Raw genomic sequence first — 57,671 nt, 5'->3', positions numbered from 1 at the left:
CATGAAATCGCGGCGCCATGACAATGGGGACACAGGACTCGCGGGAAAAAATGATAGGCCCCGCAGTCTTCGCACTTTGGCAGCAGGATCTCTCCCTTTGTCAGCGCGCCCTGGAAAATCTGGTCTGGTCCTTTGGCGTCCGGCACCGGCGTTCTCCTTCAAGTAATCCAGTCTCTGGTTAAGCGTATTGATAATAAATCTAACAAATGTTAGATTTAGTCAACCTCTTTGGAACATTTTCGGGAAACTCATGTCAGGTTCAGATTTAGCCCCCCTTTCTGGCAAACTCATAGTTGCGCTGGAACAGGCAGTCGCCGCGCCTTTTTGCTCCTCGCGACTGGCCGATGCCGGCGCGCGCGTGATCAAGATCGAACGCAAGGGCACAGGCGATTTCGCCCGCGCCTACGATACCGCCGCCAATGGTGAAAGCGCCTATTTCACATGGCTGAACCGAGGGAAAGAATCGGTCGCCCTGGATATTAAAGCCGGCGAGGACCGGGAAATCCTGCTCAGGATGCTGGAAAACGCGGATGTGTTTATTCAAAACCTGCTGCCGGGCGCGCTGGTCAAGCTTGGGCTCGATTCCGCCACGCTGCGAGAGAGGTTCCCGCGTCTCGTGACCTGCGACATCACCGGATACGGTGAGGACGGTCCGATGCGCAATGCCAAGGCCTATGATCTTCTGGTGCAATGCGAAAGCGGTCTGGCATCGGTGACCGGCACGGCGGACGGACCGGGGCGGGTTGGCGTTTCCGTCTGCGATATTGCCACCGGTATGACAGCCCATGCCGGAATTTGCGAAGCACTTGTCGGGCGTGATCGCACCGGCAAGGGCAGCGGTGTTTCGGTGGCAATGTTTGACGTGATGGCCGACTGGATGTCGGTTCCGCTGCTATATCACGATTACCTTGGCAAGCCGACACCCCGTGTCGGACTGAACCACACGGTCATCTGCCCGTACGGGGCCTATGCGTGCAAGGACGGTCAGCTTGTCGTCATTACCGTGCAGCACAGCGGCGAATGGCAACGGTTCTGTGAACACATACTGGGCGACGCGCCTCTGGCAACCGACCCCCGGTTTCACGACAACACGGCGCGAATTGAAAACAAGCCCGCGCTCGAAGCGCTCATCAAGGCCGTGTTCTCCTCTCATGACCGCGCCGAGATGCTGAAGCGGCTTGACGCTGCGGGCATTGCCTCCGGGGCCGTGAACGACGTGGCGACCCTGTCCGATCACCCTCAGCTTGACCGGTCCGTGATTGGCACACCCTCCGGCGAGATCAAGGTCCCGACACCCCCGATCCGGCGCAGCGTCGGCGAAACGACACTGGGCCCCTGCCCGGCCTTCGATGCGGAAGGCAAAGCCCTTCGCGCCGAGTTCTACCCTCGTTCAAAAAAAGGTTGGGCAACTAAATGACCGCTGAGAAAAAACCCGCGATCCTTCAAGGCGTGAAGATCGTGGATCTGACTTCGGTCGTTTTCGGACCTTTGGCGACGCAAATGCTGGGCGATCTGGGGGCCGATGTGATCAAGGTGGAAGGCCCAGAGGGCGATCTTCTTCGCCAGGTCCAGCCATCACGCAACAAACTGATGGGCGCCGCTTTTCTGGGTACCAACCGTAACAAGCGCAGTGTCGTACTCGATCTGAAGACGCAGACCGGTCGGGATCGATTGCGCAAGCTGCTTATCGATGCCGACGTGATGATTTCAAGCATACGGCCTGCGGCGCTAGCCAGATTGTCTCTCGATCCCGAAACCCTACGCCAGGAAAATCCGAACCTGATCACGGTATCTGCCACTGGATTCGGGCAGGACGGACCCTATGCCGCCCGACCCGCGTTCGACGATGCCGTCCAGTCGGTTTCCGGGTTAGCTAGCCTGGCAACATTGCGCGATCCCGAAGCGCCGCCCGCATATGCCCCTACGATTCTAGCCGACAAGCTTGGCGGCGTGACGGCCGCCTATGCCGTGATGGGAGCCCTGTTCCACCGCGAGCGTACGGGAGAAGCCCAGCATGTCGAGGTGCCGATGTTTGAGACGCTGGCCGCCTTCCTGCTGGCCGAACATCTGGATGGTGCCACCTTCGAAGAGACCCCGCAGGATTTCGGCTATGCCCGGATGCTGGTTCCGCATAGGCGTCCGGTTAAGACGGCAGATGGATATATCACAATTCTGCCCTACACCAACGTACAATGGGCGCGGTTCTTCAAGGCGGTCGGGCGCGATGACATGATCGACCACGTCTGGGTCACTGACATGGACACCCGTAGCCGCAACATCGGCGCTGTATACGATATGGTGGCGCAGATTGCCCTAACTCGGACAACAGATGACTGGCTTGCCCTGATGGAGAATGCCGACATACCCGCCATGCCGGTGCGCAACCTGTCGGATTTGCCGAACGATCCCCATCTTGCCGCGACCGGGTTCTTTCAACAGATTGATCACCCAACCGAAGGTGCGATCTGGACGACACGCCCGCCGATACGATTCTCGGCAACGCCGGCGCGGCATGATCACCGCCCTGCCCCTCGACTGGGGGAGCACAGCGAAGATATCCTCGGGCCGGGAGAAGAATAACCCCCCCGGCACCGAACGGATCAAACATCCATCGAACGTGCGATCAGTTCCTTCATGATCTCGTTGGTGCCGCCATAGATCATCTGGACCCGGCTGTCGGCATAAAGGCGCGCGATCGGGTATTCCATCATGAAACCATAACCGCCGTGCAGTTGCAGGCATTCATGCATGACCTCGTTTTGCGTCTGGCTGCCCCACCATTTCGCCATCGAGGCCGTGGCCGCATCAAGTTCGCCCTTTTCGAGGCGCACGAGCCCGTCATTGACGAAGGTGCGCAGCAATTCGGCCTTGGTCTTGCATTCCGCCAATTTGAAGCGTGTGTTCTGGAAATCCATGATGCGGTTACCAAATGCCTTGCGGTCCTGTACATATTTCACAGTTTCATCGATGGCAAAGTCAATGAAGCCTAGCGCGGTAACGCCAATCATCAGCCGTTCCCAAAGGAGCTGCTTCATCAACTGGTAGAAACCTTGCCCTTCTTCCGGGCCAAGCAGGTTCGCCGTAGGCACGCGCACATCCTCGAAGAACAACTCAGCCGTATCCGATCCCTTCATGCCCAACTTCTTCAGGTTCCGTCCCCTACGAAAGCCTTCGGCGTCCTCGGTTTCCAGAACGATCAGCGAAACGCCCTTGGCGCCAGCGTTACGGTCGGTCTTTGCCACGACGACAACCAGATCGGCTGTATGTCCGTTGGTGATGAAGATCTTCGAGCCGTTGATCTTGTAATGGTTGCCATCCTTTTCCGCATGGGTCTGGACGTTCTGGAGGTCAGAGCCCGTTCCTGGCTCGGTCATCGCGATCGCCGCGACACTGTCGCCGCTGACCAGCTTCGGCAACCACTTTTTCTTCTGTTCTTCGCTGCCATAGGCGTTGATATAATGGATTACGATGGACTGGATGCCATAGCCCCAACCCGTGTCACCGGTGCGCCCTTGCTCGTAAACGGTAATCGCATCGAACCCGATGCCGCCACCGAACCCGCCATATTCTTCGGCAATCGAGCCACCCATGACACCCTGTTGACCGACTGTTTTCCAGAAGTCGCGGTCAACAATGCCCTGCTCCGCCCATTTTTCGATGTTTGGAGCCATTTCGGCATCAAAAAGCTTGCGTGTGCTATCCGCGAACATCTTGTGTTCATCTGCGGCCCAGGCCGAACTATTCGTAATCAGAGACATTTTGGAATCCATTCCTAAGGTTGGTATTGCCATAAATCTAACATCTGTTATTTTTTCGGCAATGGCCCAGTCTCAAGGCAAACGCCGCGTTATTTTGCTCGAGACGGCTTTCCTGAACTGGCGCGGTATCAACTTCCTACTCCCAGGCAAGTTCCACCAAGGCACCGAACGCGCAGGTCAGGGTAACGGGCTGACACTGGGCAGTACACGGCCTGCGTGACGCAAAAAATGAAGAACCGGAGTGAAAATGAAAGATATCGTAGTATTGGATGGTGTGCGAACAGCCATCGGAACCTTTGGCGGCTCTCTTTCGGGCACGTCTCCGATCGAACTGGGTAGCATAGTGGCGAAAGAGGCGCTTGCGCGTTCAGGTGTCGAAGGCAAGCAGGTTGGAAACGTTGTTTTTGGCCATGTTATTAACACAGAGCCGCGCGACATGTATCTTAGCCGCGCGGCGTCTATTGCCGCTGGCGTGCCAGAAAAGGCGCCCGCAATGAACGTCAATCGGCTCTGCGGTTCTGGGCTACAGGCTATTGTGTCAGCGGCGCAGTCGCTGATGCTGGGTGATGCAACAATGGCTCTTGCCGGTGGCAGCGAAAGCATGAGCCGCTCGCCCTATATCGTGCCAGCCATTCGCTGGGGGCAGAAAATGGGTGACACGGGTGCAACTGACATGATGCTCGGCGCGTTGAACTGTCCGTTTGGCACCGGGCATATGGGCGTAACAGCGGAAAACGTCGCCGCCGAATACGACATCACGCGCGAAGCTCAGGATGCGTTTGCCCTTCAAAGCCAGGAGCGCGCTCTGAACGCGCTCAAAGAGGGGTATTTCAAATCCCAGATCGTTCCCGTCGAGGTCAAGGTCAAACGCAACACTGCTTCTTTTGACACCGATGAACACCCCAAGGCGAGCACAGTTGAAATGCTCGGCAAACTGCGTCCGGCCTTCCAGAAGGATGGCACCGTGACGGCGGGGAATGCTTCGGGTCTCAATGATGGGGCCGCCGCAGTTGTGCTGGCCACGGCAGATGCTGCATCAGATGCAGGGTTGAAACCGCGCGCACGCCTGCTTGGATATCATGTTGCAGGAGTACGCCCGGACATCATGGGAATCGGGCCAATTCCGGCTGTCGAAGGACTTTTGAAACGTACAGGCCTGACAATTTCTGATTTCGACGTCATCGAGTCAAACGAAGCCTTCGCGGCTCAGGCTTTGGCCGTGAGTAAAACTCTTGGTCTGGATGGCAACAAGGTGAACCCCAACGGCGGCGCAATTGCTCTCGGACATCCTATCGGGGCGTCGGGGGCCATAATCTTTGTCAAAGCGCTCTACGAGCTGGAGCGTACCGGCGCAAAACGCGCGCTGATTACCATGTGTATCGGTGGTGGGCAGGGGATTGCCCTAGCCATAGAAGCCATATGAATTAGAGTCTATGGGCACCTCAAAAAAGCGGTTCCCTTTCAATTAGTAACAAGATGAGCATACAAAAAGGCCCGCCGGATGGCGGGCCTTCTCGCATTTGATGTGACGCAATTTACAGTGCGTCAGTCAGGGCCGGGACGGCCTCGAACAGGTCGGCGACCAGGCCGAAGTCAGCAACCTGGAAAATCGGTGCTTCTTCGTCCTTGTTGATCGCGACGATGATCTTCGAGTCCTTCATGCCAGCCAGGTGTTGGATGGCGCCCGAGATGCCAACGGCGACATACAGTTCGGGGGCAACAACCTTGCCGGTTTGACCCACCTGCCAGTCGTTCGGGGCGTAGCCCGAGTCGACAGCAGCGCGCGAAGCCCCAACGGCGGCGCCCAGCTTGTCAGCCAGCTTCTCGATCAGGGCAAAATCCTCTTCAGATCCGACGCCACGGCCACCGGACACGACCACGCCGGCCGAGGTCAGCTCGGGGCGGTCCGATGCGGCAACCTTGTCTTCGACCCATTCGGACAGGCCGGGGTTGTCGGCAGCACCGATGGTTTCGACTGCGGCCGAGCCGCCTTCGCCAGCGGCATCAAAGGTCGAGGTGCGGAAGGTGATGACCTTGGTCGTATCCAAAGATTTGACGGTTTGCACGGCGTTGCCGGCATAGATAGGGCGTTCGAACGTGTCTGCATCGACAACGCCAGAGGCGTCCGAAATCACCATCACGTCCAGCAGCGCAGCAACGCGCGGCATGACGTTCTTGGCGTCGGTCGTGGCGGGTGCCACGATGTGCGAATAGTCACCGGCCAGCGACACGATCAGCGCGGCGGTGGGTTCCGCCATGCGGTGACCCAGCGACGCATCTTCAGCGACCAACACCTTGGCGACACCGTCGATCTTGGCGGCGGCTTCGCCAGCTGCGGCGGCGGAAGCACCCGCGGCCAGAACGGTCACGTCGCCCAGTGCCCGGGCGGCGGTGACGGCTTTGGCGGTGGCGTCCAGCGCCAGTTCACCATTGTTGACTTCGGCGAGTAGAAGAACAGCCATTACACAGCCCCCGCTTCTTTGAGTTTCGAAACCAGCTCGTCAACCGAGCCGACGATGATGCCGGGGGCACGTGTTGCCGGCTCGGTCGTTTTGACCACTTCAAGACGCGGCGAAGTGTCGACGCCGTAATCGGCGGCGGTTTTTTCGTCCAGCGGCTTCTTCTTGGCCTTCATGATGTTGGGCAGCGAAGCGTAACGCGGTTCGTTCAGGCGCAGGTCCACGGTGACGATTGCAGGCATGTTGACCTTGATGGTCTGCAAACCGCCGTCGACCTCGCGGGTCACCACGGCCTTGTCGCCGTCGATGTCCAGTTCCGAGGCGAAGGTGCCTTGCGACCACCCCAACAGCGCCGACAGCATCTGGCCGGTGGCGTTCATGTCGTTGTCGATGGCCTGCTTGCCGGCCAGGACCAGACCCGGCTGCTCTTCGTCGACAATGGCTTTCAGGATCTTGGCCACGGCCAGCGGTTCGATGTCGGTGTGGACGTCATCGGCGGCGTTAACCAAAATGGCGCGATCCGCGCCCATGGCCAAAGCGGTGCGCAGGGTCTCTTGCGCTTGCTTCACACCGATCGAGACGACGACGACCTCGTCTGCCTTGTCGGCTTCTTTCAGGCGGATGGCCTCTTCGACGGCGATCTCGTCAAAGGGGTTCATCGACATCTTAACGTTGGCAAGATCGACACCGCTTCCGTCCGCTTTGACGCGCACTTTCACGTTGTAGTCGATCACGCGTTTGACAGGCACAAGCACCTTCATCTACGGTCTCCTTGGGTTGTTAGATACGGTTTCTACCGACCTATCGGTCGTTGAATTCGGGCTTTCTTTTCTCGGAGAACGCTTTCATGGCCTCTGGAAAATCATGCGCACACAGCAAAACGCTTTGGGCATCGCGCTCGATGTCCAGCGCCTCCAGATAGCTGCACTCCGCCGCGGCACGCATCACGCGCTTGGCGGTCTGAATGCCGAACATCGGGTGTGGGGCGATCTCGTGGGCAATTTCCAGAGCGCGTTGCTCGACCTGGTCGGGGGGTACGCATTCTTCGACAACTCGCAGTTCCCTGGCGGTGCGCCCGTCTATTTCACGACCTGTGAGAACAAGCATCCGCGCCACGCCCGCACCGGCACGCTGCTGAAGCAGCCAGCTCGAGCCGGTGTCGGGACAGCCGCCGACGCGCGCAAAAACTTCGCACAACCGGGCATCTTCGGCGGCTACGACGATATCCGCAGACAGCGCCAGGCTGAGACCCGCACCAAATGCCACCCCGCATACAGCAGAAATCAGAGGCTTCCGAAACAGATAGGCCGCGCGTCCGCCATCGTGAACCCGGTCGACCATTTCCGATGTCGCCCTTGCGCCTTTCGCGATTTCAGCCTGAAATCCAACGAGATCGCCGCCGCTGCTGAAATGATCGCCGCCTGTCATGACAACGACGCGGATTACATTATCCTGTTCAGCCTCGCGCAGGAGCGCCACCAGTTCTTCGACGAACCCGATGCTGTAAGGGTTGCGTTTTGCCGGCTGAAGAAAACGCAATATTCCGACAGGCCCATCCCTGTCCAGACGAATAAGGTCAGTCATTCCAATCTCCATCATGTACCCGTCCAGACCGGCGCTCGTTTTTCGGCGAATGCCCTGGGGCCCTCAATCGCGTCGTTGCTGGCGTATACAACCTCGTGCAGGCGCTTACCCTCTTCGAGGCCACCCGCACAGCCCAGGTCCATGGTTGCGCGAACGCCGCCCTTGGCAGCGATCACCGAAAGCGGGGCCCCGCTGGCTATGCGTTTGGCAAGGTCGAATGCCCGTGCGCGAACGGCATCGGGGGAGTCCTCGATATAGTTGGTGAACCCGTACTCATGTAGCCGCTCGATCGGCATCAGGTCTCCGGTCAGCAGGATTTCCATAAGGATGGGCTGCGGTAGCATGGTCAGTGCCGGCGAAGCCCAAGGCGATCCGCGACCGATCTTCACCTCGGTAATGCCAACCTTGGTCCCCTTGAGTCCGACCCGCAAATCGCAATTCAGCGTCAGCATCATGCCGCCCGCCATCAGCGACCCCGTCATCGCCGCGATAATCGGCTTCTTGCAGGCGCGCATGGTCTCGTGAAATGGATCGCGCATTTTTGACAGGATATCGACGCCTTCGTCGCGCGCGATTTGCGTAGCTTCCTTGAGGTCCAGCCCGGCGCTGAAAACACCGCAATCGGCCGAGGTCAGTATGGCCACACGAACGCTGTCGTCCGCCTCGATCTTTTCCCAGGCTTCCGTCAGCCCGTTCGTCGCGGCCACGGAAAGCGCGTTCTTGCGTTCGGGCCGATTGATACAGACGGTCGCAATGCCGTCTTCGATTTTCACATCAATTGGGCTCATGATACCTGCTTCGTTTTAACTGGAGACATTCTAGTGCGAAGCTTCCCCGCGACATGTTTGCCGCGGGGAAGTTCCTGCTTATTCGACAGAGAACGACTTGGAACTGTGCTTGATGACTTCCCACACAACGTCGAGATAGTCGGCGCTCCAGTCGGTCAGCGGAACCCAGGTTTCGCCATTCCACTGTTCGACTCGGGTCTTGCCGCCACCGCCGTGGTCTTCACCGGTTACGGTCACCGGGGCCATGACGCCGTCGCCATCGAAGTTCTCGATCGATTCATAGGCAGCCTTCATGCTTTCCGGTGTGATCGGCCAACCGTTTTCGGTAATCGCGATACGCGCAGCTTCAAAACCGACCGAGTAGATGGCCATGCCCGTGTTGTAGTACACGTCGTGAACCAAGCTCTCGGGACCGCTGCCCTTGCCATTGGCATAGTAGGTGTCCAGCATCGTCTTGACGATCGGAACCTCCTGACCACCGGCCACGTTGGTACCACGCAGGATGCCTTTTGCCTCTGCAGCGCCAATGTTGGCGATGTCGACTTCGTTCAGCCAGTTGACCGACAGGTAACGGTCGATCGGGAAGCGGTTGCGGCGCATTTCCTTGGAGGCGACCACGTGTCCGCCCGCCAGAAGCCAGCTGATCACGTAATCTGGCTTATCACGGCGGATATTGCTCCATGCGCCGGCTTGATCCGACCCGGGGAGCGGCACAGGATAAAGCTCCAGCTCAAACCCTTCCTTTTCAGAAAGTGTTTTCAGGATCTCGATCGGTTCCTGACCGAAGGGATAGTCCAGATAGATGAACCCGATCTTTGCTTTGCTCAGATCACCGCCCATCTGGCCTTTGATGAAGGCGACATCGTTGGCGGCCTGCTGCCAATAAGTCGGACCAACCGGGAACACCCAGTCGAACACATCACCGTCAACCGCGTCGCCGCGGCCAACGAAGGATTGCATCAGGACGTTTCCGTCCTTCATGGCCCGCGGCAGGACCGCGTTCGTGACGGGCGTGGAAAGAAAGTTGAAAAGGAAAACACCGTCACGCTTGAGCTGCTCATAGCATTCCACGCCACGTTGCGGTTCGTTGCCATGGTCGCGAATGATGATTTCAACCGGATGGCCTTCGATTCCACCGTTTTCGTTGGTGTACATCGCCAGGTCCTGGGCTGCCTGGGCCACCTGCGGTGAAATGAACGTGTACGATTTACTGAGGTCGAAGCAAAGTCCGAAGCGGATCGGCTCCTTGTCCTGCGCCGCAGCCACCGTCGCGCTTGTTGCCAATGCGGCAGTAAGGGCCACCGCCTTGATGTGCTGTTTGATTTTCATATTCTCTCTCTCCCGTTGGTTGAGTTTAGGGCGGCTAAACTGTTTTGTGAGCGCCGCCGCCCTGTACAGCGCCACCCTTCCTGCTATCAGTCTGTCACTGCTCGTATTTTGCGGAACTTTCCTTAACCACATCCCACACGACATCGCCGTATTCAGAAATCCATTCGGTTTGCGGCACCCAAGCCTCCCCGTCCCACATTTCGATGCGCGTCTGGCCACCGCCGCCGTGGTCTTCGGCCGTTACCGTAATGGGGGCCATCAACCCGTTGGCGTCATAACCCTTCAACGACTCAAGTCCGGCCTTGTAGGATGTCGGAGTGATCGGCAGCCCTTCGAGTTCGACCGCGTTGCGCGCGGCTTCGAACATGATCGAATACATGGCCAGCCCCGTATTATAGAAAACGTCCTGCGTCTTCTCAATCGGGCCCGAGCCCTGTCCGTTGTCATAAAGCTCGGTCATGATCTCCTTGAACAGGGCGACATCCTGACCGCCCACGACATTGGTCCCGCGCTTGATGCCCTTGGCCGCATCAGTGCCGATATTGGCAATATCGACCTCGTTCAGCCAGTTGACCGAAATGTATTTTTCCATCGGGATGCGATTGCGCTGCATCTCTTTCGATGCGACCACATGGGCACCGCCCAGCATCCAGACGATCACGTGATCGGGCTTGTCGCGGCGCACCTTGGACCATACTCCGGCCTGGTCGCTGCCGGGCAGCGGAACGGGGTAAAGCTCAAGCTCGAAACCCTCTTTCTCGGAAAGGGTTTCGAGAATCTCGATTGGCTCCTGTCCGAAGGGATAATCGAAGTAGACAAACCCCACCTTCACGTCCGACAAGTCGCCGTCGTGCAATTGCTTGATGTAGGCGACGTCGTTGGCGGCCTGCCCCCAATAGGTAGGCCCGATCGGATAGACCCAGTCAAAGACCGTGCCATCCACGGCATCGCCGCGGCCGACAAGCGATTGCATCAGAATGCGCCCATCTTCCCTAGCCCGTGGCAGGACGGCCAGAGACACCGGTGTGGACAGTGTATCGAAGACGAACACACCCTCGCGGCTGAGCTTGGAGTAACACTCGATCCCGCGCTGCGGTTCGTTCCCATGATCGCGCACGATAACCTCGACCGGTTCTCCTCCGATACCGCCCTTCATATTGACCAGCTTGGCGAGATCTTGTGCCGCCTGGGCAACCTGCGGCGTGGCAAAGGTATAGGCTTTGCTGAGGTCGTAGCAGACGCCAATCTTGAATGGCTCAGCCAGCGCCTGGGTGCCGAACATCGCTCCGCCAACCATTGAAAACACGGCCAACGCTTTGGTAAGTTCCTTCATTTGATCCTTCCTGAACAATTTCTGAATAGTACCTCAGCTCAGCCAACGTTTGCGTCGGCTGTAGTGCTTGACGTTGTGAAAATCGGTTTCTTCTCCGCCACCCAGATAAAATTCCTGAATGTCGGAGTTGGATTTGAGCGCCTCGGCCGTGCCGTGCATGACAACGCGGCCGTTCTCAATCAGATACCCTTGCGAAACAATCTCCAGAGCGGCCAGCGCGTTCTGCTCCACCAGCAGGACGGATACGCCCTCCTCCTGATTGATCTTTTGCAGGATGCCGAAGATTTCCTCGACCAGGAACGGGGCAAGGCCGAGACTTGGTTCGTCGAGCATCAACAGTTTCGGCTGCGTCACCAGCGCCCTGCCGATGGCCAGCATCTGTTGCTCGCCACCAGACAAATAGCCTGCTTGCGAATTGCGGCGTTCGGCAAGTCGTGGGAAATAGTCGTAAATCTTTTCTTTTTCCGCATTCAGCGCCGATCGGGACATTCCGCGCGGCGCAGCAGCGGTCAGGTTCTCGTCGGGGGTCAGGTGTTCAAAGACCCGCCGCCCTTCGATGACGTGACAGATACCCATCCCGACGCGGTTTTGCGCGAGCACTTCGGTTATGTCTGTTCCCTGGAAGGTTATTTCACCTCGGCTGATGCGTCCGCGCTCTGCCTTCAGAAGACCGCTGATCGCTTTCAACGTGGTGCTTTTGCCCGCGCCGTTCGAGCCCAAGAGCGCGATCATCTCGCCTGTTGGGACCTGGACCGAAACACCTTTGATCGCCAGCATCACATTGTCATACAGCACCTCTACACTGTTCATGGACAGAATGTTCTGGGCTTCTACTTTTTCTTGCATCGGCATTTCCCTTATTTCTTGAACTGATCGAAGGGCCAGACCATCAGATAGTCTCTGATGTTGCCGTAGAGTTTTCCCAAACCGAGCGGTTCGATCAGAAGGATAATGACGATCAGTGCGCCATAGACCGCATTCGGGATGTGAGCGAGCGTTTCAACATTGATCTGCATACCAAGCCCCTCGCTCACCGTGACGACGAGACCGTTCACCAAACCGGGGACAAGAAGGATCAGAGCAACACCGAAATAGGATCCGATTACGCTGCCGAGGCCGCCAACGATCACCATCGCAAGAACCTGGATAGATACGGTGACCGAAAACTGCTCCGGCGCGGCAAGAAAGAAGAAGGTGGCGACAAGCAAAGCACCACTGACGCCCGCGATGAAAGACGAAGTCGCGAAGGCTAGGATCTTGTAATAGAAACTGTTCACACCCAGGATCGCGGCAGCAAAGTCTTTTTCGCGTACCGCGACCAGGGCACGACCAAGCCCAGTGCGTTTGAGATTCAGCATGAAGATCGTCACCAACACACACCATCCGAAGGCGACATAGTAAAAACCGGTATCAGAGGTAATATCCTGCCCAAGAAACGCCAAAGTTGGTGACTGGAGCGATGCGTGCGAGCCCCCTGAAATCGCCGGCGAGTGGGTCAGAACCCAGTCCATCACGAATTGCATCGCAAGAGTCGTGAGTGCGAGATAGAGACCCTTGACCCGCAATGCGGCAAAGGCGAACAGGCTGCCGATCACAGATGACGTCAACCCGCCAATGATCAGGGCGAATTCCCATGGCACGCCGAAACGCGCCGCGTGGATCGCCGAATACGCCCCGACGGCCATGACCGCAGCATAGCCCAAGTGAAGTTGGCCAGCCCAACCTGTCACCAGGTTAAGTCCAAGGGCGGCGGCCGTCCAGATCAGCCACGGAAGCATGTAACTGTTCAGGTAGAGCGACGGTATGATGAATGGCGCGGCAAGTCCAATCAGGAAGATGAATACAGCCAGGTTCCGGTCAGCAGGTACCTTGAAGATACGACTATCGGATACATAGTTGGCGTGATGGACGCCGGAAAGTCTATAAAACATCCCTTAGACCCTTTCGATGTCGTGACGGCCGAACAGCCCGTGCGGACGGATCATGACCGTAAGAATGAGCACGGCGGCGACGATAAGCTCGCGGCTTCCGCCTCCGACAAGCGGATCCAGAAGATCGGCACCAACGTTTTCGACGACGCCCAGAATGATGCCCGCGATCACTGCGCCGAGGATACTGTCGAGTCCACCAAGAACGGCCACCGTCAGACCCTTCAGAAGCAACAGCGACAGCGCCTGATCGACACCCTGAATCTCGCCCCAGATGACGCCTGCGGCGACGGCAACAACTGATGCCAGTGCCCAGGACAACCCTACGCCGCGCTCAACCGAAATGCCGACCGACCACGAAGCCATGTAATCATCCGCGATCGCCCGCAACTTGATCCCGGTTCGGGTTCGGAAGAACAGCATGAAGGCGACAAAGAGTGCGAGCGCAACACCGGCACCGACAAGATGGATGCGGCTGACGAAGATGTCGCCCAGGAACAGCGGTTCATAGCTGACCCCCAAATCAACCGAACGGGATGTCCCACCCCAGATTGCAAGTGTTGTCCCCCGCAGGAAGATGTCCAGGCCAAGTGTCAGCATCAGGATCATGACGACCGGACGGCCCGCGAGACGGCGCAGGGCAACACGCTCAATGCCAAATCCCAGGCCGAACATGATCACCGCAGCAAGCGGAATGGCCAGCCACAGCGGCAGACCCGCGTCATGTGAAAGGGCAAGAACCACATAGGCCCCGACCATTGTCAGCCCACCCTGCGACAGATTGGGCACCGAGGACGCTTTGTAGATCAGCACGAGGCCGATAGCGAAGAGCGAATACAAGAGACCCGTCAAGGCTCCATTGATCGCAAGTTCAGATAGAAAGACCCAATCCATTTATACCTCCCTGATGGGAAGGCTTCTTTCGACCTTCCCTATTTCCCCTGTCTCGTAAGTCACCTGCGCGCTTACGTGGACATCTTTTGAACCGTCGTAGAGCGCCGCGATCACGTCGGCATAGCGTTCCTGTACAACCTTGCGTCGCAGTTTTCGGGTCCGCGTGATCTCACCATCGTCCGGGTCGAATTCCTTCGGCAGGCTGACAAAGCGTTGCAGGCGCAACGGCTCTGTGACGGCCTTATTTACCCGTTCGAATGCCCCGTGCAGCAGCGCCGCGACCTCGTCACGTTGCGACAAATCGGAATAGGACACATAAGGCACGCCGTTCACTTCGGCCCAGTGTCCCACTGCCTCGAAATCCACGCAGACCATGGCGGTCAATTCATCCAGGCCGGCACCGATAACAGCCGCATCCTTGATATAGGGGCTGAACTTCAACCGGTTCTCAATGTAGTTTGGCACATAACGCTCGCCTCCGGCTGTATGCATGACCTCGGAGACACGGCCCAGAACAACCAGGTGTCCGTCATTCTCCAGATAACCGGCATCGCCGGTATGCAGCCACCCGTCCTCAAGCGCTTCGGCGGTCGCTTCGGGTTTGTTGAAGTACCCCTCAAACACGCTGTCCGAACGCACCAGGATCTCTCCGTCTTCGGCAATTTTCACCTCGACGCCAGGCGCGGGTTTGCCAACGGTATGGAGGCGCACCTCGCCCGGAGACTGAATCGCATTGATCGCGCTATTTTCGGTCTGGCCGTAGAGTTGGCGCAATTTGATTCCCAGGGCTCGGTAGAAAACAAACGTGTCTTCGCCGATTGCTTCGCCGCCAGTCAACGCGTTCTTCAGACGACTCATCCCGAACTGGTCCTTGATCGGACCAAAAACGATCGCCTCGCCCAAAAGTCGGCCCAAAGGCTCTAGTGCACCGCCGCTAATGCCATTCAGCTTGCGTGTCTCGGCGGCAATCGCCCGGTCCATGAAGAAATGGTACAGCCATTTTTTGACCGGGGTCGAGTTCTCGATACCCACTTGGATCGTCGTCAGCATCTGGTCCCAGCTTCTCGGCGCCGCCAGATAGAATGTCGGAGCGATTTCGCGCATGTCGCGAACGACGGTTTCCTGACGTTCAGGCACGTTCACGGTGAACCGGCAGAGCAGCGCCGCCGCGACGGTAATGGCGAAGTCGCCCACCCAGGCCATCGGCAGATAGGCGAGGATTTCCTCATTGTCGTCGAATGCACCCGCTGCATGCCCGTTCCTGGCCGCAGCAAGAACGTTCTTTTGACTCAGAACGATACCTTTCGGTTTTCCCGTGGTCCCTGACGAATGCATGAAAATGGCCGGATCGCCGGGCTTTGCCCGACCAAAGAGATCTTCGCGCAAGCCCGGGGTTTCATTAAGATCGTGCTGACCGACTTCGATCAGGTGATCCCAGGACATCAGCCCTTCAACCTCATAGAATCCGAGGCCTCGCGCTTCATCATAAATGATGTGGTCGATACCCTCGGCGCCCGCGTCCTTCAGTTCCAGGATCTTGTCTACCTGCTCCTGATCTTCGGCGATGGCCGCGACGATTTCGACTTCGCCAAGAAAGTGCCGAAGTTCTTCGATTGTCGCGCCCGGATAGGCAGGCATTGCATAGGCGCCCAGCAACGAAACAGCCAGCATGCCGCCGTACAACCGTGCACGGTTATCGCCCAGAATAAGTACTGCCTTGCCCGGCTTTACGCCGATTTTTTCAAGTCCGGCCGCGCAGGCAAGCACCTCTTCGGCGTATTCCGCCCAAGTGGTTTCTTTCCAGATCCCGCGTTCCTTTTCGCGAAGCGCGATATCCTTTCCGTGGCGCGACGCGTTTTGCGCCAGCAGTGCACCAATCGTATCGCCGCCCGAAGACTGTTTTTGCGTCAAATCAGTCATGCGACCCTCCGATATATGCCTCGATGACCCGCGGGTCTTTTACAACGTCCTTCGGGATGCCGCTGGCGATCATTTCGCCATAATTAAGCGCCAGCATCCGATCACAGATGCCGGTGATGACATCCATATGATGCTCGATCAGCAGAACGCTGACGCCGCGTTCGGCACGGGCATCCAGAATGAAGCGGGACATATACCCCTTCTCTTCCTGATTCATGCCTGCCATCGGCTCATCGAGTATCAACATTTGCGGCTCGGCCACCAATGCCCGCGCAAGTTCGACCCGTTTTTTCAGCCCGATCGGAAGACCATCGACCAACTCATGTCGGATGCTTTCAAGCTGTAGAAACTCGATCACCTCCTCGACGATCTTACGGTTCTCGATCTCTTCATGCCGCGCCGCCCACCAATAAAGCGCCGTGCGTAAGACGCCCGGTTTCATGTGGATGTGCCGCCCGAGCAGGATGTTGTCCAGAACGCTCATCCCGTTGAAAAGGGCAAGATTCTGGAACGTCCGCGCAACCCCGAGCTTGGCAACCTTATGAGGCGCTGTGCCCGTGATGTCTTTTCCCGCCAGCCGGACAGTGCCTACGTTTGGCGGATAAAACCCGGTAATTGCGTTCGTTAGCGTTGTCTTGCCGCTACCATTCGGTCCGACAAGCCCAAAGATTTCACCTTGCCGAATGACGAGATCAACTCCGGTGACAGCAACGATGCCGCCAAACCGTCGTTCGACCCCGTTGCACTCCAGAAGCGCCCCGCCATCGGTACCAACTGCTATTTTATTCTTCGTTGTCATCTGGATCTTATTGTCCCCATTAAGGTTCATGGCTTTCATCAGGAAATCAGGAAATGGTCCGGTCGACCCGTTGGCCATGGGTCCCCCCACAATTGCTGCCCACCGTCGATGTTCAGAACTTCACCGGTAACAAACTTTCCTGAGTTGGCCGCCATATAGACAACACCTTCAGCGACATCCCATTCGTCCCCGGCGTGCCGCATCGGATTGGAATCCTGGAAAGTTGCGGCACCCTCTGGAGGGTAGTTCCCGAAACCGTTGCTTTCGCAGCAACCCGGTGCCACGCAGTTCACGCGGATATCATGCGGCGCCCACTCCACCGCCACCGATTTGGACAGGTAAATCACCCCCGCCCGAGCTGCACAGGTATGAGCGATGCCAGGCATCCCGCGCCAGATATCCGCCACGATATTTACGATGGAACCCGGTTGCTTGTTCTCAACCCAGTGGCGCGTCGTGGATTGCATCATCCACCAGGTTCCGTTGAGGTTGGTGTCAATGACGGCGGTCCAGCCTTTCGGGGAAAAATCCAGCGCAGCCTGTGGAAACTGCCCCCCCGCATTGTTCACCAGAACGTCTATGGAGCCGAATTCCTGATTCGTCTTAGCGACAAAATCCTCGACCTGTTCAGGGTCACGGATGGTCATGGGCACGGCGAAAACTCTGCCCCCAAAACTCTCGAGGTACTCTTTGGCCGAGGCCAGCTTTTCCTCGTTGCGTCCATTGATCGCCAGATTGGCGCCCAGCCTGGCGAACAGAGCCGCAATCGCCAGCCCCAAACCTCCGCCTGCGCCGGTTACAACGACGGTTTTGCCCGCGAACAAATCATGTGCGTAAACGGTTGTGCGTTTTGACAGGTCTTCTCGCGAAGACCCGAACTGCGTCTCACTCATGACGCCTCCTCCCTTTTCCCCTATTGCGGGGCTTTGTCTGATAATCTAACGGACGTTAGAAAAATAATCAAGTAGGGAATACGCGCTATCCCAATCCGTGTCTCGCGGTCAGTAAGACTTTGGAAGTCCTAGCGCTTTTTCAGCAATGAATGATAACAACATCTGCGGCGTCACAGGTACAATGCGGAACAAGAGCGCTTCTCTGACCAGACGCTCCACGTGATATTCCTTTGCGTAACCGAATCCGCCAAAGGTGATCTGTGCGGCCTCGGTCGCCTCAACCGCGGCGTCGGCGGCCAATAGCTTGGCTGCGTTCGCCTCGATGCCGCAGGGCTCCCCCGCATCGTAAAGGGCGGCGGCGTGCATCACCATGAGATTGGCCGATTCCACCCGCGCCCAAGCCTGAGCGAGCGGATGCTGAACGCCCTGATTCTGACCGATGGGCCGGTCGAAAACCACTCGTTCATTGGCATATTGCGCCGCGCGGGTCAGAGCGTTGCGTGCGATGCCGATGCATTCGCCCGCCACAAGGATGCGTTCTGGATTCAGCCCATGCAGAATTTGCCGAAACCCTTTGCCCTCTTCTCCGATCAGGTCTTCGGCAGGTATCGGCAACCCGTCGATGAAGACCTCGTTCGAATCGACAGCCTTGCGCCCCATCTTTTCGATCTCTCGCACATCAACGAAATTACGGTTGAGATCGGTATAGAACAGGCTCAGCCCTTCGGTCGGGTTAGTCACATCCTCAAGCCGCGTTGTTCTGGCCAGAAGCAGCATCTTGTGGGCAACCTGCGCGGTCGAAATCCAGACCTTCTGACCATGCACGACATACCTGTCTCCCTGTCGCACCGCCATGGTCTTCAGCTTTGTGGTATCCAGCCCCGTCGTCGGTTCGGTCACGGCGAAACAAGCCTTTTCATCACCTGCGATTAGGGGGCTCAGCATGCGCGCGCGCTGTTCATCAGTCCCGAACTTCACCACCGGGTTGAGCCCGAAAATGTTCATGTGGATGGCCGAGGCCCCGCTCGCGCCAGCCCCTGACTCAGCAATCGCCTGCATCATGATCGTCGCTTCAGTGATCCCCAGGCCGGCGCCGCCGACCGCTTCAGGCATGGCGATGCTAAGCCAGCCGCCATCGGCCATTGCCCTGTGCAAATCATGGGGGAAACCACCGTTGCGATCCCGGTCCAGCCAGTAGTCATCGTCGAATTGTGCACAAATCCGCAGAATCTGGTCGCGGATTTCCTGTTGGCCGGTGGTCATTCTAAATGTCATGGCGTCCCCCTGCCTTCCAGTCTCACGAGTCCTGCCTCACAAAGGGCAGAGATTTGCTCATCGTCAAAACCAAGATCGCTTAGAATACTTCGGCTGTCTGCGCCGGGCGGTCGTCCCAGCCAGCGAAGTTCACCGGGCGTCGCGCTTAGATGCGGGATCGGACCGATGACCTGGGTCTGCTCGCCCTCGACCGATACGATGTCCCCGCGATGGCGTATCTGCTCATTGGTCGTGATCTCCTCGACGCTCAACACCCGAGAGGCAACCGCATCATGTCGGGCGAATACAGCCGTAACTTCTTCAGCTGTGTGCTGCGTGACGAAATCATTGATCGCGTCAAAGACCACCGCCATGTGCTGCGACATCTCGCCGAGTGTCTCGAACCGCGGGTCATCGGCCAAAGAGTCCCCTCCGACCGCGCGCAACAGGCGTTGCGCTGTTTCCGCGCTACCTGCCGAGACGGTCAGCCAAACCCCATCGGACGTGCGGAACATGCCCCCTGGCGCAAAGTCCATCGGCTGGCGCAGCCCGTTGCGCCGCGGCGAAAGGTTAGCACCCGTCAACGCGGGAACAGGATAGTCCATCAATCGAAGCAGCGCTTCGAACACCGCAAGATCGACAACCTGACCCCGTACTATCCCCTTTTCGCGGGCAAACAGCGCAATCATGATTCCCAATGCGCCCATCAGACCTGTCGTGCTGTCGGCCGCCGGAAATCCGGGGTGCATCGGCGGCCCGTCGGGGAAACCGGTCAGATGTGCTAAACCACTCATGGCTTCTGCCGCACGACCAAACGCAGGTACGTCCCGCATCGGACCTTCCTGTCCGTAACCCGATACGCGCAGAACAATCAGATCTGGGTTCCACTCATGAAGGGTTTCAGGCCCGATACCAGCACGTTCAAGCACGCCCGGTCGGAAGTTTTCGATAAGAACATCGGCACCTTCAACCAATTTGCGCAGGATGTCCCGGCCTTCGCCGGACTTCCAGTCTAGGCTCAGAATCTTCTTGTTGCGGCCCAGCGTCTTCCACCAAACGCCCGCTCCATCCTCTGCCTTGGGCCCGAGGTCGCGCATCATATCCGTTCGGTTGGGTGCCTCGATCTTGATGACATCTGCACCGAAATCCGAGAGCAAGGCTGCCGAAAAAGGTCCGGCAATTACGTGGCCAAGTTCGATGATTTTCAGGTGATCAAGGGGTCCAGGCATTCGTTCTCGCCGCCAGTAATCTAACATTTGTTAGAATAGTAGCCTCGTGGACGGCAAACCTCAAGACTTGAGATTGCGAAATGGGGGTCTGATGCCGCAGAGTGCAAAATAGTACGCTACAGCGCTTCGATCTAAGATTGAATAATTTGGTCTCTTTCTGCCCCCTTCGGTTGAGTGCGAGAAACGATAAGCCATGTATCAATCTAAAGTCGAAACGCTTCAGTTATCCAACGAGCGCTATTGAATTGCGCCGTTTGGACCACGGACTCTACTTCGAAACTCCGCACGAGGCGCCCTGGGATCGTCGGACTCCCGGAGCTTCGCGACGATCCACTCCGGTTTTGTTTTTTCTGGGCCATTCCGCTATCCTCAAATTGGCTCGAAATCCTATTTTAGGGAGGATCGTTGTGTCAGGCGGTCGCCGCTAGGCCGTCCGACTGTGCGTCCCGTTTCGGTGGCCGTATCCGGAACAGAAGCGCATAGAGCACCGGAACCGCGACGAGCGTCAGGACCGAAGCAAAGGCGAGGCCGCCCATGATCGTCACCGCCATCGAGGCAAAAAACGCATCGGGCAGAAGCGGAATCATGCCAAAGATCGTCGTGCCGGCGGCGAGCACCACAGGGCGAAGACGGCTGACTGAGCCGTCGATCACCGCCTTGTAATCGGGCACACCCTGTGCACGTAGAAAGTCGATCTCTTCGATGAGAACGATTGCGTTCTTCATCAACATTCCCGAAAGCGACAGGAAGCCGAGCAGGGCCGTAAATGTGAAGGGCAGACCGGTGAACAGCAACCCCAGGACCATGCCCGTCACGGACATTGGCACCACGAGCCACAGGATCAGCGGTTGGCGGACTTTGTTGAACATCAAAATCGAAATCGTCAACATGACCAGGAAGCCCAGGGGAAGCTGCTTGCCAAGCGACTCCTGAGCCATCTGCGCACTTTCGAATTCGCCGCCCCATTCCATTGCATAACCGTCGGGAAGCGGGATGGATTCGATCTCGGTGCGGACGCTTCGGAATGCCTCATCCGCGGTGAGATCGCTGCGGGCACCGCCGAGGGCGGCGATTGTCCGCTCTCGGTCGCGCCTGTGAATGAGTGCCTCGACAAGACGGGGATCGAACCTTTCGACAAGGTTGGCCATGGGTACATAGGACCCTGCCCCATCGGACCATACCGACAGGTCACGAAGGCGGTCGACCCCGTCGCGTTCGTTCTCGGGAAGCCGGAGATGGATCGGAATCAACACGTCGTCCTCGCGTAGGTCGCCAACGCGCAGTCCGGACGTTCCATAGCGGATGGTATCCGCGATCGCTCCGCGCGTTGCGCCAGCCAGCCGCATTCGTGCCTCATCGACGATGGGTTCGACGAGGATCTCACGCTGCCGCCAATTGGTGCGCGGATTGGTGATGGTTCCTGCCTCCTCGTAAATCCTCATCGCATCATCCGCGAGCTGGCGCAGGATGACCGGATCGGGTCCCGAAAAACGAACTGCAACATCGGCACCGGAGGGCGGTCCGAACACGATATCTTCGACACGGATCAGAGCGTGGGGGAATTCGGCGGGCAAGTCCTGGTTAAGTCTGCTCGCGATCGTCGCGATCGTTGCGGCGTCCGCAACCCGGACGATGAGTTGGCCATAGCTGGCATCCGCCTGCTCGGGGTTGTATGTCAGCATGAATCGGCTTGCCCCGCGCCCGACGAGGGCCGTTACCCCGGTTACGGCATCCTCATCCATGAGAATCCGCTCGAGCCGCTGCATCTCTTCGTCGGTCGTGTTGATATCGGTTCCCTGCGGCATCTGGAACTCAACGTAGAAAATCGGCGTGTTCGAGGCGGGGAAGAAGGCCTGCTTGACCTGTCCGAAAGCCATAACGGACCAAACGGTGATGCCAATGATCGTCAGAACAACCGGAATGCGGACGCGCAGCGCCATCCACAAAATCCCGCGATATGTCGCGTAGAACACGCCCTTGTAGGGATTATCCGAAATGTTTTTGGGGGCCTTGAGCAGCAGCTTGCCGAGATACGGCGTCACCGTGACTGCCAGGACCCAGCTTGTTAGCAGCGAGATGGCGATCACCGCGAAAAGCGAAAACAGAAACTCGCCCGTGGCGTCAGGCGACAGCCCGATACCGGAAAACGCCATGATCCCGATAACGGTCGCCCCCAGCAAGGGGATTGACGTGGCGCTTTCGGTCTCGGCAGCAGCGTCTTCCGCGCTTTTTCCTCGCGCCATGCCGATCACCATCCCTTCTGTGATGACGATGGCGTTGTCGACCAGCATCCCCATCGCGATGATCAGGGCGCCCAGGCTGATCCGCTCCATCTGTATCCCGAACACTGACATGAAGAACAGTGTGGAGAAAACGGTGAGCCCGAGGGTCGAGCCCACCACGAGGCCTGCGCGCCAACCCATGGTCAGCATCAGCGCACCGACCACGATCGCGACCGACTGTCCGAGGCTGACGAGAAAGCTTGAAACGGATTCGTCCACCACGACATGCTGCTCGTAGATCGGTATGATCTCGACACCTTCAGAAAGCCCCAACTTGAGCCGTTGAAGCCGTGCTGAAACCGCCTGACCGACTTCGACCACGTTTTGGTCCGTCAACGCGGAAACGCCAAAGGTAAATGCCGCCGTGCCGTTCTGCCGGATGATCTGGCTAGGCTGTTCGGCCGCCTCGCGGGTCACGCTGGCGATGTCGCTGACAGCGATCTGGCCGACATTTCCGGCCGTGCCCAGCCGCAGCTCCTCTATCCCTTCGGGGCTAATATAGCCCGGCGGAACCGATAGGCCGATCCGGGCAGGGCCCTCGGTGATCTCGCCGTTGGTGAACACCTGGTTTTCGTCTGCGAGAATGCCCAGGATCTGGGTCGGCGGAAGGCCCAGCATCTCGAGGCGTGCAGACGGGATCGAGATGGTGATTACCTCTTCGGAGAGGCCCTGAACCTCGACCTTGGCGACGCCATCGACAGTGACCAGTCCGAGCCGGAGCGTCGTGGCCAAATCCCTCTGCTCCGATGGGCTCAGACCTTCGGTCGTTACCGCATAGAACATGCCATAGACGTCGCCGAAATCGTCATTGATGATGGGCGGTCGCGCTCCTGCGGGAAGGTCCCCCTCCACGTCGCTGATGCGGCGGCGCATTTCGTCCCAAACCTGCGGGATCTCGTCCGGGCCATAGGTCATCTCGATCTCGACGGTGATCTGCGCCATGCCCGGCATCGACTTCGATTCCACCCGGTCGAGCTGCTTCATTTGCTGCAGCGCATTTTCGACGACGTCGGCGACCTCCTCTTCAACCTCCAGAGCCGTGGCGCCGGGATACGGCACGAAGATGAGCGCCGTTTTGAGCGTGAAGCTCGGGTCTTCAAGTCGACCGACCGTGTTCAGCCCCCAATAGCCGCCGAGGAGACAAAAGATGATGGTGAGCCAGACCGCCACAGGACGCTCGATGCTCGCTCGTGAGATGCTGAGTGCCATGGTTCTATTCTTGTCCTGTCAAAAAGAACGGGATCAGAGCCCCGAAACTGTCACGGTCTGATTGTCCCTGAGCCGCCACCAGCCGCCGGAAACAACCAATTCGTTGCCCTTCAGGCCATCCAGAACGACAATCTCATTGTTGATCGGAAGACCCAAACGGACCGCCCTGCGCGCGACCTGGCCGGACGTTTCTTCGTAGATCCAGATGGACGGTTCGGTTCGGCTCGTCGTATCCACCGCCGAAACCGGAACGATCACGGATTGCGGGCGATCTGCTTCTGCGGCAATGGAGATGCGCACATCCGCAGTCATCCCGGGCAGAAGACGCGGGTCGATATCACCCGTGATCGCAAATTCCACGTCGTAGGTCTGCGCCGTCCGGTCGGCATCGGTCGCAAACGAGCGAAGCACCAGAGGCGCGGTGTAACCCGGAACAGCCGGAAAAGTTGCAACGATCTCGAAGGCATCGGGTGCCGACCGCGCAATGGCCGCAAGTTCCTCTGGCAGGGAGATCACGAGCCGCATCTCGCTGACATCCTGTAGACGCGCGACAGGCGCGGCCGACGTGACGTTGACATATTCTTCAACGAAGGTGCGCGCCACAATCGCGTCGAATGGCGCGACGATTTTCGTTTGGGACAGGCGCCGCTCTGCCTCGCGGAGCGCGACTTCTGCCTGGACGAACTGCGCGCGGGCCGTGTCGAGGCGCGCGTCGGACGCCACGCCACGATCGGCGAGGTCCGAGGCGCGCGCGAGTTCGGAATTCGCCAGGTCGTAGGACGCCTGAGCCCGGTCGACGGCGAGTTCGAAATCGATTTGGTCGAGCTCCGCGATCACCTCGCCCTCGCGAATCGTGTCGCCGGGCTCAACCTCAAGGCGAATGATCTGCCCGGGTATCTGAAACGCAAGGTCCACCGTTCGAGCAGGTTCGACGCGGCCTGCAACGCTGCGAGACTGACTTACGACGCGATTGAGCGCACGGGTCACTTCGACCGTGACTGGTCGCTCCACGTTCGCTGCAGGCCTTGTATCGACTTCTGCCTCCAGGGTGTCCGTCGCGGTCTGGGCCAGCACATCGGTCAGGAACGGCGAAACAAACGGGACGGCAACGGCCGACACGGCCGCTACCGCAATAACAAAAACGATCCGCTTCAAACTTCGTGTCTCTCTATTCGAGTTCATTAATCATGGCCCTCAATTGCTCGATGACGCGTCCCCTGAGATCCGCGCCACCGTCGGGAAGGCCCAGAAGTTTCTGGAACCGAAGTCCCTGGATCGCTAGGACGACAACCATAGCACCCGGAGTGTCTTGTGTGTCGGACAGGATACGCTCAAGGTCGCCGGTCAGTTCAGCCCGTAGCGGATCGAGCAGCCGCGGATCTGACGCGGCAGCCGCGAGAATCGCCATCGAGAGGTCGTCATCGACGGCTCTGGCTTGCACGATTGCTTCCAGGTGCCCACGCAGGGTGCGGGATCTGCGATCTTCCGGGACTGATGCCAGGCGTTCGTGATGTTCTGCGAGCATCTCATCAAGCAGCCCGGCAAGAAGCGCTCTCTTGGTCGGAAAATTGTATAAGACCCCGCCTTTACTGAGATCGGCCTCACGCGCGACGGCGTCGATCGTAATCTTTCCCGCGCCCTCTCTGTGCGCAATTGCCCGCGCAGCGCCGAGGATCCTTGGTGACGCATTCTTTGCCTGCATTTTGGATTGTATGGTCATTATTCACTGTCCATTCGGCAATTTTATTGAGAGATTTGGAGCACTGCCCCGTTGTCGGAAAGCAAGGTCAGTTCAGAGCTCTACTCTATGTCCGCTCCCGTAGAGTCGCAGGAATGCAGTGACTGCATCGGCCGCATGCTTGTCCCGCTCGACTGTTCTTTGCACGGCCAGCAGGCGTGGCATCAACAGTCCAGAAACGCAAAGATGTATGAAGTGATCCGCAACACGCGGGGGGTTGTCGATCTCAAGCGCGCCTTCCCGGGAAAGGCGTTCCAGAACTTTACTGATGAGTTCGCGTGCCCGTTTCGGTCCGGCACGAAAATACACCTCCCCGACCTCGGGAAGCATCTCGGTGGCACCGATACACGTCCGCAGAAGGCGGATGTAGGTTTCGTCCAGAACGAGATCGATCATGCGCAGGGCAAGTTTTTCCAACTGGGCGCGCGGCTCGGGACCTGCGGACAAGGGTCGGAGGATCTCTTCCGCAAGCCGACCGCATTCGGATTCCACGACGCTCAGAAACAGCTGCTCCTTGGTCGGGAAATACGAATACATTGTTGCCTTCGACACTTTCCCTTCGGCGGCAATGGCATCGACGGTGGCGCCTTCATAACCGCACCGGAAGAAGACCTCCCGCGCGCCGAACAAAACCTCGGCCATTTTTCTCTCGCGCATCTCGCTCTTCCTGTCCTGTGCAGCATTGCGGGATTTCAAACTTGACTGTACCGTCTAGTCGGTACAGTAAATTGATTTTTATGTGGCGGCAAGCCGCAAACCTGGGCGGATCGTTCGGAGTGAGTGCCGCCTGTCAGGCATACCCAACGCGGCTTTCAATTCGTCATGAGCTTCGGGCCGTGCTCCGTTCGCGGTGCTTTCTGGCGCGGGATTATTCCGCGAACAGGACGGACGTCATCATTCCGCCGAGCGTGCCGTCCCGTCGAAAGCACCCTCCGCCTCCCAGCGGCGTGCAATGGATCCAAGGGTGTCCAGCACACCGCGCAGCTCCGCGCCGCGTTCAGTCAGCCCGTATGTGACAGCGGGCGGGATGGTCATGGCCTGCTCGCGCCAGACCACGCCGGCATGTTCCAGCATTCTCAGCCTCTCAGTCAGGACCCGGGTGGAAATTCCAGGCACCAGCCGTTTGGTCGCGCCGAAACGCTGTGGACCCTGTTCGGACAGAACCCAAAGGATATAAATCGTCCAAGGTCCCGTGATGACACGCAGCAGCGCCTCCATCGGGCAGGAAGCTGGTTGGACGCTTTTCATTGTGGATAGCCCTCGCAGCCCACGAAAGTAAGTTACTTTTAAGTGCCTACTTTAACTGATGAAGCAAGGCACCTAATGATACTATATGGAAAACGGCAGCCTAACAACCCGCCGAAAACCGGGAGAGCGGCAGTGAGTGACAACGTGGCAAAATATGTCTACTGGATCGCGACCGGCCTTGTGGCATTGGTCTATCTGGGTGCGGCGGCCTTCTACATCTCATCCCACGACATGGTCGCGGGCATGTATCGCGAGGTGTTGGGCTATCCCACATACATCATCTGGCCACTCGCAATTTTGAAGATCGTCGGTGCCGTTGTGATCCTCTGGCGCCCTTCGGCGGTGCTGGCAGATTTGGGCCTATGCGGCAATGTTCTGGCATCTGGTGCTCGCCTTCGGGGCCCATGTGGGCGCAGGCGATCCGGGTTGGTCGCCGGCTCTGGCGACCTGGGTACTCCTGATCGTCTCGTGGCTGACCGCCAATCGCGTGCGTGCGGTCAAGTCGGCCTATGCACCGGCAGTTCCGGCAGCGCCAATCTGATCTGCTGCGGAGTTGCCACGGGGGTGCCCATAGCCTCGGACTTGGGTTTAAAAGGACGACAACATGACTGAAAAGCAGCCGACATTGTTTGTTCCCCATGGGGGTGGCCCCTGTTTCTTCATGGACTGGAACCCGCCTGACGCCTGGGATCGGCACCGCAAATTCCTTGAGGACTTGCCTGCGAGCCTGCCGGCAAGGCCCAAGGCGCTCCTCGTGATCTCGGGCCATTGGGAAGAGCGGGTCTTTACCTTGCAGACCAACCCCGCCCCGCCTCTGCTGTTCGACTATCAGGGATTTCCGCAGCATACCTATCAGCTAACCTGGCCCGCGCCGGGCGAGCCCGCGCTGGCGACCCGCGTACGCGCACTTTTAGAAGACGCGGGATTCCAAACCGGGGCCGATGCTGCGCGTGGCTTCGATCACGGGGTATTCGTTCCACTAAAGGTGGCTTTTCCTGAGGCCGACATCCCCACCGTCCAATTGAGCCTGCGCGACGATCTCGACCCCGAGGCGCATCTTGCCGTCGGTCGCGCGTTGGCGCCCTTGCGCGACGAAGGGGTGCTGATCATCGGATCCGGCAATACCTATCATAACATGGGCAAGATGATGCGGGCGATGAGGGGCGGACCGGACGGCCCGGTGAACGGCGGAGACTTTGACCGATGGCTCACGAGTGCGGTGACCCATGAAGACCCCGCAGTGCGCCATGCCATGCTGGCCGAGTGGGATCAGGCGCCCGGCGCACGCGATGCCAATCCGCGCGAGGAACATCTGATCCCGTTGCACGTCGTGGCCGGGGCTGCGCTTGCGGATCGGGGGGAGAAGACCCTCGAGGATCACGTGTTGGGCGCGGTCGAAAGCGCGTTCAGATTTGGATAGGACCAACCATGAGCTTCGAACTTCCCCCGCGGCAGGGCCCGCGCCCCGACACCACCGATTGCGCCCCGCATGAGCAGGTGTCGCAGAACTCCTCGGCAGAGATCCACGCATTTTTCAAGGAGAAGGCCTTCGCCCTGCCCTTCGTCGAGCGCTGCCGGTCGGGCATCTCGGTGCCCGGCGCCGAAGCACTGGTCTTGCCGGTGGCGCATGCCTGCGGCCCGCGTGAAGCCTTCATGATCGGACGCGAATTTGCCCATGTGCATCCCTCCTATGACGGTTCGTCGCACATGATGCTGCCGCTGGCGGCGGTCGATGAACTCATCGCCAAGGGATGGGGCGAACCGCACCCGATGGCGTCGGCCGGACACATCCCGGCAAATGCCGTCATGGCCTTTGCGCCGCGCGATGGGTCAGAGGTCGACGTCATGATCAAAATCCTGACAACGAGCTGGGACTTCGCCCGCGGCAAGCTGGCCAACCCCGCGCAGGTTCACATCCACGGCTGACTCTCTCTCAAAGAACAGGAATACGCCCATGGCAAGCTTTCAGAACGGACCATTTATCGTCACAGGCGCCTCCGGCCAGCTTGGACGCCAGGTAATCGATCAACTGATCGAGGCGGGCGCCGGTCCGATCATCGCGGTCACGCGCAACGCCGACAAACTCGCCGAGTTCAGGGACAAGGGGGTGGATGTTCGCCAAGGCGATTTCAACGCGCCCGAAACACTGGGTCCGGCCATCGCGGGCGGCAAGCGGATCCTGATCATCTCCACCGACGATCTGGAGCCGGGCAAACGGCTCGCGGCTCATTCCAATGCGATCACCGCCGCACGCGAGGCGGGTATCGACCACATCGTCTATACCTCGCTTGCCAGCCCGGTACCCGAAAGCCCCATCACTTTCAGCAAGGATCATCAGAACACCGAGAAGCTGATCGAGCAAAGCGGCGCCAGCTACACGATCCTTCGCAACAACCTTTACACGGATCTGTTGCTTATGAGCGGACCGCAGGCGATCGACATGGGGCAGCTCTTTGCCGCGGCAGGGGACGGACGGGCGAGTTACGTCACGCGCGCCGACTGCGCCCGCGCCGCCGCTGCCGCGCTGATGAATGCGACCGACCGCGAGGTCCTGGACATCACCGGGCCCGAATCCACCGGCCAGGCCGATATCGCGGCGCTTTTGTCGGACATCGCCGGCAAGGACATCCCCTACGTTCCGATGCCGGCCGAAGACATGGTGCAGGCGATGATCGCAAATGGCCTGCCCGAGTTCATGGCGCGTGTTTTCGTCTCTTTCGACCAGGCAATCGCCGAAGGCTACCTTGATGTGGCCAGCGACGATCTCAAGACGCTCACCGGCAAGTCCGGACAGTCGGTTACCGATTTCCTGACCGAAAACCGGGCGGTGCTTCTTCGGGCGCCGCAGTAACTATAGAGGCGGACAAAATCATGAAACTCTACAACGCGAATTTCTCGCCCAATGCGCTGCGTGTGCGGGCGGTGGCACACGAACTGGGCGTGGACCTCGAAATCGTCCAGGTCGACATCCGGGCCGGGGACAACCGCGCGGCGGAATTTCTCGCTCGCAATCCCAATGCAAAGGTGCCCGTTTTGGAGGACGGGAATTTCGTGCTTTGGGAATCCCGGGCAATTTGTGCCTATCTGGCGGGGCTTCGGCCCGAGGCGGGCCTCTATCCTGAGGGCCGCAAGGCGCGGTCCCTCGTCGATCAATGGACCTGGTGGCAAGCGATCCACCTTGGCCCGGCGATGCAGAAATTGTCCTTTGAGCTGTTTCTCAAAGAGAAATTCGGCATGGGCGATCCCGATCCGACTGTGGTCGAAGCGGAACGAAAAGCCACAGATCAGTTCCTTGCCGTTCTGGAAACCGGACTCGACGGCAAGGACTGGATCGCAGGCGCACTCAGCCTTGCCGACTTCTATCTTGCGACCACCTTCATGTATCGCGATCAAGCGGGGATTTTACTGGACCAGTACCCAGGAGTTGCGAGTTGGATCGACCGGCTAGAAGCGCGTGACAGCTGGCAAGAGGCTGTGGCACCCCTAAGGGCGCTTTTCCGCTGACGTCGTGATCCAGGGGGTAACATACCCCTGACGAGTGCCGAGGTTGACGATACGGTCGGCCGTTGTCATCGCTTTGATCTGATCGTGGGTCAGAAAGTCAACTGACCCAGCCTCCCGATCAGGTCATCCAGTTCGCGGATCATCCGCTCACCTGACAGTGAGCGATCCACCACAGTGGCCGCCAAGGCTTCGCGCGTGCAGTCATCCACGATGCACAACACACGGAACCTTTGGCCATTAGCAAAGGCATCGGACACGAAGTCCAACGACCAACGCTGATTGGCGCGATCCGGCACTAGGATGGGCCTGCGCGTACCCAGTGCGCGTTTGCGTGATCACCTGCGGCGCACGGCCAGCCCTTCCTCGCGATAGAGACGGAAAAGCTTCTAATGGTTCACTTCAAAACCCTCTCTGGCCAAAAGGATGCCCTAACTACGATATCCGAACCGGCGACGTTTATTCGCCAGTTCCCGCAGCCATTGGCGCAGGGCGTGGTCGCTCCGATCCTGATTCCGATATGACTGGGAGTTCCATAAGTCCTTGATCCAGGCCTGTGGGTCACAAAATCTGTTGTCGCTTCATGCAGTTCTTTACGAAAAATATCTGCGGTACCAGATGTTGGTTCTTACATACCGTGGGCAAGAAGCCGTGGAAGAACATCGAAAAAGGCCTAGTCCACATGCTTGCGGCCTTCTGACGTTCTGCGAACTTGGCTGGCATGACCCCGGGTCCGACGCGGATAGCGGACTTAACTCTTGCTGCGGGTCTTAGGCGCGCCGCTTTCGCCCGAGAAGTATTCGTCCCAGGTGCGCCCGAGTCATGCGCACTCTTGGCCAAGAGCCAACTTAACATATGCGTGCTTATGCGTGTTCTGGATCACCTTCAGGTCGCTGCTTGCCACATCCGAAACCGCCCCTGCCCGGTCACTTCCCGGATGAGGCCTCGCGCTTCCATCCATGCGAGGTTGCGCTGAACCGCTGCCCGACTGGCACCGGTCAAGGTTTGGGCCATAGGAGCGGAAACGAGGGGCCATTCGGTCAGGGCCGCAAGCAAGTTTGGCGAGGTTTTACCCGAGAGCGCGGCCGTCTCAGCTTCCGCCCGCGTTGACCATGCTTCGAGATCGTCGAGATGTCGCATCGCGGTCAGGCAACCAGTTTCCATCTCATCCAGCCAGCGGGCCAATCTTTCAGCTGGACGGCCGGACGCACGTAAGCCCCCTGCCCCGCCCATGGCCAGCGGCGCAAAGATGGCTCCATTGCCGTCGCTGGCCGCGATCCTGCCAGCAGTCACAGCGGCCTCAATCCGGTCTCCATATCGGCCGAGGCCAGCCAGACTCCAGAGCTGAAACCCCATGCAAGCGCGCGTGATCGGGTGGAGGTCAACCGCGGCTGTCATCACGTCCAGCCAGCTCCCTACACGCTCGTCAAAGCGCTCGGCATTGTCCTCGAATTTCTCAGGATCACGCCGATCCAGGAAGGCCGCCAAATCTACCATTGGCTCCGGACCACCTGTCAGGCGTCGCACGGCCCATCCGGCACGGGCCAGTGCTTCCGAGTCATCCTGCACTCCAGACAAACGCATGGATAACCAAAGCGCCAGCCGATCGGGGCTCACACGATCTCCTGCGAACCAGCTAAGATCCGCCGCCTCGATAAGAGCGAGCCGATGCCGCCAGCCTTCCGGACCGCGCAGCAGCCGGTCATCCAGAGCTCCAAGGCGTCCAGCCAGTCTTGCCAGTCGCGCAGCGTGAACCCCCTCTGCCCTTGCCCAGTGTCGCGTTGCCCTTAAATCGGTTCTGCCTCAATTTGTGTGGCGCAACTATCCTGAGCTTGGAACATTCGGGAGGGATAGTCGTGATTTCAAAAAAGCACTGGTCGCCCGGGAGCGACGTTTCGGTTCAAGGCGTTAAGCGACGTGATTCCGGCGGGTGGCTTGTATCCGGTGTTTTGGCACCGAGAGGCATCTGCCCAGATTGTGGTTTGCATTCTCGGCGTCGTCACGGGTGGCGGCAAAGGCGGCTACAGGATTTACCTGCACTTGGCGACAAGGTAACAATCGCACTCTGGGTCTGCAGGTGGCGATGTCGCGCTTCCACGTGCCCGCGGCGGACTTTTTCGGACTACACCTCGTCAATTGCGCGTCCATTTGCACGTCGAACTTCGCGTGCTGATGACATTGTAGTTCATCTGGGGCACGCCACGGGTGGACGGCCTGCCGAGCGGCTCTTGCGCCGTTTAGGCGTCGGTGTCAGCAATGACACGGTGCTGCGACACCTCAAGAAGTGTGCGGAAAGCGTCGCCCCGCCGCCAACGGTCATTGGCATCGACGATTGGAGCTGGCGCAAGTCGCAGACTTACGGAACCATCATCGTCGATCTCGAGCGGCAGACCGTAATTGATATTCTTCCGGATCGGAGCGTTGAAAGCTGTGCGAGCTGGCTGCGGCAGCACCCTGAGATTGAAGTCATCAGTCGGGATCGTTGTGGCGGATATGCGAAGGCCGCACGTCAGGGTGCACCGCAAGCCCTGCAGGTCGCAGACCGTTTCCATCTCGTCCAGAACCTGCGCCAGGCCATTGAAGAGCAGATGAATATGCATGGCCGCGCCACCGGGCGGGCGCTATTGTCAGATGCCGAAAACATCAGCACGGCCAATCATCTACTGCGATCGCGTCTTGCTCATCGGAAATCACGTGAGGAAATTTTCCGAAACATCCATGCGCTTCGTGATCAAGGGCTGTCTTGTAGCGAAATTGGACGTCGGACCGGCTTCCCGCGTCGTAGTGTGGCGAAGTGGTTGAGCTCCGACTCGCCACCAGACCGCCGCCGAGCTGCATTGAAGCCCACGTCGCCGTGGTATTTTGAGAGCATACTGGCCGATCTCTGGAAACAGGGTATCCGGTCCGGCCAGGAATTATTGGTCGAAATTCAACGCCATGGCTATGAGGGCAGCTTGTCTCATTTGCAACGTCTGCTGGCCGGATGGCGAAGGGATGAACAAACCGTTCTAGCAGGCCCGACCGACACGCCGCTGCCCCTGGCGCCTGTGCGGGACCCGCAAACCGGTCACGCCATTTCGCCGGTTGTCGCAGCGGCGCTCTGTATCAAGCCGCGACGCAAATTGACCGCAGACCAGGCCCAAAAGGTAGATGCATTGAAGGCCGGATCGCCAAGCTTTGCCACGATGCGGAGCCTTGCCATGCGGTTTCAGGGCATTTTGCGCGGCGACCAGTCCGCCCCGCTGGACGCATGGATCGACCTGGCCATTGAGACTGGCATCCCACCAATCATGCGCTTTGCCCGCACGCTGCACCGCGACATCGAGGCCGTGCGCAATGCCATCGAACTTCCGTGGAGCAACGGTCAGGCTGAGGGCCAAGTCAATCGCCTGAAGACCCTCAAGCGCGCCATGTACGGTCGCGCCGGACCAGAACTCCTCAGAGCCCGAATGCTGCCACTGCGCCACACAGATTGAGGCAGAACCCAATTAAGGGCTACGCGACAACACCTGTTGGCGTGTCGACGATCCGTACGCGATAGCCCCAGCGATCCACTAGTCGGGCAAATCCGTCAACGCCCGCCTGATCAGTTCGGGCGGACAGACCAATGAGGATTTCCCGTTCGGTCGTCAGGATATCACCGCCTTCGATGAAACCGTCTCCTTCGATCCGCAGCACCTCGCCATAAAGCGCCTCAAGATGCGGGACCATCACTGCCGCTTCGCCAAGACGGCTTGGCGCGCCCGGGCGCATGACAACTGCGCCTTCCTGAAGACAAAGTGCAGCGTCTTCAACAAAGACCGAATCCGGAAACGCCTCCAAGGGGTCAAGCACGGTGACCTCTGCCCCAGTGCTGCGCAGCGCGGCGACGTAATCGGCGTGATTTTCGGCAAACACGTCCAAATCAGGCATTCCGGTGTCCACCGCGCGCAATCCATCTACAATGGTTCGCGAAGGTTTGCGGCATAACGCGTGAGTGAATGTATAGCTCTTGGAGGTCATGGCCGATCTTTCCTTAATTTGCCCCTACCAGCCGCCAAACCGCCGCCATGAGGCTAGCGGCGCATCGGCCTCTACCGGGATGACGTGATAGTGCTGATGTTGCGCGGCGGTGGCGCAGGCGTGATTGGGCAGGATGCGAAGCCGGGTGCCAAGCGGAAGATCCGGGAGATCGCCATCGAATTTCGGATATGGTGCGATGACACCGTGCTCTTGGTTGGCTTGAATGACGATTAGGCCCGGAATTACTTTGCCCGACTCGTCACAAACAACGCCATAGCCTTGATCCACCCGCTGGCTCGCCGTGCCGCGATCACGCGACATTGCCATCCAGCCTGCATCACAGATGGTCCAGCCACGCGTTGTCTGATGCCCTATGACTGTGGTGAGGACGCTTAGCGCGATGTCATCAACGTCACAGACTTCGATCCCTGCCATGACCAAATCAAAGAAAACATAGACGCCAGCGCGCAGTTCCGTGACACCGGTTAGATCTTTGGCCGCATGGGCCGTGGGGGTCGAGCCAGCGCTGACCACAGGGCAGGGCAGACCTGTGTCGCGCAACCGGTCACTCGCGTCAACAACTGCGCGCCGTTCCTGTTCCGCGCAGACGGCCTGCGCTGCGCGTCCAATAGCGCCATAGCTTTCACCCGCATGGCACAATACGCCGCAAAGCTCTGCACCACCTGCATTCAAGATGCGGCCCACGTCGATCAAAGCCGGATCGTCTGCCGTTAAACCGCTACGGTGTCCATCGCTGTCAATTTCAATCATGGCCGGGATCGCGATCCCAGAATCCTTGGAGGCCGCCGCTACGGCCTCGGCCTGCGCGATACTATCCAGCAATACGATAAGTCGGCATCCTGCGCGGTGCAGGGCAACGACGCGATCCAGTTTATCTGGGCTAATGCCAACAGCATACAGGATATCCGTGATCCCTGCCTCGGCAAAGATTTCCGCCTCGGCAAGCGTTGACACCGTCGCGGGCCCATATTCATCCGCCAAAACGTACCGAGCGGCCTCGACGCTCTTTGTCGTTTTCAGATGCGGCCGTAAAGTGACACCGAGAGACGCCGCATATCGCGAGAGGCGATCAATGTTGCGTTTCATAATGGCCTCATCGACCAGCAAGCATGGGGTAGACAAATCAGATAAGCGGACGTCGGACATAGGGACCTCATGCATATTGGGATTGGGGGACAATATTGGTGATTCAAGCTGGAATCACGAGGAAGTTTCCTTCAAGAACACTTACTAATGAACATCCAACATCATGCTGAAAGCGAAAACGGACATGGCCACCCTACCCGGCTTTATCGACATCCACGAGGATGTATTGAACGCATTGAACCACGGCAAACCCGTCGTCGCCCTTGAAAGCACAATCATCACACATGGCATGCCCTTTCCCGAAAATGTGGACATGGCGAGGAACGTCGAAGGCATAATCCGCAGGCACGGCGCAGTTCCTGCCACCATCGCTGTGCTGGACGGTCGCCTGAAGATTGGCCTGACTGAAACGGAACTCTTGCGTCTGGCAAAAACCAAAGACGCCCTGAAAATCTCTCGCGCAGACATGGCCTTCGCGATTTCGCAAGGAAAAACGGCCGGGACAACCGTTGCGGCCACGATGATCGTGGCAAGGATGGCAGGCATTCGGGTGTTTGCCACGGGCGGAATCGGCGGCGTTCACGCCGGGGCCGAAACAAGTTTCGATATTTCGGCGGATTTGACCGAACTTGGCAAGACAGATGTGATTGTCGTGGCGGCTGGCGCCAAGGCCATTCTCGATGTGCCAAAGACATTGGAAGTACTTGAGACACAAGGCGTCTCTGTTGTGGGTTATCAGACAGACACGCTTCCAGCCTTCTGGACAAGCGGGTCGGACCTAGCTGTTCCGCTTAGATTGGACAGTGCTGCCGAAATTTCCGAGTTTCAAAAAGTCCGAGACCAACTTGGCCTTGATGCTGGGCTCTTGGTGGCAAACCCAATTCCGGCGACAGACGAGATACCCGCTGACATCATCAATGAATACATCCGAATGGCGCAATCAGAGATGGAAACGCGGGGTATATCAGGCAAAGAGGTGACGCCGTTCCTGCTACAACGGATCTTCGAGCTTTCGGACGGGCAGAGCCTCAAGGCCAACATTGCTTTGGTCGAGAACAACGCGTGGCTGGCCGCCGAAATTGCTGCCGCCTTTCACACATGATTTCCGCCATCAGCAACTGCCAAAACGGACAAACGAAAGACATCAACGCAAAGGTGGTCAACTCCAGAGAGAACGCCTAATTCAACGATCGTCGAAGCGCCAATGTTGCCTCAATCAAGGCAAGAGCAGCGACAAACGCCAAAAGTGGCCAGGTGCCCAATTCTACGATAAACCAGCCTGCAATCAGCGGGAAACCGAATATGCCAATAAAATAAGTGAGCGCAAAGAGCTGTAGGGTCTGTGCACTGAGGTGCTCCTCGGCATCGTTGGCTGTCACAGTGACAAGGAGCGGATAGGATATCCCGTAGCCAACCGCAAAGAGAACAGCCACCAACATGTACAGCGGAAAACTTGCGCCGCTGAAGATGAATATCACGACGCTGATAGACATCACATATAATAGCACTGCAATCGTGCGATACGGGTTTGTTCCACCCTTGAAACGCGACAAAATCAAACGAAAAACCACAACTGTAATGGTATAGATCAAGAAGAAACTGGCGTAATTAAGGCCCCTTGCATCTGCGAACACCGTTTGAAAATTGATCATTCCAGCGAAGACACTGGCCCCGAGGCAGATCATCATGATCGGCAGGAACGAGCGCGATGCGATGACGCCCGACAAAGCGGCGCGTGTGATCCTCGAAGGCAGTTCGGCCCGCGGGTTGATCGCGTGTGCCTTGATCGGGCGATCGAGAAACAAAAACAGGATGGCACTGACGATGCACAGGGCCGCAGTCACGAAAAATGCATGGCGCACTGAAAATCCGGCACCTTCAAGGACAGCTGCCAGGACAGGGGAAAGACCAAAGCCTGCCATGACGAACACCGAAAGGAGGGTAAAAAAGCGTACGCGCATGTCCGCGTTGACAAGCCTCGACAGTACAACAGGACCGAGCGAATAAGTGAGCCCCCACCCAAACCCCAACAAGAGGCTGGCCACGACCAAACTGATCCCAACGACATCAACAAAGCCATAAAGAAAAAGGGAAACGGATATCGCAATGCAAGCCCCGCTCAACGTGCGCTGTCGTCCAAAATAGTCAGACAGATGACCCGAGAAGTAGACAGTCACGATAGTTGAGATCGTCGTCGCAAAAAGCATGCTGCCCACGACTTTTTCATCAGCCCCGAAACTGTCAAACAGCCTCGGCAGCATAAAGGTGAGGCCATATGCTCCAGCTTGCAAAAAGATGGCCGTGAAGAATAAAACGTAGAGATATCCTCGCGACATTTTCACGATCCTAGAGAGTACTTCTTTGCATGGTATTCAAGATGTCAGAATTTCTGACCAGTTTTTTTTCCAGATTGCCTGGACTCCGATGATCTGGAATTCCGGATTCATTCCGTTTCGTTGTTAAGTCTTCGTTTCTTTGACCAATACCACCCGAGCTATGTCATCGCAGCGGGCGGCGGGTCTGCGCAACGCAGTGCTGTATGCGGCACTGTGATGTTCGTCGGCGGCTACGTAAAAACCAGCGTGCGCTGCCCGCTCAGCATGACGCGTCCTTCAAGGTGCATCTTGACTGCGCGCGCCAGAACCCGCGCTTCGATATCACGGCCGACCGCCACAAGATCGTCCGGGGTCATGGAATGGGCGACTCGCTCAGCCTCCTGCTCGATGATCGGCCCTTCGTCGAGGTCGGCGGTGACATAGTGCGCCGTGGCCCCAATGAGCTTGACCCCACGTTCATGCGCCTGGTGATAGGGCTTGGCACCCTTGAAGCTGGGAAGGAAGGAGTGGTGAATATTGATCACCCGCCCCGACAGCGCGCGCGAAAGTTCGTCAGACAGCACCTGCATGTAACGCGCCAGAACCACCAGATCGGCGTCTGTTTCCTCGACCAGCTTCAGCAGTTCCGCCTCGGCTTCGGCCTTGGTTTCACGGGTTACAGGCAGGTGGTAAAAGGGCAAGCCTTCGTGTTCCGCGATGCGGCGCGCATCCGGATGGTTCGAAACGATGGCCACGACTTCAGCATCGAGCCAGCCAACACGAACTTGGTACAGAAGATGCAGCATTGCGTGATCAAAGCGCGACACCATGATGAGCAGGCGCGGCTTGCGTGCCGTATGGCGGAGGTTCAAATCCATATCAAACTGCACCTTGATCGGTGCGAGCGCGTCGAGGATGCGGGTCTCATCGCCGTCCTCTGCCAGAAACGCCACGCGTAGGAAAAAGCGATCACTCTGGCGATCCCAGAACTGCGCGGTCTCGACGAGATTGGCCCCCTGGGAGGCCAGCGCGGACGTCACCGCCGCCACGATCCCCGGTGCCGCGTCGCAGGATAGTTTCAGGATGAATTGTGGTTCGGATGGCTCCCGCAAAACTGGATTTGGCTCAGCATTCCGGCAGGTTGACAGCAAGGCCTCCAAGGCTCGTCTCCTTGTATTTGGTGTTCATGTCTTCGCCGGTCTGGCGCATGGTCTCGATGCAATTGTCGAGCGGCATGAAATGTGTACCGTCCCCACGCAGCGCGAGACTTGCAGCGCTGACCGCCTTTATGGCCCCCAGACCGTTGCGTTCGATACAGGGTACCTGCACCAGCCCAGCGGCGGGATCGCAGGTCATGCCAAGGTGATGCTCAAGCGCGATTTCAGCCGCGTTTTCAATCTGTTCATTTGTGCCACCAAGTGCTGCGCACAGTCCAGCTGCTCCCATGGCCGAGGCGCTGCCAACTTCGGCCTGACAGCCACATTCCGCCCCAGAGATCGACGCGCGGTGCTTGATCAGCCCGCCAATGGCCGACGCCGTCAGCATCATCGTTTCCACACCTGCATCCGTGGCGCCGATGCAGTGGTCGCGGTAATAGCGCACGACCGACGGCACGACACCGGCCGCGCCGTTGGTGGGCGAGGTGACAACACGGCCCCCGGCGGCGTTTTCTTCGTTCACGGCCATTGCGTAGACCGACAGCCAGTCATTGGCGACATGCGGCTGGCTGCGGTTGTTTCCGCGTTCCGCCAGAAGCTGTTCGTGCATCGCTTTGGCGCGCCGCTTGACGCTCAGACCACCGGGCAGAATGCCGTCTAACCGAAGGCCGCGGTCGATAACGGCGTTCATCACGTCGCAGATACGGGTGATCTGACCCGACAGCTCGCGTGGCTGGATGTTCTGATGGGCACACTCATTCGCGCGTTTCATCTCAGCGATGCTCTTGTCCGATGCGCGGCCCATCTCCAGCATCTCGGCTGCTGACCCGAAAGGATAGGGATAACCCATCGCCTCTTTCTTGGCGTGCAGCGTCTTCGTCTTGGCGGCCTTTTCGGTCTCAAGCTCGGCCTCGGTCACGACAAATCCACCGCCGACCGAATAGTAGGTCTGCGTCATGTAGGGATTCCCGCGTTCGTCGAAAGCGCGCAGGACGAGCCCGTTGGCATGGCCCGGCAAGGGTGGGCCAAAATCAAACACAAGATCGCTCTCGGGGTCGAAATCGAGCGTACCCAGACCTGGCGGGCTGATGCGTTTGATGCGGCGGACTTCGGTCTCAAGTTCTTCGGCAGCATCGGGATCAAGCGAGGCAGGCAGGTACCCGATCAGCCCGAGGATGACCGCGCGGTCCGTTGCGTGGCCCTTGCCGGTAAAGGCGAGCGACCCATGAAGTGACGCCCCTAGGCGGGTCAGCGTGCCCGCTCCAGGAATTTTTTCGGCCCCGCCGCGCAGATCGTCGAGGAAACGCGCGGCAGCGGTCATCGGCCCCATCGTGTGCGACGACGAAGGGCCGACACCGATCTTGAAGATGTCGAAAACCGACAAGAACATGACTTACACGCCGTCGGCGTAGATTGGGTGGGCTTCACAAAGCGCGCGCACCTCTTCCAGCACCGCTGCCTCCACAGCCGCGTCACCTTCAGGATTCGCCGACAACGCGTCGATCACCTTGAGAACTAGTTCACCCACCTTGCGGAATTCAGCCTCGCCAAAGCCGCGCGTCGTGCCTGCGGATGTGCCAAGGCGCACGCCGGAGGTGACAAAGGGCTTTTCAGGATCAAACGGAATAGCATTCTTGTTGCAGGTCAGCCCTGCCCGTTCGAGTGCGATTTCCGCCGCCTTGCCGGTCACACCTTTGGGGCGCAGATCGACCAGAACCATGTGGCAATCGGTGCCGCCCGACACCACGCCAAGACCGCCCGTAACCAGCACCTTAGAAAGCGCACGTGCATTGGCAATCACGTCCTTTGCATATTGCTTGAACGAAGGCTCCAGCGCTTCGCCAAAAGCCACGGCCTTGGCCGCAATCACATGCATTAGCGGGCCGCCCTGATTGCCAGGGAACACGGCGGAGTTGAACTTCTTGGCCAGTGCTTCGTCATTGGTCAGAATGATCCCGCCACGCGGGCCGCGCAACGTCTTATGCGTCGTCGAAGTCACGACATGAGCATGCGGCACCGGATCAGGATATTCGCCCGCCGCGATAAGGCCTGCGTAATGCGCCATGTCGACCATCAGATAGGCACCGACTTCGTCGGCAATGGCGCGGAATGCTGCGAAATCCATGTGCCTTGGATAGGCCGATGCGCCCGCGACGATCAGCTTTGGCCTCGTCTCAAGCGCGACTTTGCGCACGTTGTCCATGTCGATGAGTAGATCGTCCTTGGAGACCTCATAGCTGACCACATCGAACCATTTACCCGACATGGTGACGGGCGAGCCGTGCGTCAGGTGCCCACCATGCGCGAGGTTCAGACCCATGATCCGGTCGCCCGGTTTCAGCAGGGCAAGGAACACGGCCTGGTTGGCCTGCGCGCCGGAATGCGGCTGTACGTTTGCAAAACCCGCGCCGAAGAGCTCTTTGAGACGGTCGATGGCGATCTGCTCGACAGTGTCGACATGCTCGCACCCGCCGTAGTAGCGACGACCCGGATAGCCCTCGGCGTACTTGTTGGTAAGCACCGATCCCTGCGCCAGAAGCACATCGCGGCTGACGATATTTTCAGATGCGATCAGTTCGATCTGGGTCTGCTGACGGTCAAGCTCAAGGCTGACGGCATCAGCAATGGCGGTGTCGGTGATGCGGGTGGTTTTAGCGGAATCGAGCATGGGATGGGTCCTTTCAGACATAAGGAAGGGGTCGCGCCCTTTGTCAGGGCGCGTCAATTGTACGGTTGAGGTCGGGCGTTAAAGACCGATAGCCAATTCGCGCGCAGCGATTTCAAGCAGGCCGTGCACATGCGGAAAGAACGACCGCCAGACTTCAATGCGGAAAGCGTCTTCGCCATCGCGGATCAGCACAACTTGGGCATAATCGAACACCGTCCGCTTGGCGCTGCCGTTGGCCATGCGCGACAGGTCAAGTGGGCACGCCACGGACAGCAAATCCAAGGCAGCAGGACCAGTGACGCTGATGGTCAACTCACGGTCCGAGATCACCACAAGGCTGTGTGGTGTCTTTTCGCGCACGGCGTTAAAGGCCGCGACAATCGCGTGCTGGTCAGCCTCTGCGGCGTGTAGCAGCCACTCGTCAGGACCAATGCAATAGGCTGCGCGATCCCCGTTCTGTTCGCCCTGCCCGATCTTGGTGGGCAAGGTCAGGCCAAAAGCCTTGGAGACTGTCGCCAAATCGGCAGGCGCGATGCGCAGGTTAAAGCGCGCCACTGGTGGCAGTACAGAAACCGATACCGCGTCAAAAGATGTCACCGGAGCATTCATGATCTTGTTCTCCTCATTCGACCTTCAGGCGGTCGCCCGCGGGGTCATAAAAAACGGTTCCTGTAACCTTAGCTTTAACGATCGCGCCATTCTCGGCTGGGATGTGCAGGGTGTCATCCATCCGATCGAACCCGCCCTCGACCACCGCCATCGCGATGGAGCGGCCCAGCGATTCCGACCAGTAGGATGACGTCACATGCCCGATCATCTTCATGGGCTTGGGCTGGTTTGGGTTGTCCACGATCTGTGCGCCTTCGACCAGAAGGGTTTTGGGATCCTCGGTCAGAAGGCCGACAAGCTGCTTGCGGTTCGGCGCCACGATGTCGGGCCGGTCGAGCGATCGTTTGCCGACGAAGTCGGACTTCATCTTGCCAATCGCCCAGCCGATGCCAGCATCCTGCGGCGTAACGGTCCCGTCCGTGTCCTGACCGACGATGATGAAGCCTTTTTCAGCGCGCAGAACGTGCATGGTTTCAGTGCCATAAGGACAGATGTCGTATTTCTTGCCCTCTTCCCACAGCTTTTCCCAAAGCGCGCGGCCATGACGGGCGGGCACGTTGATCTCAAAGCCAAGCTCTCCAGTGAAGCTGATCCGGAAGAGCCGCGAGGGAAAGCCTGCCACGGTGCATTCGCGCACGGACATATGCGGGAAGGCATCGGCGGAGATGTCCGCACCTTCGACGAAGGGCTCCAGCACCTTGCGCGCGTTGGGGCCGTTGAGCGCGATGGTCGCCCATTCCTCGGTCGTCGAGGTCAACCAGACCTTGAGATCAGGCCATTCCGTCTGGATGTAATCCTCCATCATGTTGAGAACCCGCGCGGCACCGCCGGTTGTCGTGGTGACATGGAAGAGGTCATCGCGCATCCGGCCAATGACGCCGTCATCGCGGATGAACCCGTCCTCGCCCAGCAGCAGACCATAACGTGCACGCCCTACACCCAACTTGGTCCACGGATTGGTGTACATCCGGTTCATGAACTCGGTCGCATCGGGGCCGGAGACCTCGATCTTGCCGAGGGTGGAAGCATCGAAAATGCCCAAGGATTCACGGGTCGCCTTGCATTCGCGGGCCACGGCCTTGTGCATGTCCTCGCCCGCTTTGGGGAAGTACCATGCCCGCCGCCAAAGAGCGACCGGCTCGAACTCTGCGCCATTTTCCTCGGCCCAGCTGTCGATCGGCGTGCGGCGTGTCACCTCGAAATGGGTACCTTTGTGATAGCCCGCGAACGCCCCGAATGTCGTCGGTGTATATGGCGGTCGGAAGGTCGTGAGACCCACTTTCGGCGCCTCTTTTCCAAGCGCGTCGGACGCGATGGTCAGACCGTTCATGTTTGACAGTTTGCCCTGATCGGTCGCCATGCCGTTGGTGGTGTAGCGTTTGACATGCTCGATGGATTTCATGCCTTCACGCACGGCCAGACGAATGTCCTTGGCGGTCACGTCATTCTGGAAATCCACAAAAGCCTTGGCTTTGCCGGGGTTGCGGTCGGTGGGCAGTTCCTTTTGAGTTATGCCGGTGCCGGTACGATCTTCAGCAACTTCGTAGGTTGCGCTGCCCGCTTTGCCACCGAGCGACTTGACCGCATCCATGCCAGCCTTTGTACCATCGTCAAGCGCGGCAGCGATGCCCCAGAGCCCGCGGCCGGCACCTGCGATATGCACGTCTTCGGTTTTGTGGCCCGGCAAATAGACCTTGGCGTCCGCATCCCAATCGAGTGAGCCTTTGGTGTGTGAGAAAAGATGCAACGAGGGCGTCCACCCGCCGCAGACCAGGACCGCGTCGCAGAACAGCATATGCCCGGCGCCGACCTTGCCGTTGCGCACAGGATTGACGCGCAAAGCGCTGACGCGCAGGCGACCCTTTGTCCCTGTGGCCGTGTATCCCAGATAGGTTTTGATCCCACGGGCCTTCGCCGCATTCTGTAGCGCTTTTGGCACTTCATTGCGCGTATCGACAATCGCAACCACGCTTGCGCTTGCGCCTGCGTCGGCCATGTCGAACGCGCTGTACCACGCGCTGTCATGGCTGGTCAGGACAACAGGTTTCTTTCCGACCAGCACGCCAAAGCGGTTGAGGAACGTCTGTGCGGCCCCGGCCATCATCACGCCGGGCGTGTCGTTGCCATCAAAGACCATCGGACGTTCAATCGCCCCCTGCGCCAGCACAACCTCTTTTGCGCGCACCCGCCACATCCGTTCGCGCGGTGCACCGTCGGGCACATCGCCCATGTGATCGGTCAGTTTCTGAACCAGCCCGATCATGTTCTGATGGTAATACCCCATCGCAGTTGTGCGCGTCATGCGACGGACGTTGGGCATGCGGTCAAGCTCTGCCATAGCACCCTCAAGCCAATCCCAAGCGGACTGTCCGTCGATCGACACAGAGGGTTCGGACAGGATCGTGCCGCCCATTTCCGAGTTTTCATCCACCAGAACCACCTTGGATCCTGCGCGCCCAGCGGTCAGCGCAGCAGCGATGCCTGAGGGACCAGAGCCAACAACCAGCACGTCGCAGTGCATATAACGGCTTGCATAGATATCGGGATCGACCTCGGTTGGGGCTTTCCCAAGACCGGCCGCCTTGCGGATGATCGGTTCATAGACGCTGTCCCAGAAACTGCGTGGCCACATGAAGGTCTTGTAGTAGAAACCCGCCGAGAACAGCATGTAGAGCCGGTCATTGATCGCGCCCAGATCGAACTTGAGTGACGGCCACTTGTTTTGGCTCTCGGTTTTCAAACCGGGGTAGATTTCCTGGATCGTGGCACGCGTGTTCGGCTCGAACCGGCCTTTGCCACGGGTCGTGCCGATCAGCGCGTTGGGTTCTTCGGAACTGGCTGTGACCACCCCGCGCGGGCGGTGATACTTGAAGCTGCGTCCCATCAGGTGCACGCCATTGGCGAGCAGCGCCGAAGCAACCGTGTCGCCCTCAAAGCCCTGAAACGTCTGGTCGTCGAATGTGAACTTGATCGGCTTGTCCGTGTTCACACGGCCTCGGCCTTTTACGCGAAAATCGGTCATTCTGCAGCCTCCAATGTCGTGGTGTCGGGGCGGGCCTCACCTGCCTTGTAGGTGGTCAGGAAACGGTCACTCACCGTGTCGCGTAGCGCGTTGAAGAAGCGGCCGCATCCATTGATGTGGCGCCAGCGTTCGGCGTGAACGCCTTTGACGTTGGTGCGGATAAACAGGAAATCGCGCCATTCCTCATCACTGAGTTTCGATGGATCAGCGGGGCGTGCGATATGTGCCTCGCCAGCATAAGAAAATTCCAGCTCGGGAAGCGTATCGTCGCAGTAGGGGCAGTGGATCAAAAGCATGGGTCTGTCTCCTCAGTGAGCAACGGCGGCTGCGGCGGCTTCGTCGATTAGACGGCCGGTGGTGAAGCGCTCAAGCGTGAACGGCGCGTTGATCGGGTGCGGTTCGTCTTTGGCAACCGTCCAAGCCAGTGTATGCGCTGCGCCCGGTGTGGCCTTGAATCCCCCCGTGCCCCAGCCGCAGTTGACATACAGCCCTTTGACCGGCGTCTTGCCGAGAATCGCCGATCGGTCTGGCGTCACATCGACAATCCCGCCCCATTTACGCAGCATCCGCATGCGGTTGAAGATCGGGAACACCTCGCAAATGGCAGCCACGGTGTGCTCGATCAACGGCAAACCGCCGCGCTGCGAATAACTGGTGTACTGGTCCGTGCCAGACCCAATCACTAGCTCGCCCTTGTCGGACTGGCTGATATAGGCATGCACGGTGTTTGACATCACGACGCACGGGAACACAGGCTTAATCGGTTCGGAAACAAGCGCCTGAAGCGGATAGCTTTCGAGGGGCATCCGCACACCCGCGCTCTCCATCACGACACTCGTGTGACCGGCTGCGGAGACCGCGACCTTCTTGGCCTTAATGAAGCCCTTGGCGGTATCTACGCCCTCGACCGACCCGTCGGGCGCGCGCCGTATCGCGATGACCGGGCAGTTCTGGATGATGTCGACGCCGCGCTTGGCTGCAGCCCGTGCGTAACCCCAAGCGACAGCATCATGCCGCGCGGTGCCAGCGCGCTTTTGCAACGCAGCGCCCATCACCGGATAACGCGCATCAGGCGAAATGTTCAGCGGCGGACAAAATTCCTTGGCCTGCTGCGGGTTCAGCCACTGGTTGTCGACGCCGTTAAGACGATTGGCGTGGATGTGGCGCTGGAATGACTGCACGTCATGCACGTTATGCGCCAGCATCATCACGCCGCGCTTGGAATACATGACGTTATAGTTTAGCTCGGTCGACAGGTTGTCCCACAGATCCAGAGCGTGATCGTAGAGCTTTGCGCTTTCATCATATAGGTAGTTCGAGCGTATAATTGTCGTGTTGCGCCCAGTATTGCCCCCGCCAAGCCAGCCTTTTTCGATGACTGCGACATTCGTTATGCCATGTTCCTTGGCCAAGTAGTAGGCCGCACCCAGACCATGGCCCCCTGCCCCGACGATGATCACATCATATTCGGCTTTGGGTTGTTTGTCGGGCCACTGTTCGGGCCAATTCTTGTGGCCGCTCAGCGCGTTTTTTAACAGCGAAAAGCCGGAAAAATGTGTCATTTTAGGTAGCCTCGAATCTATATGGAACCTGTCCTCCTTTTGGTCGCATATCACCCCATTTCGACATTGTATTTTTACGCCAAAAACATAGTATATCTGCGTCTCGGGACGCTTAATGAAGAGGTCTAAATGGAATCCAAACCCGTTCTCAAAATTGGGTTCATCCTGGCACGGAGATTTACCTTGTCAGCTTTCGCAAATTTTGCGGATGTCCTGCGATTGGCGGCAGATGAGGGAGACCGCTCGCGCCCGATACGGTGTTCATGGCGCATCGTGTCTGCGACAATGAACCCGGTGGTTTCCAGCTGTGGCATTCCCGTGCACCCCGATGAACGCCTTGGCGACCCAGAAAAGTTCGATTATGTGGTCGTAGTCGGCGGGTTGATCCCCGCCATTCAAGACCTCAATCCTGACTACATTGCCTATCTTAAACGTGCGGCGCTGGCTAACGTGCCGATTGTTGGGGTCTGTACCGGCGCGTTCATCCTTTACAAAGCAGGGTTGATGAAAGGATATCGCTGCTGCGTGAGCTGGTTCCATCACAATGACTTTTTGGAACAGTTCGAGGGGCTCATTCCGGTGTCCGATCAGATATTCGTGGTTGACCGCAATCGCCTGACCTGTTCCGGCGGTGTTAGCTCGGCGCACCTCGCCGCCTACCTGGTGGAGCGGCACATTGGGTCGGCGGCAGCACGCAAAAGCTTGAATATCATGATCATCGACGAAGCGCAGACGCCCGAAAATCCTCAGCCTGGTTTACCGCTTGAATTTGCCACGTCGGACAAGCTTGTCAGGAAAGCGTTGCACCTCATTCGCCAGAATGTGGCCACACCGATGACGGTCGATCGGCTATCAGAACGCTTGAAAGTCAGTCGTCGGATGCTGGAGCGCCATTTCAGAGAGGCGCTTCAAATTTCGCCTGCAGAGGTAGGCTTGTCGGTCCGACTCTCAGTTGCGCGTCATCTTTTGAGTGGCACTGATACCTCTATCACACAGATTGCCGCGGCAACGGGATTTTGCGATGCATCGCATTTCGGCAAGGTGTTTCGCACCCGCGAAGGCGTTCCCCCGGATGCCTGGAGACAAAAAGATCGCGCGACTGCTGCGCGCGATCTTTTGGCTTGAAAATGACCGCGTCCGGCGGGCACTTTGCCACACGCCTAAGACGCGTTGCTCAGTTGGTCTCGCCGAGCTCTGCCGATGCTTCTGTTTTGTGCTCAAGCGACAGGCAGCGAACGATGGCGACGCACATCAGAACCATGATTATCGAGAACGGCATCGCGGCAATAATCGCCGCCGTTTGCAAGGTGCTCAGCGCCGCGCTGCCGCCTACGATCAGTAAGACCGAAGCCACGACGCCTTCAAAGGTGCCCCAGATCAAGCGGTGACGATACATCGGGTGCTCATTGCCTTCACTCAGAATCGTGGCCACGACCAGCGTGCCAGAGTCCGACGACGTGACGAAATAGGTCGTCACCAGGATCGTTCCAAGCACACCCGCGATCACGCCGATCAAGCCGACATTCATGGCCTCAAAGGTTGCGAAAAGCGCCATGGACACATTTGCGCTGACCGCATCGGATACGCCGCCCGGCCCAAATAGTTCGGTCCACAACGCCGTGCCGCCATAGGCCACGATCCAGACGAAAGACACAAGCGAGGACACCCCAACAACACCGAAAATGAATTCCCTCACGGTTCTGCCCCGAGATACACGCGCGACAAACACCCCAACAAACGGCGCCCAGGATATCCACCAGCCCCAGTAGAAGGTTGTCCACCAGCCCTGCCACATGTCGCTCCAACGGGCCGCTTCGGCGGGCACGCTTTCGACATAAACGTTGAACGAAAACAGGCTCTTTGCGTAAGACAACGTGGCATCACCCAAGCTAAGCATCAGATACCGCGTCGGCCCCCAGGCAAAAAAGAAGATCAATAGGACGATGGTCAGCCACATGTTGACCTGAGACAGCCACTTGATGCCCCGGTCCAAACCAGAAAGAACCGAACACAATGCAACGGCGGTGATGACAGCGATTAAGACAAGCTGGACTGCATCCGAAATCGGGACGTCCCAGATATGGTTCAGACCCGCGTTGATCTGCGTAACTCCTAAGCCAAGCGAAGTAGCGATGCCGAAAATAGTCGCGAATACTGCAATCACATCGATCACGACGCCGAGCGCCCCTTCGACCCGATCCCCAAACAGCGGGTAGAGGGTGTAACGAATTCCTAGCGGTTTTTTCAGGCGATAGCTGACAAGACAAAGAGCCAGTGCGACTATGCAATAGATTGCCCAAGCGTTTAGGCCCCAGTGGAAGAAGGTTACCTGAAGCGCCATATCCGCCGCTGCTTGATTGCCTGTGCCTTCAGCAAACGGCGTGCCCCCGGCATAATGGAACATCGGCTCGGCGATCGACCAGAAGATAATGCCAATCCCCTGCCCAGCAGCATAGAGCATGGCGAACCAGGTGAAGTAGCTGTATTTCGGTCGCTCATCCGCATCACCAAGCCGGAGAGAGCCATATTTGCTGACGGCAATCGCGATCAAAAAGACGAGAAAAACACCCGATAGGACAACGTACCACCAGTTGAAGTAGAAGGTAACGAATGTCCGGGCTGAATCAATCCAATCTGCCGAACTGGCCGGAAACGCCAGCACCAGAAAGACGAAAAGCAGTATGACGCCCGCCGAAATTAAGGACGAGTACGGATTTACGCCTCTGAAGACTCCAGATCGAATAAGCATGATAACCGGCCCCGTTGTTCGAATTGATTGCGCGGATCGTAATCTCACGCGCGCGCTGATGTTAGACCAAACTCACTTGTTCTCGCCAGGCAGCACGTGACAGCTTCCGGATTCCCAATGCACGACCACTTTCGAGCCGGGATGCAGATTGAGCACCGACAATTCGTCATGGCTTTTCTGTACTTTAAGCTCTTGGCCGCCAGCGGTCTCGAGAAAGACCATTGCCGTGCCGCCAATGAATTCCTCACCTGCAACGCTGGCCTCTATCCCGGGTTGACCACTGTCTGGCAAGCTCAGTTGCATGTTCTCCGCGCTGACGATGAAAGTGACCTTTTGACCCTGCCTGGCATCCGGCCGCTCGCTCTTTGGCAAGATGGTCTCTCCACCCTCATAGGCGACCTGCCAGCCATCTGCACCGGCCGGGCCCTGAACCACACCATCAAAGATGTTGGCCGAGCCCAAAAACTCCGCGACAAAGCGATTGTAAGGCTCGCGATAAATTTCTTCAGGCGTTCCGATCTGTTCGATCTGACCCCGGCTCATGATGACCACACGATCGGCCATGGAAAACGCTTCTGACATGGAGTGTGTCACATAAACAAATGTAATCCCCAGATCCTTTTGCAGATTTGACAAGACAGCCTGCATGCGCACTTTGAGGTGTGCATCAAGCGCTGAGAGAGGTTCATCCAGCAGCAGGATCTTCGGCTCGGTCACCAAGGCACGGGCCAAGGCCACACGTTGCTTTTGACCGCCAGACAGCTGATTGATGTTGCGGTTCGCAAACTCTGTGATCTGCATCTTCTCAAGCCACTTTTCCGCGCGCTGCCGACGTTCCTCTTTGCCGACACCCCGCATCTTGAGCGCAAACTCGACGTTTTCCTGAACAGTCAGAAACGGGAACAAGGCCAAAGATTGCCAAACCATCGGCGTATCGCGATCCCACGTGGCTTTGCCGTTCACCTTCTCGCCATCAAGATAGATTGCGCCTTCAGTGGGATCTTCCAAGCCTGCAAGCATACGCAGCGTCGTGGTTTTGCCACAACCAGATGATCCCATGATGGCCAGGAACTCTCCGCGACCAATCTCGAAATCAGCTTTTTCGACTGCAGTGAAGTTTCCGAACCGCTTTACGACGTTGTGGAACTTCACGATCGCTTCTGATTGCTGTTCCATTTGTGCGTTCGCTTTCATTATTTTTCCTCCTCCGGGCTGCGCAGCAGAAGCTGGGCCAGAATGATCAGTGTCATTGAGCTTAGGAAGGCGAGTGAGCCGATGGCGTTGATACGCGGGCTGACCTGACCTTGCAGGAAGCCGAGAATCTTCACAGGCAATGTTTCGTTGAGGCCTGACACGAACCACGCGACCGCAAATTCATCGAACGAGACTGCCATGGTGATGAAGAGCGCGGCAAAGATCGCAGGCTTGGTGAACGGGATGATCACATAGCGAAGAGTCTGCCATTGATTGCCGCCCATGTTCCACGATGCCGCCTCAAGGTCAGGGTCCATCTGCGACAGGCGCAAGCGGATGATGGCCATTGCAAACGGGCTGCACATCACACCATGCGCGATGATGACGGAAATGGTCGTACCGGACAGGTTAACACGGCTCAGGAAGGCCAGCATGGCCAACCCCATGATCACGACCGGAATGGTCGGTGGCAAAAGTGCCAGAGCTACGTAGACGGATTTACCGGTGAAGTTGTACCGGAAATCTGTATACGCCCCGCCGAAGCCCAGGATGGTTGCAATGACAGCGACGGTCAGCCCCACGACCAGCGTATTGCCGAAGCCCTGCCAAACCAGCGGGTCTTCCCAGATCAGGCGGTACCATTCGGTCGAGAACTCGCCCAGAGGCAGCGACGGGAAGCGGTCGGAGTTGAGCGAGAACACAAAGCTTCCGGCGATCGGGGCAAATATGAACAGCAGGCAAAGCACGATGTGCAGTTTTAGCAGCGCGTTGATTATGCGGTTTTCGTTACCCATCTTATTTGCCCCGCTCTTTATACGCATAGGTGACTGCCGCGAATGCTGCGGTGAGCAGCGTGATAATCATCATGATCGCAACCACCGCCGCGCGGGGCCATTGCTGACCGGATTTGGTGAAATCGGTGATCATGATCGACAGTGTCGGAGGGTTGCCGCCCCCAAGATACAGCGGGCTGACGAAGTCTCCAAAACTGAGGATAAATGCAAACAGCGCAGCGATCACAAGACCCACTTTGGCTGATGGAACGATCACCGCAAAAACCGTCCGCAATCTACCACAGCGCAGGTTATGCGCAGCCTCGATTAGGTCGCGATTGACGAAGTTCAGGCTGAATGTCTGCAGCAGAACAACCAAGGGCAAAGTCAGCGTCACCATGCCCACGATGATCCCAAATGCGTTGTTCAACATCGGGAATGGCCCAAGACCAATATACGCGAATGCCGCGTTTATGATGCCCGCATCAGACAGGAAGACCTGGAGCGAATAGACCCGGACAAGATAGCTGGTGAAGAACGGAATGATGAGAATAAAGATCATCCACCGCTTGGCTTTCTCACTCATCTTGAATGAAATCGCATAGGAAGCCGGAAAAGCGATAATGCTGGTGACCACGGCTGCCGTCGTAGCAAGGACCATGGTCCGGAAATAGGCGTCCCAAAACACACCACGTGACAGGACACGCTCCCAATTTCCAAAGTTGAGGTCGGGCGTCATCTGAAAGTTGCGCACTGTCCAGAAACTGATCGCGACCAGAAACAGGAGCGGAAAAAGAAAAAACAATAACTGCCAGAGCAGCAGCGGCATCGACAAGATCAATGAAAAAAGTGTTGGTCGCTTGGTCATATCAGATCCCATAGCTGAGCAATCGGGCGTCTTGTTGGGGCGCAAAGAACCATGCGCCCCAACTCAAAAGCGCCTTACGCGCCTTTGTAGTCGGACCAAAAATCATTCCAGTCTTCGAGGCTCTGCTGAACCGGAAGCTGACGATACTGGATCAGCCCTTCACGGATCATGTCCATCGCATTGCGCTGTCCCAGAACCATGTTTTGGCGCTGTGCCTCGGCGGGATTGGTCTCATTGAGCACGCGCCATCCTGCCTGCGAGGGCACGATAGCCGGATAGGCTGCCATGTCAGCAGATTTCGCCTGGCCTTCCGGGGAGGTGATGTACTGGATCCACTTCTTGGCCATTTCCTGATTTTGTGAGCCTTTGCCGATCGAGAAGCTCTCGGTCCACTGCAAGCCACCTTCCTTTGGAATGACGCTGCGTACCGGACTGCCGTTCTTTTCCAGGGTACCGGTGATCCAGTCACCAATCCCTGCAAAGGCCAGCATTTGCCCGTTGTCGAGCGACGAGAAGGTGCCGCCATAATCGAAGAAGCCGCCAGCTTGACGGCGCAGGCCCATGGTATGCTCCTGCACTATTTCCCAAGCCGCTTCGTCGATATCGTAAGGCGATGAATTGCCGACATGGAGGCTCATCTGACCCAGGTTGGGCAGGTGCCAGTCAAAATGGCCGAGCTTTCCAGTCAACCGCTCGTCTGCAAAAAGATCGTAGCTGGAGGCCTCTTCTTCGGTGAAGGCATCCGTATTGTAGGCTACGCCGAGAAAGCCAAATCGCGTAATAACGGAATAGAGCTTGTCGTCCTGCCAATGGCCAGGGAACTTCTGGAATTCGGGGAAGAAGTCGTCAAAGGCGTAGTCAGCCGGATCCAGCTCTTCGATATAGCCAGCAGCGTTAAGCTGCTGCACATATTCGCCATCCGACAGGATCACATCAAAAGTACCACGCGGGGATTGCGCAATCAGGCCCAGCATGTTGTCACCGCCGGTGTAGTATTTAGGCACGAACTTGACGTTGTTGGCCTCTTCGAATTCACCAACGATATCGGGCTCTGCGTGACCATACCAAGCAAGCATCGACAATTCGGTCGTTTGCGCCGCGGCACGGATGGACAGGAAAGGCGTAGCCAAGGCTGCGGCACCTGTCATCTTCAGCAGACTGCGGCGACTTGGTCGGATCAATTTAGTGGACATCGGGTTACTCCTTGTTGGGATCATTTTCTTCTTTTGATGGGAGGATCAGCTTGCACTCGCCAGTGCGGCGGCTTTGCCGAACTCGTTTGTGAGCGCCGCAATAATACCCTTGGTGCACACATCCAGAAGGATATCGCCCTTTTCGGCGGTAGCTTCTTTTGGTGAGGACAGCGTCCCACTTGCTGGTGTCCATTCCGGCTTAGCCGGGTAGACGTCGTAGGGCGGAAATGTTGCCGGGGCGTGCTCTACCGCGCTTTGAAGTGACACGAGATCGGGGTGCAAACGCAGCATCAGGGACGTTTCCAGAACCCCTCCATGCTCGATGTCCCATCCGAGAAAGCCGTTCGGATACAGCTTCTCGATCGACGCCTGATCCACAAAGTCCCAATATGACAGGACTACGACCTTGACGTCATGAATGTCGCCCCAACCCAGCTCGCGCAAGGCAAGGTCAATCGCTTCCGTAATGAACCAGGAATTCTCAAAGTGGCCATTGACGATGCACAGATTGCGCACGCCGTGACGCACGAATTCCTTGACCACGTCCTTGAGCGCGTTCACCAAAGTCGCGCCATCAAGGCTGGTCGTGCCGGGAAAGAAGTTTCCGCCACCGGATTTCTGGTGCGATTTGTATCCGTAGGTGAACGGCGGCGCGACAAGGGCGCCGACCTGCTCGGCCACGCGGCGGGCGAATTCGGTCGGCAAAAGCACATCGACATGCATCGGCATATGATGGCCGTGCTGCTCCATTGATCCGAGCGGGATCAGGATGGGCACATCGCCGTTCTGGACTCGCTTCTGGTAGTCGGGCCAAGCCATTTCGGCGGCGAAAACTGTAGAATGTGACATTGCACCCCCTGCATCTGAAGATCGTCAGACCTTAGGGCAGCTTGCTTTGCCACAGAAATTCATAGTAACAATGCTTGGATAAGGATTGTTAATGATGCGCAAATTCACCAACCTGCAAACTGACCTTCTTCGGACCTTCGTGACTGTGGTCGACCTACGCAACTATACGGAAACCGGGAATATTCTCGGGCGGACGCAGCCGGCGATATCGTTGCAGATTAAGCGCCTTGAAGAGGTTGTCGGTGCCAAATTACTAAAGCATGAAGGCAAGCAGGTAGAGTTGACGCCGGACGGGCAGACTCTCCTGGGCTATGCACGGGAGATGCTGCGCCTCAATGACCGGGCGGTAGCCAATTTGCAGCAGGCAGCCTTTCTTGGAACGCTCAGGATTGGCCTGCCGGTCGACTATTCAATTGAGTATTTCCAAAGCGTTATTGCCAAGTTCTCGCACGAGAACCCTGCTGTTTTGTTGGACATTCGCTGTTACCGAAGCCGTGAGCTTCTTGCAGCCCTCCATGTTGATGATCTGGATATGACCATTGCCATCACAGATGAAATGCCCGCGCCCCACGTCTCCATCTACTGGTCGGAACGTCCGGTCTGGGTTTGCGCCCGCGATCACAAGATAGATCCGGACCAGCCACTCAAGGTGATCGCGCATCCCGACGGCTGTTTCTATCGCAAGCGTATGATCGACGCGCTGAATACCGAAGGGCGCGATTGGCGCGTATCCTTTGAAAGCCTCGGCGTCTCAGCTCTCCAAAAGGCAGTTTTGGATGGCATGGGCGTCACCGCGTTAACAAAGAAGACGTTGCTGCCCGGTATGCGGGTCCTCACCGCCAGCGATGGCTTCCCGAAGTTGTCAAAGATCCACATTGGGCTGTTCTACAAGCACATAAAGATGTCCGATGCCGCGCTGAAACTGATCGAGCAGATCACGGAGGATGTGTCATCCTTCCGCTTGCCGACGCGTGCTCGCGCCGGATAATGGGCACGCCCACCAGGGTAAATTTGTAATTCTTATGGTAAGATGATTGCAATTAATTTTTCGTCGCATCGCCACACTGCTACGCAGACAAGGTCACTGTTAGCAGAGAGGAATATCGACAATGGACGACATGCTCCACGTCATGGAATGGCACAACGGCGAGAAGGAGTTCTCGCCCTTTTCAGATAACGAAATGGCCCGTCGCCAGAACGAATTGCGCGACTGGATGGGCAAGAACGATGTCGATGCATCACTCTTCACCTCTTATCACTGCATCAACTATTATAGCGGATGGCTGTACTGCTATTTCGGTCGTAAATACGGCATGGTCATCGACCAGAAGAACGCCACTACGATCTCTGCCGGCATCGACGGCGGCCAACCCTTCCGTCGCAGCTTCGGCAACAACATCACGTATACTGACTGGCGTCGTGACAACTTCTACCGCGCGATCCAGCAACTGACACCGGGTGCCAAGCGCATCGGTATCGAATTCGACCACGTGTCGCTGGAATACCGCCAACTGCTTCAGGATGCCCTGCCGGGCGTCGAGTTCGTTGACGTCGGTCAGCCCGCGATGTGGATGCGGACGATCAAGTCGGCCGAAGAAATCAAGCTGATCAAAGAAGGCGCCCGCGTCGCCGACGTTGGCGGTGCTGCTGTGGCCGCTGCGGTCAAAGCCGGTGTTCCCGAACACGAAGTCGCCATTGCCAGTACCAATGCGATGATCCGCGAGATTGCCAACTCTTTCCCCTTCGTCGAATTGATGGACACCTGGACCTGGTTCCAGTCCGGCATTAACACCGACGGCGCGCACAACCCGGTAACGAACAAGAAAGTGCAGTCGGGTGAAATCCTCAGCCTCAACACTTTCCCGATGATCTTTGGCTACTACACGGCGCTGGAACGCACACTGTTCTGCGACCACGTTGATGATGCAAGCCTCGATATCTGGGAGAAGAACGTCAAGGTCCACGAGCGTGGACTCGAGTTGATCAAGCCGGGCGCGCGCTGCATGGATATCGCGATCGAGCTCAACGAGATGTATCGCGAATGGGACCTGCTGAAGTATCGTTCGTTCGGATACGGCCACAGCTTTGGCGTTCTGAGCCATTACTATGGCCGCGAGGCTGGCGTAGAACTTCGCGAAGACATTGAAACGGAGCTCAAGCCAGGAATGGTCGTGTCCATGGAGCCCATGGTCATGATCCCGGAAGGTCAGCCTGGCGCTGGCGGCTACCGTGAGCATGACATCCTAGTGATCGGCGAGGACAACACAGTCGAGAACATCACCGGATTCCCATTCGGCCCCGAGCACAATGTCATCAAGAACTAAGATCAGTGCTATCTCGGTAGCAAACAATATTGCTATGATCAGCGCCCTGTTGGCGCTGGTCATAGCGGTAACCCTCCTATCGCGTGAAACCCAAAAGCACGGCTACACAGTGATTGCGCGCGGCGGGGGCCTACCGATCTTCATCCAAACGAACAGCGCCTACTAATCCATGCTGGACATAATGGTTGGCGTTACCGTTTCGTCGTCTGGCGGCATTGGCCGTCAGACAACTTCAATCATTTTGAAACCCTGATGTAAAAATGCGAAACCGAGCCCTACAAGAGTTTCTAGATGCGGCAAGAATTGCCTATTCTGCCCGTGCGCGAGATCCGAACTCTGTCAGCTTGGTTGAACAAGTCTTTGCCACCCTTGAGTCTCCCGCACCACAATCACAGTCCGACAGCGGTCGACTTCCGGTCTGCAAGTATCTCACGGATATTGCGAACCCGTCCGTCTCCGACGAACCTGATCTTCGACAGGTGATGACGACATTCTTTAGCATCGAACCGACGCTCCGGTGGCGGCGCCGTCAAGGGGATTGCAGCGGTGCAAGCGAAGGTTTTGCCGAAAACCATGCAAACGCGATGATTGTCGGTCCCGGTGGCCTCGAACCGCGAGAGGACGTTTGGCTGGGAGTGTCGCTTCTCGGGCCAAACGTGCAGTATCCCAATCACAGGCACCCACCCCAAGAAACCTATCTTGTCATGAACACGGGCGACTTTCGTCAAGGTCGGAACGAATGGGTTCATGTGGCGAAGGGCGAAACCTTCTACAATCCGCATAATATCCCGCACGCGATGCGGTCAAATGATCTTCCACTCCTCGTTTTCTGGGTCCTGAAGGAATAGCCGGAGCGCAAAAGATGCTGTGCATGCTTCTGTGATGAAAAAGAGGCGCCACTCGCTCACCCTATGCGGATTAAATTGCTTGAGGAATATTGGGCAGGCTGGAACTTAACAGCTTCAGACCTGAGACAAAGCGGTCATTGCAAGGCGCTTGGTACATAAGCGTGCGGTATTGCCAAGTTGTTGACTGGGTTTGGTAGAGGTATGTCTGCCTCATGAACATTCCAATCGATTTGCCGCCCCTGAAGGGCTTTCGCTACCCACGTGAAATCATCGCGTTCGCTGTCT

52 protein-coding genes and 3 pseudogenes (1 of these 55 running past the window's edge) are annotated in these 57,671 nt (G+C 57.9%); 16 read left to right on the top strand and 39 right to left on the bottom strand.

Annotated features, from left to right (window positions below; translation table 11 throughout):
- Positions 1-146: the 5' end (the start) of a Zn-ribbon domain-containing OB-fold protein gene (locus QO231_RS12495; protein WP_111368635.1), read on the bottom strand. Its footprint begins 232 nt before the window's first position; 146 of the gene's 378 nt are visible here — the first part of the coding sequence; the start codon lies at positions 144-146; its stop codon lies beyond the left edge, outside the window.
- Between the two features lie 104 nt (positions 147-250).
- Here QO231_RS12495 and QO231_RS12490 point away from each other — a divergent pair, with 104 nt between their 5' ends.
- Positions 251-1,417, top strand: coding sequence for a CaiB/BaiF CoA transferase family protein (locus tag QO231_RS12490; protein ID WP_027238729.1), 1,167 nt, complete (start codon positions 251-253; stop codon positions 1,415-1,417).
- Positions 1,414-2,580, top strand: a complete 1,167-nt coding sequence (locus QO231_RS12485) for a CaiB/BaiF CoA transferase family protein (protein ID WP_101657236.1) — start codon at positions 1,414-1,416, stop codon at positions 2,578-2,580. The genes QO231_RS12490 and QO231_RS12485 overlap by 4 nt, the downstream gene beginning before the upstream one ends.
- A 20-nt stretch (positions 2,581-2,600) precedes the next feature.
- Here the strand turns inward: QO231_RS12485 and QO231_RS12480 are convergent, their stop codons facing one another.
- Positions 2,601-3,758, bottom strand: coding sequence for an acyl-CoA dehydrogenase family protein (locus QO231_RS12480; protein WP_111368652.1), 1,158 nt, complete (start codon positions 3,756-3,758; stop codon positions 2,601-2,603).
- A gap of 247 nt (positions 3,759-4,005) precedes the next feature.
- On the opposite strand from QO231_RS12480, the gene QO231_RS12475 reads away from it, so the two are divergent.
- Positions 4,006-5,181: an acetyl-CoA C-acyltransferase family protein gene (locus QO231_RS12475; RefSeq protein WP_027238726.1), complete on the top strand. Its 1,176-nt coding sequence runs from the start codon at positions 4,006-4,008 to the stop codon at positions 5,179-5,181.
- Positions 5,182-5,293: 112 nt separating this feature from the next.
- Here the strand turns inward: QO231_RS12475 and QO231_RS12470 are convergent, their stop codons facing one another.
- From QO231_RS12470 to QO231_RS12380, 19 genes are all read right to left on the bottom strand, one after another.
- The gene (locus QO231_RS12470) at positions 5,294-6,220 is read right to left on the bottom strand and encodes an electron transfer flavoprotein subunit alpha/FixB family protein (protein WP_111368636.1); all 927 of its coding nucleotides are present in this window, start codon (positions 6,218-6,220) and stop codon (positions 5,294-5,296) included.
- Positions 6,220-6,978: an electron transfer flavoprotein subunit beta/FixA family protein gene (locus QO231_RS12465; RefSeq protein WP_111368637.1), complete on the bottom strand. Its 759-nt coding sequence runs from the start codon at positions 6,976-6,978 to the stop codon at positions 6,220-6,222. The genes QO231_RS12470 and QO231_RS12465 overlap by 1 nt, the downstream gene beginning before the upstream one ends.
- A 40-nt stretch (positions 6,979-7,018) precedes the next feature.
- Positions 7,019-7,801 (bottom strand): enoyl-CoA hydratase/isomerase family protein, encoded by a 783-nt coding sequence (locus QO231_RS12460; protein WP_316776699.1) that lies wholly within the window; start codon positions 7,799-7,801, stop codon positions 7,019-7,021.
- Between the two features lie 11 nt (positions 7,802-7,812).
- Complete coding sequence (locus QO231_RS12455) at positions 7,813-8,589, bottom strand: enoyl-CoA hydratase/isomerase family protein (protein WP_111368638.1); 777 nt, start codon at positions 8,587-8,589, stop codon at positions 7,813-7,815.
- Positions 8,590-8,667: 78 nt separating this feature from the next.
- Entirely contained in the window at positions 8,668-9,918 is a 1,251-nt protein-coding gene (locus tag QO231_RS12450) for an ABC transporter substrate-binding protein (protein WP_111368639.1), read from the bottom strand.
- A 94-nt stretch (positions 9,919-10,012) separates the two neighbouring features.
- Complete coding sequence (locus QO231_RS12445; protein WP_316776695.1) at positions 10,013-11,251, bottom strand: ABC transporter substrate-binding protein; 1,239 nt, start codon at positions 11,249-11,251, stop codon at positions 10,013-10,015.
- Between the two features lie 33 nt (positions 11,252-11,284).
- Complete coding sequence (locus QO231_RS12440) at positions 11,285-12,097, bottom strand: ABC transporter ATP-binding protein (protein ID WP_111368640.1); 813 nt, start codon at positions 12,095-12,097, stop codon at positions 11,285-11,287.
- An 11-nt stretch (positions 12,098-12,108) separates the two neighbouring features.
- The gene (locus QO231_RS12435; protein ID WP_027238718.1) at positions 12,109-13,182 is read right to left on the bottom strand and encodes a branched-chain amino acid ABC transporter permease; all 1,074 of its coding nucleotides are present in this window, start codon (positions 13,180-13,182) and stop codon (positions 12,109-12,111) included.
- Between the two features lie 3 nt (positions 13,183-13,185).
- Entirely contained in the window at positions 13,186-14,073 is an 888-nt protein-coding gene (locus tag QO231_RS12430; protein ID WP_027238717.1) for a branched-chain amino acid ABC transporter permease, read from the bottom strand.
- Positions 14,074-15,993 carry an AMP-dependent synthetase/ligase gene (locus QO231_RS12425; protein ID WP_316776684.1) on the bottom strand — a complete coding sequence of 640 codons (1,920 nt, stop codon included), beginning with the start codon at positions 15,991-15,993 and terminating at the stop codon, positions 14,074-14,076.
- On the bottom strand, positions 15,986-16,792 hold the full coding sequence (locus tag QO231_RS12420) for an ABC transporter ATP-binding protein (RefSeq protein ID WP_027238715.1): 807 nt from the start codon (positions 16,790-16,792) through the stop codon (positions 15,986-15,988). Before QO231_RS12420 ends, QO231_RS12425 begins: the two co-directional genes overlap by 8 nt.
- Before the next feature lie 38 nt (positions 16,793-16,830).
- Positions 16,831-17,685, bottom strand: a complete 855-nt coding sequence (locus QO231_RS12415) for an SDR family oxidoreductase (protein ID WP_027238714.1) — start codon at positions 17,683-17,685, stop codon at positions 16,831-16,833.
- 108 nt (positions 17,686-17,793) lie between these two features.
- Entirely contained in the window at positions 17,794-18,960 is a 1,167-nt protein-coding gene (locus QO231_RS12410) for an acyl-CoA dehydrogenase family protein (RefSeq protein WP_316776671.1), read from the bottom strand.
- The gene (locus QO231_RS12405; protein WP_111368642.1) at positions 18,957-20,168 is read right to left on the bottom strand and encodes a CaiB/BaiF CoA transferase family protein; all 1,212 of its coding nucleotides are present in this window, start codon (positions 20,166-20,168) and stop codon (positions 18,957-18,959) included. Before QO231_RS12405 ends, QO231_RS12410 begins: the two co-directional genes overlap by 4 nt.
- A gap of 410 nt (positions 20,169-20,578) precedes the next feature.
- Positions 20,579-23,659 carry an efflux RND transporter permease subunit gene (locus QO231_RS12400; protein WP_316776665.1) on the bottom strand — a complete coding sequence of 1,027 codons (3,081 nt, stop codon included), beginning with the start codon at positions 23,657-23,659 and terminating at the stop codon, positions 20,579-20,581.
- A 33-nt stretch (positions 23,660-23,692) separates the two neighbouring features.
- Positions 23,693-24,814: an efflux RND transporter periplasmic adaptor subunit gene (locus QO231_RS12395; RefSeq protein ID WP_229724297.1), complete on the bottom strand. Its 1,122-nt coding sequence runs from the start codon at positions 24,812-24,814 to the stop codon at positions 23,693-23,695.
- Positions 24,815-24,827: 13 nt separating this feature from the next.
- A complete protein-coding gene (locus tag QO231_RS12390; protein WP_224769550.1) occupies positions 24,828-25,379 on the bottom strand; it encodes a TetR/AcrR family transcriptional regulator in 552 nt (183 codons plus the stop codon).
- Between the two features lie 72 nt (positions 25,380-25,451).
- Positions 25,452-26,054, bottom strand: coding sequence for a TetR/AcrR family transcriptional regulator (locus QO231_RS12385; RefSeq protein ID WP_036540318.1), 603 nt, complete (start codon positions 26,052-26,054; stop codon positions 25,452-25,454).
- A 237-nt stretch (positions 26,055-26,291) separates the two neighbouring features.
- Positions 26,292-26,645 (bottom strand): winged helix-turn-helix transcriptional regulator, encoded by a 354-nt coding sequence (locus QO231_RS12380; RefSeq protein ID WP_224556225.1) that lies wholly within the window; start codon positions 26,643-26,645, stop codon positions 26,292-26,294.
- Positions 26,646-26,777: 132 nt separating this feature from the next.
- Between QO231_RS12380 and QO231_RS12375 the strand changes: the two genes are divergently transcribed.
- From QO231_RS12375 to QO231_RS12355, 5 genes are read left to right on the top strand one after another with little or no spacing between them, the layout of a single operon-like run.
- Entirely contained in the window at positions 26,778-27,257 is a 480-nt protein-coding gene (locus QO231_RS12375) for a DoxX family protein (RefSeq protein ID WP_316776640.1), read from the top strand.
- A complete protein-coding gene (locus tag QO231_RS12370; protein ID WP_037931959.1) occupies positions 27,250-28,065 on the top strand; it encodes a DODA-type extradiol aromatic ring-opening family dioxygenase in 816 nt (271 codons plus the stop codon). The genes QO231_RS12375 and QO231_RS12370 overlap by 8 nt, the downstream gene beginning before the upstream one ends.
- An 8-nt stretch (positions 28,066-28,073) precedes the next feature.
- Entirely contained in the window at positions 28,074-28,571 is a 498-nt protein-coding gene (locus QO231_RS12365; protein ID WP_037931962.1) for a luciferase domain-containing protein, read from the top strand.
- Between the two features lie 28 nt (positions 28,572-28,599).
- On the top strand, positions 28,600-29,496 hold the full coding sequence (locus tag QO231_RS12360) for an SDR family oxidoreductase (protein WP_037931965.1): 897 nt from the start codon (positions 28,600-28,602) through the stop codon (positions 29,494-29,496).
- 20 nt (positions 29,497-29,516) lie between these two features.
- On the top strand, positions 29,517-30,149 hold the full coding sequence (locus QO231_RS12355) for a glutathione S-transferase family protein (protein ID WP_027238702.1): 633 nt from the start codon (positions 29,517-29,519) through the stop codon (positions 30,147-30,149).
- Between the two features lie 101 nt (positions 30,150-30,250).
- Here the strand turns inward: QO231_RS12355 and QO231_RS12350 are convergent.
- Positions 30,251-30,664, bottom strand: a pseudogene (locus tag QO231_RS12350) (IS3 family transposase); the annotation flags it as partial.
- A gap of 25 nt (positions 30,665-30,689) precedes the next feature.
- Between QO231_RS12350 and QO231_RS26150 the strand changes: the two are divergent.
- On the top strand, positions 30,690-30,920 hold the full coding sequence (locus QO231_RS26150; protein WP_369824838.1) for a hypothetical protein: 231 nt from the start codon (positions 30,690-30,692) through the stop codon (positions 30,918-30,920).
- A gap of 111 nt (positions 30,921-31,031) precedes the next feature.
- On the opposite strand, the pseudogene QO231_RS12340 reads toward QO231_RS26150, so the two are convergent.
- A pseudogene (locus QO231_RS12340) lies at positions 31,032-31,919 on the bottom strand (hypothetical protein); the annotation flags it as partial.
- 83 nt (positions 31,920-32,002) lie between these two features.
- Between QO231_RS12340 and QO231_RS12335 the strand changes: the two are divergent.
- A complete protein-coding gene (locus QO231_RS12335) occupies positions 32,003-33,622 on the top strand; it encodes an ISL3 family transposase (protein WP_420824325.1) in 1,620 nt (539 codons plus the stop codon).
- Positions 33,623-33,641: 19 nt separating this feature from the next.
- On the opposite strand, the gene QO231_RS12330 is transcribed toward QO231_RS12335, so the two are convergent.
- Together QO231_RS12330 and QO231_RS12325 are read right to left on the bottom strand one after the other, a co-directional pair.
- A complete protein-coding gene (locus QO231_RS12330; RefSeq protein WP_316776585.1) occupies positions 33,642-34,058 on the bottom strand; it encodes an arginine deiminase family protein in 417 nt (138 codons plus the stop codon).
- 114 nt (positions 34,059-34,172) lie between these two features.
- Positions 34,173-35,315, bottom strand: a complete 1,143-nt coding sequence (locus QO231_RS12325) for an alanine racemase (RefSeq protein WP_316776582.1) — start codon at positions 35,313-35,315, stop codon at positions 34,173-34,175.
- Between the two features lie 124 nt (positions 35,316-35,439).
- Here QO231_RS12325 and QO231_RS12320 point away from each other — a divergent pair, with 124 nt between their 5' ends.
- Complete coding sequence (locus tag QO231_RS12320) at positions 35,440-36,357, top strand: pseudouridine-5'-phosphate glycosidase (protein ID WP_316776579.1); 918 nt, start codon at positions 35,440-35,442, stop codon at positions 36,355-36,357.
- 76 nt (positions 36,358-36,433) lie between these two features.
- Here QO231_RS12320 and QO231_RS12315 read toward each other — a convergent pair whose 3' ends face one another.
- The 8 genes from QO231_RS12315 to QO231_RS12280 form a co-directional block, all read right to left on the bottom strand.
- Positions 36,434-37,591 (bottom strand): MFS transporter, encoded by a 1,158-nt coding sequence (locus QO231_RS12315; RefSeq protein WP_316776576.1) that lies wholly within the window; start codon positions 37,589-37,591, stop codon positions 36,434-36,436.
- Positions 37,592-37,821: 230 nt separating this feature from the next.
- Positions 37,822-38,682, bottom strand: coding sequence for a formyltetrahydrofolate deformylase (gene purU, locus QO231_RS12310; RefSeq protein ID WP_316776955.1), 861 nt, complete (start codon positions 38,680-38,682; stop codon positions 37,822-37,824).
- A gap of 13 nt (positions 38,683-38,695) precedes the next feature.
- Entirely contained in the window at positions 38,696-40,117 is a 1,422-nt protein-coding gene (locus QO231_RS12305) for an L-serine ammonia-lyase (RefSeq protein WP_316776573.1), read from the bottom strand.
- Positions 40,118-40,120: 3 nt separating this feature from the next.
- Positions 40,121-41,395 carry a serine hydroxymethyltransferase gene (glyA, locus tag QO231_RS12300; protein ID WP_316776570.1) on the bottom strand — a complete coding sequence of 425 codons (1,275 nt, stop codon included), beginning with the start codon at positions 41,393-41,395 and terminating at the stop codon, positions 40,121-40,123.
- Positions 41,396-41,473: 78 nt separating this feature from the next.
- Positions 41,474-42,004 (bottom strand): sarcosine oxidase subunit gamma, encoded by a 531-nt coding sequence (locus QO231_RS12295; RefSeq protein WP_316776567.1) that lies wholly within the window; start codon positions 42,002-42,004, stop codon positions 41,474-41,476.
- A 13-nt stretch (positions 42,005-42,017) separates the two neighbouring features.
- Positions 42,018-45,026, bottom strand: coding sequence for a sarcosine oxidase subunit alpha (locus QO231_RS12290; RefSeq protein WP_316776565.1), 3,009 nt, complete (start codon positions 45,024-45,026; stop codon positions 42,018-42,020).
- Positions 45,023-45,322: a sarcosine oxidase subunit delta gene (locus tag QO231_RS12285; protein ID WP_007206137.1), complete on the bottom strand. Its 300-nt coding sequence runs from the start codon at positions 45,320-45,322 to the stop codon at positions 45,023-45,025. Before QO231_RS12285 ends, QO231_RS12290 begins: the two co-directional genes overlap by 4 nt.
- A gap of 12 nt (positions 45,323-45,334) precedes the next feature.
- Complete coding sequence (locus tag QO231_RS12280) at positions 45,335-46,588, bottom strand: sarcosine oxidase subunit beta family protein (protein ID WP_007206138.1); 1,254 nt, start codon at positions 46,586-46,588, stop codon at positions 45,335-45,337.
- A gap of 129 nt (positions 46,589-46,717) precedes the next feature.
- Between QO231_RS12280 and QO231_RS12275 the strand changes: the two genes are divergently transcribed.
- Positions 46,718-47,713 carry a GlxA family transcriptional regulator gene (locus QO231_RS12275; RefSeq protein WP_316776560.1) on the top strand — a complete coding sequence of 332 codons (996 nt, stop codon included), beginning with the start codon at positions 46,718-46,720 and terminating at the stop codon, positions 47,711-47,713.
- Positions 47,714-47,762: 49 nt separating this feature from the next.
- Here the strand turns inward: QO231_RS12275 and QO231_RS12270 are convergent, their stop codons facing one another.
- From QO231_RS12270 to QO231_RS12245, 6 genes are all read right to left on the bottom strand, one after another.
- The gene (locus QO231_RS12270; protein ID WP_316776557.1) at positions 47,763-49,337 is read right to left on the bottom strand and encodes a BCCT family transporter; all 1,575 of its coding nucleotides are present in this window, start codon (positions 49,335-49,337) and stop codon (positions 47,763-47,765) included.
- Between the two features lie 72 nt (positions 49,338-49,409).
- The gene (locus tag QO231_RS12265; protein ID WP_316776953.1) at positions 49,410-50,531 is read right to left on the bottom strand and encodes an ABC transporter ATP-binding protein; all 1,122 of its coding nucleotides are present in this window, start codon (positions 50,529-50,531) and stop codon (positions 49,410-49,412) included.
- Positions 50,531-51,325, bottom strand: a complete 795-nt coding sequence (locus QO231_RS12260; protein WP_007206142.1) for an ABC transporter permease — start codon at positions 51,323-51,325, stop codon at positions 50,531-50,533. Before QO231_RS12260 ends, QO231_RS12265 begins: the two co-directional genes overlap by 1 nt.
- Position 51,326: 1 nt before the next feature.
- Positions 51,327-52,172 (bottom strand): ABC transporter permease, encoded by an 846-nt coding sequence (locus QO231_RS12255; RefSeq protein WP_040483269.1) that lies wholly within the window; start codon positions 52,170-52,172, stop codon positions 51,327-51,329.
- A gap of 74 nt (positions 52,173-52,246) precedes the next feature.
- Positions 52,247-53,365 (bottom strand): polyamine ABC transporter substrate-binding protein, encoded by a 1,119-nt coding sequence (locus tag QO231_RS12250; RefSeq protein WP_316776546.1) that lies wholly within the window; start codon positions 53,363-53,365, stop codon positions 52,247-52,249.
- A 45-nt stretch (positions 53,366-53,410) separates the two neighbouring features.
- Positions 53,411-54,214 (bottom strand): creatininase, encoded by an 804-nt coding sequence (locus tag QO231_RS12245; RefSeq protein WP_040482930.1) that lies wholly within the window; start codon positions 54,212-54,214, stop codon positions 53,411-53,413.
- 91 nt (positions 54,215-54,305) lie between these two features.
- Between QO231_RS12245 and QO231_RS12240 the strand changes: the two genes are divergently transcribed.
- From QO231_RS12240 to QO231_RS26265, 4 genes and pseudogenes are all read left to right on the top strand, one after another.
- Positions 54,306-55,202, top strand: coding sequence for a LysR substrate-binding domain-containing protein (locus QO231_RS12240; RefSeq protein WP_007206146.1), 897 nt, complete (start codon positions 54,306-54,308; stop codon positions 55,200-55,202).
- A gap of 121 nt (positions 55,203-55,323) precedes the next feature.
- A complete protein-coding gene (locus tag QO231_RS12235) occupies positions 55,324-56,538 on the top strand; it encodes a M24 family metallopeptidase (protein WP_007206147.1) in 1,215 nt (404 codons plus the stop codon).
- A gap of 260 nt (positions 56,539-56,798) precedes the next feature.
- Positions 56,799-57,386, top strand: a complete 588-nt coding sequence (locus QO231_RS12230; protein ID WP_316776528.1) for a dimethylsulfonioproprionate lyase family protein — start codon at positions 56,799-56,801, stop codon at positions 57,384-57,386.
- A 212-nt stretch (positions 57,387-57,598) separates the two neighbouring features.
- Positions 57,599-57,671: pseudogene (locus tag QO231_RS26265) on the top strand (IS6 family transposase); the annotation flags it as partial.

The sequence above is a fragment of the Sedimentitalea todarodis genome (assembly GCF_032595355.1).
Lineage (GTDB): Bacteria > Pseudomonadota > Alphaproteobacteria > Rhodobacterales > Rhodobacteraceae > Sedimentitalea > Sedimentitalea todarodis.
Note: the sequence above shows the minus strand (reverse complement) of the source record. Positions and strands in the feature narration are given on the sequence as shown.

Bases quoted from the DNA above. Each gene is read 5' to 3' on its own strand.
- QO231_RS12425 (WP_316776684.1), bottom strand. From the start codon at position 15,993: ATGACTGATTTGACGCAAAAACAGTCTTCGGGCGGCGATACGATTGGT.
- QO231_RS12415 (WP_027238714.1), bottom strand. From the start codon at position 17,685: ATGAGTGAGACGCAGTTCGGGTCTTCGCGAGAAGACCTGTCAAAACGC.
- QO231_RS12230 (WP_316776528.1), top strand. From the start codon at position 56,799: ATGCGAAACCGAGCCCTACAAGAGTTTCTAGATGCGGCAAGAATTGCC.
- QO231_RS12420 (WP_027238715.1), bottom strand. From the start codon at position 16,792: ATGACAACGAAGAATAAAATAGCAGTTGGTACCGATGGCGGGGCGCTT.
- QO231_RS12240 (WP_007206146.1), top strand. From the start codon at position 54,306: ATGATGCGCAAATTCACCAACCTGCAAACTGACCTTCTTCGGACCTTC.
- QO231_RS12235 (WP_007206147.1), top strand. From the start codon at position 55,324: ATGGACGACATGCTCCACGTCATGGAATGGCACAACGGCGAGAAGGAG.
- QO231_RS12485 (WP_101657236.1), top strand. From the start codon at position 1,414: ATGACCGCTGAGAAAAAACCCGCGATCCTTCAAGGCGTGAAGATCGTG.
- QO231_RS12250 (WP_316776546.1), bottom strand. From the start codon at position 53,365: ATGTCCACTAAATTGATCCGACCAAGTCGCCGCAGTCTGCTGAAGATG.
- QO231_RS12440 (WP_111368640.1), bottom strand. From the start codon at position 12,097: ATGCAAGAAAAAGTAGAAGCCCAGAACATTCTGTCCATGAACAGTGTA.
- QO231_RS12450 (WP_111368639.1), bottom strand. From the start codon at position 9,918: ATGAAAATCAAACAGCACATCAAGGCGGTGGCCCTTACTGCCGCATTG.
- QO231_RS12260 (WP_007206142.1), bottom strand. From the start codon at position 51,325: ATGGGTAACGAAAACCGCATAATCAACGCGCTGCTAAAACTGCACATC.
- QO231_RS12330 (WP_316776585.1), bottom strand. From the start codon at position 34,058: ATGCCTGATTTGGACGTGTTTGCCGAAAATCACGCCGATTACGTCGCC.
- QO231_RS12325 (WP_316776582.1), bottom strand. From the start codon at position 35,315: ATGTCCGACGTCCGCTTATCTGATTTGTCTACCCCATGCTTGCTGGTC.
- QO231_RS12480 (WP_111368652.1), bottom strand. From the start codon at position 3,758: ATGTCTCTGATTACGAATAGTTCGGCCTGGGCCGCAGATGAACACAAG.
- QO231_RS12285 (WP_007206137.1), bottom strand. From the start codon at position 45,322: ATGCTTTTGATCCACTGCCCCTACTGCGACGATACGCTTCCCGAGCTG.
- QO231_RS12385 (WP_036540318.1), bottom strand. From the start codon at position 26,054: ATGCGCGAGAGAAAAATGGCCGAGGTTTTGTTCGGCGCGCGGGAGGTC.
- QO231_RS12245 (WP_040482930.1), bottom strand. From the start codon at position 54,214: ATGTCACATTCTACAGTTTTCGCCGCCGAAATGGCTTGGCCCGACTAC.
- QO231_RS12280 (WP_007206138.1), bottom strand. From the start codon at position 46,588: ATGACACATTTTTCCGGCTTTTCGCTGTTAAAAAACGCGCTGAGCGGC.
- QO231_RS12465 (WP_111368637.1), bottom strand. From the start codon at position 6,978: ATGAAGGTGCTTGTGCCTGTCAAACGCGTGATCGACTACAACGTGAAA.
- QO231_RS12435 (WP_027238718.1), bottom strand. From the start codon at position 13,182: ATGTTTTATAGACTTTCCGGCGTCCATCACGCCAACTATGTATCCGAT.
- QO231_RS12370 (WP_037931959.1), top strand. From the start codon at position 27,250: ATGACTGAAAAGCAGCCGACATTGTTTGTTCCCCATGGGGGTGGCCCC.
- glyA (WP_316776570.1), bottom strand. From the start codon at position 41,395: ATGCTCGATTCCGCTAAAACCACCCGCATCACCGACACCGCCATTGCT.
- QO231_RS12355 (WP_027238702.1), top strand. From the start codon at position 29,517: ATGAAACTCTACAACGCGAATTTCTCGCCCAATGCGCTGCGTGTGCGG.
- QO231_RS12360 (WP_037931965.1), top strand. From the start codon at position 28,600: ATGGCAAGCTTTCAGAACGGACCATTTATCGTCACAGGCGCCTCCGGC.
- QO231_RS12315 (WP_316776576.1), bottom strand. From the start codon at position 37,591: ATGTCGCGAGGATATCTCTACGTTTTATTCTTCACGGCCATCTTTTTG.
- QO231_RS12430 (WP_027238717.1), bottom strand. From the start codon at position 14,073: ATGGATTGGGTCTTTCTATCTGAACTTGCGATCAATGGAGCCTTGACG.
- QO231_RS12410 (WP_316776671.1), bottom strand. From the start codon at position 18,960: ATGACATTTAGAATGACCACCGGCCAACAGGAAATCCGCGACCAGATT.
- QO231_RS12390 (WP_224769550.1), bottom strand. From the start codon at position 25,379: ATGACCATACAATCCAAAATGCAGGCAAAGAATGCGTCACCAAGGATC.
- QO231_RS12305 (WP_316776573.1), bottom strand. From the start codon at position 40,117: ATGTTCTTGTCGGTTTTCGACATCTTCAAGATCGGTGTCGGCCCTTCG.
- QO231_RS12265 (WP_316776953.1), bottom strand. From the start codon at position 50,531: ATGAAAGCGAACGCACAAATGGAACAGCAATCAGAAGCGATCGTGAAG.
- QO231_RS12460 (WP_316776699.1), bottom strand. From the start codon at position 7,801: ATGACTGACCTTATTCGTCTGGACAGGGATGGGCCTGTCGGAATATTG.
- QO231_RS12475 (WP_027238726.1), top strand. From the start codon at position 4,006: ATGAAAGATATCGTAGTATTGGATGGTGTGCGAACAGCCATCGGAACC.
- QO231_RS12445 (WP_316776695.1), bottom strand. From the start codon at position 11,251: ATGAAGGAACTTACCAAAGCGTTGGCCGTGTTTTCAATGGTTGGCGGA.
- QO231_RS12320 (WP_316776579.1), top strand. From the start codon at position 35,440: ATGGCCACCCTACCCGGCTTTATCGACATCCACGAGGATGTATTGAAC.
- QO231_RS12270 (WP_316776557.1), bottom strand. From the start codon at position 49,337: ATGCTTATTCGATCTGGAGTCTTCAGAGGCGTAAATCCGTACTCGTCC.
- QO231_RS12365 (WP_037931962.1), top strand. From the start codon at position 28,074: ATGAGCTTCGAACTTCCCCCGCGGCAGGGCCCGCGCCCCGACACCACC.
- QO231_RS12400 (WP_316776665.1), bottom strand. From the start codon at position 23,659: ATGGCACTCAGCATCTCACGAGCGAGCATCGAGCGTCCTGTGGCGGTC.
- QO231_RS12275 (WP_316776560.1), top strand. From the start codon at position 46,718: ATGGAATCCAAACCCGTTCTCAAAATTGGGTTCATCCTGGCACGGAGA.
- QO231_RS12405 (WP_111368642.1), bottom strand. From the start codon at position 20,168: ATGCCTGGACCCCTTGATCACCTGAAAATCATCGAACTTGGCCACGTA.
- QO231_RS12470 (WP_111368636.1), bottom strand. From the start codon at position 6,220: ATGGCTGTTCTTCTACTCGCCGAAGTCAACAATGGTGAACTGGCGCTG.
- QO231_RS12490 (WP_027238729.1), top strand. From the start codon at position 251: ATGTCAGGTTCAGATTTAGCCCCCCTTTCTGGCAAACTCATAGTTGCG.
- QO231_RS12255 (WP_040483269.1), bottom strand. From the start codon at position 52,172: ATGACCAAGCGACCAACACTTTTTTCATTGATCTTGTCGATGCCGCTG.
- QO231_RS12295 (WP_316776567.1), bottom strand. From the start codon at position 42,004: ATGAATGCTCCGGTGACATCTTTTGACGCGGTATCGGTTTCTGTACTG.
- QO231_RS12380 (WP_224556225.1), bottom strand. From the start codon at position 26,645: ATGAAAAGCGTCCAACCAGCTTCCTGCCCGATGGAGGCGCTGCTGCGT.
- QO231_RS12455 (WP_111368638.1), bottom strand. From the start codon at position 8,589: ATGAGCCCAATTGATGTGAAAATCGAAGACGGCATTGCGACCGTCTGT.
- QO231_RS12290 (WP_316776565.1), bottom strand. From the start codon at position 45,026: ATGACCGATTTTCGCGTAAAAGGCCGAGGCCGTGTGAACACGGACAAG.